The sequence below is a fragment of the Neobacillus sp. SAB-20_R2A genome (assembly GCF_049568635.1).
GTDB lineage: Bacteria > Bacillota > Bacilli > Bacillales > Cytobacillaceae > Neobacillus > Neobacillus citreus.
This window is the reverse complement of sequence record NZ_CP145895.1, coordinates 3881932-3939602: the sequence shown is the minus strand read 5'-3', so window position 1 is coordinate 3939602 and position 57671 is coordinate 3881932. Positions and strand designations below refer to the sequence as shown.

General features: G+C 42.1%; 55 protein-coding genes (2 of these 55 only partly in view). 46 read left to right on the top strand and 9 right to left on the bottom strand.

Going from position 1 to position 57671, the window contains the following annotated elements; genetic code table 11:
• The 3 genes from V5M37_RS19040 to dacB all read left to right on the top strand — a co-directional run.
• Positions 1-115: the 3' portion of a DEAD/DEAH box helicase gene (locus tag V5M37_RS19040; RefSeq protein WP_423798725.1), read on the top strand. Its footprint begins 2471 nt before the window's first position; only the last 115 of its 2586 coding nucleotides appear in the window; the start codon falls outside the window, past its left edge; its stop codon occupies positions 113-115.
• A 145-nt stretch (positions 116-260) separates the two neighbouring features.
• Positions 261-1529, top strand: a complete 1269-nt coding sequence (locus V5M37_RS19035) for a LysM peptidoglycan-binding domain-containing protein (RefSeq protein ID WP_423798724.1) — start codon at positions 261-263, stop codon at positions 1527-1529.
• Between the two features lie 84 nt (positions 1530-1613).
• Positions 1614-3080 (top strand): D-alanyl-D-alanine carboxypeptidase/D-alanyl-D-alanine endopeptidase, encoded by a 1467-nt coding sequence (dacB, locus tag V5M37_RS19030; RefSeq protein ID WP_423798723.1) that lies wholly within the window; start codon positions 1614-1616, stop codon positions 3078-3080.
• Positions 3081-3119: 39 nt separating this feature from the next.
• Here the strand turns inward: dacB and V5M37_RS19025 are convergent, their stop codons facing one another.
• Positions 3120-3332 (bottom strand): cysteine-rich CWC family protein, encoded by a 213-nt coding sequence (locus tag V5M37_RS19025; protein WP_423798722.1) that lies wholly within the window; start codon positions 3330-3332, stop codon positions 3120-3122.
• 62 nt (positions 3333-3394) lie between these two features.
• Positions 3395-3877: an HIT family protein gene (locus V5M37_RS19020; RefSeq protein WP_423798721.1), complete on the bottom strand. Its 483-nt coding sequence runs from the start codon at positions 3875-3877 to the stop codon at positions 3395-3397.
• 114 nt (positions 3878-3991) lie between these two features.
• Between V5M37_RS19020 and V5M37_RS19015 the strand changes: the two genes are divergently transcribed.
• Positions 3992-4834: a deoxyribonuclease IV gene (locus V5M37_RS19015; protein ID WP_423798720.1), complete on the top strand. Its 843-nt coding sequence runs from the start codon at positions 3992-3994 to the stop codon at positions 4832-4834.
• 74 nt (positions 4835-4908) lie between these two features.
• Entirely contained in the window at positions 4909-5637 is a 729-nt protein-coding gene (locus tag V5M37_RS19010) for a CBS domain-containing protein (RefSeq protein ID WP_423798719.1), read from the top strand.
• Positions 5638-5674: 37 nt separating this feature from the next.
• Here V5M37_RS19010 and V5M37_RS19005 read toward each other — a convergent pair whose 3' ends face one another.
• The gene (locus tag V5M37_RS19005) at positions 5675-6388 is read right to left on the bottom strand and encodes a hypothetical protein (RefSeq protein WP_423798718.1); all 714 of its coding nucleotides are present in this window, start codon (positions 6386-6388) and stop codon (positions 5675-5677) included.
• Between the two features lie 131 nt (positions 6389-6519).
• Here V5M37_RS19005 and V5M37_RS19000 point away from each other — a divergent pair, with 131 nt between their 5' ends.
• The 3 genes from V5M37_RS19000 (at position 6520) to V5M37_RS18990 (ending at position 13768) form a co-directional block, all read left to right on the top strand.
• Positions 6520-7506: a helix-turn-helix transcriptional regulator gene (locus V5M37_RS19000; RefSeq protein WP_423798717.1), complete on the top strand. Its 987-nt coding sequence runs from the start codon at positions 6520-6522 to the stop codon at positions 7504-7506.
• Between the two features lie 117 nt (positions 7507-7623).
• Positions 7624-10572 carry a PD-(D/E)XK nuclease family protein gene (locus V5M37_RS18995; protein WP_423798716.1) on the top strand — a complete coding sequence of 983 codons (2949 nt, stop codon included), beginning with the start codon at positions 7624-7626 and terminating at the stop codon, positions 10570-10572.
• Entirely contained in the window at positions 10565-13768 is a 3204-nt protein-coding gene (locus V5M37_RS18990) for a UvrD-helicase domain-containing protein (protein ID WP_423798715.1), read from the top strand. Before V5M37_RS18995 ends, V5M37_RS18990 begins: the two co-directional genes overlap by 8 nt.
• Positions 13769-13840: 72 nt before the next feature.
• Here the strand turns inward: V5M37_RS18990 and V5M37_RS18985 are convergent, their stop codons facing one another.
• Positions 13841-14272, bottom strand: a complete 432-nt coding sequence (locus V5M37_RS18985; RefSeq protein WP_423798714.1) for an acyl-CoA thioesterase — start codon at positions 14270-14272, stop codon at positions 13841-13843.
• A gap of 265 nt (positions 14273-14537) precedes the next feature.
• Here V5M37_RS18985 and eutL point away from each other — a divergent pair, with 265 nt between their 5' ends.
• The 11 genes from eutL to V5M37_RS18930 all read left to right on the top strand — a co-directional run bounded on the left by eutL (position 14538) and on the right by V5M37_RS18930 (position 23036).
• The gene (eutL, locus tag V5M37_RS18980; RefSeq protein WP_423798713.1) at positions 14538-15194 is read left to right on the top strand and encodes an ethanolamine utilization microcompartment protein EutL; all 657 of its coding nucleotides are present in this window, start codon (positions 14538-14540) and stop codon (positions 15192-15194) included.
• A gap of 35 nt (positions 15195-15229) precedes the next feature.
• Positions 15230-15529 carry a BMC domain-containing protein gene (locus tag V5M37_RS18975; RefSeq protein ID WP_213148206.1) on the top strand — a complete coding sequence of 100 codons (300 nt, stop codon included), beginning with the start codon at positions 15230-15232 and terminating at the stop codon, positions 15527-15529.
• Positions 15530-15551: 22 nt separating this feature from the next.
• Positions 15552-16325 (top strand): hypothetical protein, encoded by a 774-nt coding sequence (locus tag V5M37_RS18970; RefSeq protein WP_423798712.1) that lies wholly within the window; start codon positions 15552-15554, stop codon positions 16323-16325.
• On the top strand, positions 16322-16597 hold the full coding sequence (locus V5M37_RS18965) for a EutN/CcmL family microcompartment protein (RefSeq protein ID WP_213121012.1): 276 nt from the start codon (positions 16322-16324) through the stop codon (positions 16595-16597). The genes V5M37_RS18970 and V5M37_RS18965 overlap by 4 nt, the downstream gene beginning before the upstream one ends.
• A gap of 22 nt (positions 16598-16619) precedes the next feature.
• On the top strand, positions 16620-16958 hold the full coding sequence (gene eutS, locus V5M37_RS18960) for an ethanolamine utilization microcompartment protein EutS (RefSeq protein WP_423798711.1): 339 nt from the start codon (positions 16620-16622) through the stop codon (positions 16956-16958).
• Positions 16955-17395, top strand: coding sequence for a EutP/PduV family microcompartment system protein (locus V5M37_RS18955; protein ID WP_423798710.1), 441 nt, complete (start codon positions 16955-16957; stop codon positions 17393-17395). Before eutS ends, V5M37_RS18955 begins: the two co-directional genes overlap by 4 nt.
• A gap of 43 nt (positions 17396-17438) precedes the next feature.
• Positions 17439-18869, top strand: coding sequence for an ethanolamine ammonia-lyase reactivating factor EutA (locus V5M37_RS18950; protein WP_423798709.1), 1431 nt, complete (start codon positions 17439-17441; stop codon positions 18867-18869).
• A 182-nt stretch (positions 18870-19051) separates the two neighbouring features.
• Positions 19052-20413 carry an ethanolamine ammonia-lyase subunit EutB gene (locus V5M37_RS18945; protein ID WP_423798708.1) on the top strand — a complete coding sequence of 454 codons (1362 nt, stop codon included), beginning with the start codon at positions 19052-19054 and terminating at the stop codon, positions 20411-20413.
• 57 nt (positions 20414-20470) lie between these two features.
• Positions 20471-21289 (top strand): ethanolamine ammonia-lyase subunit EutC, encoded by an 819-nt coding sequence (gene eutC / locus V5M37_RS18940; protein ID WP_423802647.1) that lies wholly within the window; start codon positions 20471-20473, stop codon positions 21287-21289.
• A 50-nt stretch (positions 21290-21339) separates the two neighbouring features.
• Entirely contained in the window at positions 21340-21474 is a 135-nt protein-coding gene (locus tag V5M37_RS18935; protein ID WP_277398268.1) for a hypothetical protein, read from the top strand.
• Positions 21475-21500: 26 nt separating this feature from the next.
• Positions 21501-23036 (top strand): amino acid permease, encoded by a 1536-nt coding sequence (locus tag V5M37_RS18930; RefSeq protein WP_423798707.1) that lies wholly within the window; start codon positions 21501-21503, stop codon positions 23034-23036.
• Between the two features lie 105 nt (positions 23037-23141).
• Here V5M37_RS18930 and V5M37_RS18925 read toward each other — a convergent pair whose 3' ends face one another.
• Positions 23142-23537: a CotG/ExsB N-terminal domain-containing protein gene (locus V5M37_RS18925; RefSeq protein ID WP_423798706.1), complete on the bottom strand. Its 396-nt coding sequence runs from the start codon at positions 23535-23537 to the stop codon at positions 23142-23144.
• A gap of 145 nt (positions 23538-23682) precedes the next feature.
• On the opposite strand from V5M37_RS18925, the gene V5M37_RS18920 reads away from it, so the two are divergent.
• Positions 23683-24774, top strand: coding sequence for a CotH kinase family protein (locus V5M37_RS18920; RefSeq protein WP_423798705.1), 1092 nt, complete (start codon positions 23683-23685; stop codon positions 24772-24774).
• A 72-nt stretch (positions 24775-24846) separates the two neighbouring features.
• On the opposite strand, the gene V5M37_RS18915 is transcribed toward V5M37_RS18920, so the two are convergent.
• Positions 24847-25920 carry a Gfo/Idh/MocA family protein gene (locus V5M37_RS18915; RefSeq protein ID WP_423798704.1) on the bottom strand — a complete coding sequence of 358 codons (1074 nt, stop codon included), beginning with the start codon at positions 25918-25920 and terminating at the stop codon, positions 24847-24849.
• 163 nt (positions 25921-26083) lie between these two features.
• On the opposite strand from V5M37_RS18915, the gene V5M37_RS18910 reads away from it, so the two are divergent.
• The 5 genes from V5M37_RS18910 (at position 26084) to V5M37_RS18890 (ending at position 30703) form a co-directional block, all read left to right on the top strand.
• Positions 26084-26701 carry a DedA family protein gene (locus tag V5M37_RS18910; RefSeq protein WP_423798703.1) on the top strand — a complete coding sequence of 206 codons (618 nt, stop codon included), beginning with the start codon at positions 26084-26086 and terminating at the stop codon, positions 26699-26701.
• A 233-nt stretch (positions 26702-26934) separates the two neighbouring features.
• Positions 26935-27672: a class I SAM-dependent methyltransferase gene (locus tag V5M37_RS18905; RefSeq protein ID WP_423798702.1), complete on the top strand. Its 738-nt coding sequence runs from the start codon at positions 26935-26937 to the stop codon at positions 27670-27672.
• Between the two features lie 115 nt (positions 27673-27787).
• On the top strand, positions 27788-28717 hold the full coding sequence (locus V5M37_RS18900) for an alpha/beta hydrolase (RefSeq protein WP_423798701.1): 930 nt from the start codon (positions 27788-27790) through the stop codon (positions 28715-28717).
• Positions 28718-28902: 185 nt separating this feature from the next.
• Positions 28903-29757 carry an ABC transporter permease subunit gene (locus V5M37_RS18895; RefSeq protein WP_423798700.1) on the top strand — a complete coding sequence of 285 codons (855 nt, stop codon included), beginning with the start codon at positions 28903-28905 and terminating at the stop codon, positions 29755-29757.
• Entirely contained in the window at positions 29732-30703 is a 972-nt protein-coding gene (locus V5M37_RS18890; protein WP_423798699.1) for an ABC transporter permease subunit, read from the top strand. The genes V5M37_RS18895 and V5M37_RS18890 overlap by 26 nt, the downstream gene beginning before the upstream one ends.
• A gap of 103 nt (positions 30704-30806) precedes the next feature.
• Here the strand turns inward: V5M37_RS18890 and V5M37_RS18885 are convergent, their stop codons facing one another.
• Positions 30807-31736, bottom strand: coding sequence for an endonuclease (locus V5M37_RS18885; protein WP_423798698.1), 930 nt, complete (start codon positions 31734-31736; stop codon positions 30807-30809).
• Between the two features lie 352 nt (positions 31737-32088).
• Between V5M37_RS18885 and brnQ the strand changes: the two genes are divergently transcribed.
• The 8 genes from brnQ to V5M37_RS18845 all read left to right on the top strand — a co-directional run bounded on the left by brnQ (position 32089) and on the right by V5M37_RS18845 (position 41186).
• Complete coding sequence (gene brnQ / locus V5M37_RS18880; protein ID WP_423798697.1) at positions 32089-33459, top strand: branched-chain amino acid transport system II carrier protein; 1371 nt, start codon at positions 32089-32091, stop codon at positions 33457-33459.
• Between the two features lie 338 nt (positions 33460-33797).
• Complete coding sequence (locus tag V5M37_RS18875; protein ID WP_423798696.1) at positions 33798-35237, top strand: GntP family permease; 1440 nt, start codon at positions 33798-33800, stop codon at positions 35235-35237.
• Between the two features lie 20 nt (positions 35238-35257).
• On the top strand, positions 35258-36043 hold the full coding sequence (locus V5M37_RS18870) for a 3-hydroxybutyrate dehydrogenase (protein ID WP_423798695.1): 786 nt from the start codon (positions 35258-35260) through the stop codon (positions 36041-36043).
• Positions 36044-36184: 141 nt separating this feature from the next.
• The gene (locus V5M37_RS18865; RefSeq protein ID WP_423798694.1) at positions 36185-37615 is read left to right on the top strand and encodes a sigma-54 interaction domain-containing protein; all 1431 of its coding nucleotides are present in this window, start codon (positions 36185-36187) and stop codon (positions 37613-37615) included.
• Positions 37616-37838: 223 nt separating this feature from the next.
• Positions 37839-38711, top strand: coding sequence for an SDR family oxidoreductase (locus V5M37_RS18860; protein WP_423798693.1), 873 nt, complete (start codon positions 37839-37841; stop codon positions 38709-38711).
• A 148-nt stretch (positions 38712-38859) separates the two neighbouring features.
• A complete protein-coding gene (locus V5M37_RS18855) occupies positions 38860-39405 on the top strand; it encodes an N-acetyltransferase family protein (RefSeq protein ID WP_423798692.1) in 546 nt (181 codons plus the stop codon).
• A gap of 93 nt (positions 39406-39498) precedes the next feature.
• Complete coding sequence (locus V5M37_RS18850) at positions 39499-39729, top strand: hypothetical protein (protein ID WP_423798691.1); 231 nt, start codon at positions 39499-39501, stop codon at positions 39727-39729.
• A 191-nt stretch (positions 39730-39920) separates the two neighbouring features.
• Positions 39921-41186 carry an MFS transporter gene (locus V5M37_RS18845; RefSeq protein WP_423798690.1) on the top strand — a complete coding sequence of 422 codons (1266 nt, stop codon included), beginning with the start codon at positions 39921-39923 and terminating at the stop codon, positions 41184-41186.
• Positions 41187-41259: 73 nt separating this feature from the next.
• On the opposite strand, the gene V5M37_RS18840 is transcribed toward V5M37_RS18845, so the two are convergent.
• Positions 41260-42930 (bottom strand): multicopper oxidase family protein, encoded by a 1671-nt coding sequence (locus V5M37_RS18840; RefSeq protein ID WP_423798689.1) that lies wholly within the window; start codon positions 42928-42930, stop codon positions 41260-41262.
• Positions 42931-43048: 118 nt separating this feature from the next.
• Between V5M37_RS18840 and V5M37_RS18835 the strand changes: the two genes are divergently transcribed.
• The gene (locus V5M37_RS18835; protein WP_423798688.1) at positions 43049-43831 is read left to right on the top strand and encodes an HAD family hydrolase; all 783 of its coding nucleotides are present in this window, start codon (positions 43049-43051) and stop codon (positions 43829-43831) included.
• A gap of 135 nt (positions 43832-43966) precedes the next feature.
• Positions 43967-44650 (top strand): BsuPI-related putative proteinase inhibitor, encoded by a 684-nt coding sequence (locus V5M37_RS18830; RefSeq protein WP_423798687.1) that lies wholly within the window; start codon positions 43967-43969, stop codon positions 44648-44650.
• A gap of 61 nt (positions 44651-44711) precedes the next feature.
• Here the strand turns inward: V5M37_RS18830 and V5M37_RS18825 are convergent, their stop codons facing one another.
• Complete coding sequence (locus tag V5M37_RS18825; RefSeq protein ID WP_213148230.1) at positions 44712-45023, bottom strand: hypothetical protein; 312 nt, start codon at positions 45021-45023, stop codon at positions 44712-44714.
• A 177-nt stretch (positions 45024-45200) separates the two neighbouring features.
• Here V5M37_RS18825 and V5M37_RS18820 point away from each other — a divergent pair, with 177 nt between their 5' ends.
• The 11 genes from V5M37_RS18820 to V5M37_RS18770 form a co-directional block, all read left to right on the top strand.
• Entirely contained in the window at positions 45201-45626 is a 426-nt protein-coding gene (locus tag V5M37_RS18820) for a hypothetical protein (RefSeq protein WP_423798686.1), read from the top strand.
• Positions 45627-45635: 9 nt separating this feature from the next.
• A complete protein-coding gene (locus V5M37_RS18815) occupies positions 45636-46976 on the top strand; it encodes a sigma-54 interaction domain-containing protein (RefSeq protein ID WP_423798685.1) in 1341 nt (446 codons plus the stop codon).
• 305 nt (positions 46977-47281) lie between these two features.
• Positions 47282-48436, top strand: a complete 1155-nt coding sequence (locus tag V5M37_RS18810) for an acyl-CoA dehydrogenase family protein (protein WP_423798684.1) — start codon at positions 47282-47284, stop codon at positions 48434-48436.
• Between the two features lie 20 nt (positions 48437-48456).
• Positions 48457-48867: a hypothetical protein gene (locus tag V5M37_RS18805; RefSeq protein ID WP_423798683.1), complete on the top strand. Its 411-nt coding sequence runs from the start codon at positions 48457-48459 to the stop codon at positions 48865-48867.
• Between the two features lie 3 nt (positions 48868-48870).
• Entirely contained in the window at positions 48871-49668 is a 798-nt protein-coding gene (gene menB, locus V5M37_RS18800; protein WP_423798682.1) for a 1,4-dihydroxy-2-naphthoyl-CoA synthase, read from the top strand.
• 88 nt (positions 49669-49756) lie between these two features.
• A complete protein-coding gene (locus V5M37_RS18795; RefSeq protein WP_423798681.1) occupies positions 49757-50503 on the top strand; it encodes an SDR family NAD(P)-dependent oxidoreductase in 747 nt (248 codons plus the stop codon).
• Between the two features lie 30 nt (positions 50504-50533).
• Positions 50534-51310 (top strand): enoyl-CoA hydratase/isomerase family protein, encoded by a 777-nt coding sequence (locus tag V5M37_RS18790; protein WP_423798680.1) that lies wholly within the window; start codon positions 50534-50536, stop codon positions 51308-51310.
• Positions 51311-51322: 12 nt separating this feature from the next.
• The gene (locus tag V5M37_RS18785) at positions 51323-52072 is read left to right on the top strand and encodes an SDR family NAD(P)-dependent oxidoreductase (RefSeq protein ID WP_423798679.1); all 750 of its coding nucleotides are present in this window, start codon (positions 51323-51325) and stop codon (positions 52070-52072) included.
• 174 nt (positions 52073-52246) lie between these two features.
• On the top strand, positions 52247-53476 hold the full coding sequence (locus V5M37_RS18780; RefSeq protein WP_423798678.1) for a DUF438 domain-containing protein: 1230 nt from the start codon (positions 52247-52249) through the stop codon (positions 53474-53476).
• Positions 53477-53674: 198 nt separating this feature from the next.
• Positions 53675-55117 (top strand): DHA2 family efflux MFS transporter permease subunit, encoded by a 1443-nt coding sequence (locus V5M37_RS18775; protein ID WP_423798677.1) that lies wholly within the window; start codon positions 53675-53677, stop codon positions 55115-55117.
• 258 nt (positions 55118-55375) lie between these two features.
• Positions 55376-57671: the 5' portion of an alpha-amylase family glycosyl hydrolase gene (locus tag V5M37_RS18770; RefSeq protein ID WP_423798676.1), read on the top strand. The gene runs 2048 nt beyond the window's last position; only the first 2296 of its 4344 coding nucleotides appear in the window; the start codon lies at positions 55376-55378; its stop codon lies beyond the right edge, outside the window.

The following is a 57671-nucleotide window of genomic DNA, read 5'->3' as shown; positions in this document are numbered from 1 at the left end:
GAAAAAGTGCAAGAACTGCGGCAAAAAGCTTGCCTGGGACCATCCATTTCCAACCTGTGATGCCTGTTACCGTGCTCGGTTTAAAAAATATTGGCATGATGAGGATGAGTTTTAATTTTAAAAGGCCTGGTTTGGGGCCTTTTTTATTTTGCCCGAAAATAAGAGGCAAGGATGTTAGCAGTAAAAATAGGGCGTTTATTTTGCCGATATTAGTATTTTAAGCTAAATTGCCCATATGATGTTAGAAAGGAGGGGGATTTATGACTGTTCATGTGGTTCAAACCGGAGAAGATTTATGGGCTATTTCAAACAAGTATAGTGTTCCAATTGAATCCATTCTCAATCTTAATGGGCTAGTAGCCGCATCTGTCGTTGTTCCAGGTCTTGCCCTCTACCTTCCAGATAACCTTTCTCATATTAGATTCTATCGAATTAAAGCGGGTGACCAAATTGGGAATTTGGCTTTTCAATTTCATACGGTTCCGGCCTCTATTTTAGCTGCAAACCCAGGTATTCAACCAAATCAACTTCATATTGGTCAAATCGTTAATATTCCATCTCCACTTAAATTACAAATGGCTGCCCTCGGATTTATTTTGCCATCTTCTGAAAGCGCTAATATAATTACCTTGAATTCGATTGCCGGTCAGCTAAGCTATCTTGCTGTTGTAGCATATTCTTTTACTGACGAAGGATTTGCCTATAGGGAAATAGAGGATGCAGCACTTGTCGCAAGATGTAAACAATTAAAAATAAAACCGCTATTAATGATCCGAAATTTTACACTTACCGGCTTTAGTCCGGATTTAGCAGGCAGGGTCCTTGAAAACATCGTATTTCGGCGGAATTTAGTAGCTAGCATTCTCAACCTTGTTAAGCAGCGGGGATTTGAAGGAGTGAGTATTGATTTTGAATTTATTCCTCCGGCGAGAAGGAGGGATTTTATTTCTTTTTTAACAGAATTAAAAAGGGGTTTAGGGGACCTTTTTCTCCACGTGAATGTTCATGCAAAAACAGTGGATATCCCAACTAATCGAATTATTGGGGCCTATGACTATGCGGCAATCGGACAGGTGGCCGATATGGTTGCGGTTATGACAATTGATTACGGATATCCGGGCGGCCCGCCTGCTCCCATTGCCCCAATAACATGGATGGAGCAGGTCATTCAGTATTCCATTACCCAAATCCCTCCACGAAAACTGCAAATGGCTATTGCCTTGTATGGTTATGATAAAGCAGTCAGCACGAATGCCACAAAAGCTATGTCAGTTCTTACCGCCCAAAATCAGTCAATCTCAACTGGTACCCCTATTCAAATTGACCTTTCTGCCAAATCGCCCTGGTACCGCTATTGGAGTGGTTTGGAAGAACGGATTGTCTGGTTTGAAGATATCAGGAGCTTGATTGAAAAGTATCGATTGCTTGATATTTATCAATTAGCTGGAACAACATTTTGGCAAGTCACCCTTCCATTTCCACAAAATTGGGCTTATATAAGGGACCATATAGCTGTTATTAAAACTTAATCGTCTTGTCCAGTTTGCCTATGTACATTTATTTTTAAGAGGTTTTGGACAAACTCTAAGGAAAAAAGAAAGGATGGAAATTTATTGTTCATAAGAAATCTTTTTTCCTTCGTGATTTTATTTTCCACTATTACTTACATAGATCAAGATAGGGTTATTGCGGAAAGTAAGTCTGTAGTAATAGAAAGTCAGATTAAGGAGCTAATGAGCAATTCCCTTACGATGCAAGGGGCAATTGCCGGAATTAGTATCCGGTCAGCAGCAGATGGGAAGATGATTTATGAATATAATGGAGATGTGCGGCTCCGCCCTGCCTCCAATATGAAGCTGTTAACAGCCGCTGCTGCACTGAAAGTTTTAGGGAAGGACTATACCTTTCCGACCGAAATACATATCGATGGTCCCGTAAAAAAGAAAATACTTGCAGGGAACCTTTATATAAAGGGAAAAGGTGACCCCACTTTGATGAAAGAGGATTTTGACAACCTGGCTAAAGAAATACGGAAGCATGGCATTACAAAGATAAAAGGGAACCTGATAGCTGATGATTCCCACTTCGATGATGTCCGGTACCCCCTTGACCTGCCATGGAGTGATGAAACGACTTATTACGGGGCACAGATTTCAGCACTGACAGCTTCGCCAACTACAGATTACGATTCAGGGTCAGTAGAAATTATGGTGACCCCAGGTTCTAAAGAAGGGGAAAAGCCGAATATAAAAGTTATCCCAGAAACAAACTATGTAAAAATAGTAAACAAAGCTTTTACTGTAGGGGAAAAAGGAAAAAAGGAGATTTCGATCAAACGGAAACATGCAAAAAATTCGATTACCATTGAAGGCGCAATTCCGATAAAATCAAAAGTAGTCAAAGAGTGGGTGGGGGTATGGGAACCTACAAAATACTCATTGATGCTTCTTAAACAATCATTAGCAGAGCAAGGTATTAAGGTTTCCGGGAGTATCAAGACAGGTAAAGTACCTGACAACGCTTCACTAATTATTACCCACAAATCAATTCCATTGTCAGAACTGCTTGTTCCCTTTATGAAACTCAGCAACAATGTTCATGCTGAGGTGTTGGTAAAGGAAATGGGAAAGGTTGTTCTCGGGGAAGGCTCTTGGGAAAAGGGGCTTGAGGTTTTGGAGTCGGAAATGGTGAAGTTCGGGTTAAATCCGAAAACGATGGTCATCCGTGACGGTTCAGGCGTCTCTCATGTTGATTTAATTCCAGCAAACGAAATTTCCAAACTGCTATTTACCGTCCAAAAGGAAACGTGGTTCTCTTCTTATCTAAATTCATTACCGGTAAGTGGTGTTCCTGAAAAAATGGCTGGCGGGTCGCTTCGCTATCGGATGAAAACCGCAGATGTTCAAGGAAGGGTAAAAGCAAAGACTGGGACTCTTTCCACTGTCAGTTCTTTATCCGGCTATGTAACAACAAAAAACGGTCAAATATTAGTTTTTTCAATCATTTTAAACAACCTGATGGATGAAGATAAAGGGAAGAAGCTGGAAGATGAGTTTGTTAAAATATTGGCGAATCAGTAATGAACAGGCAGTGAACTTGGGATTCACTGCCTTTTTATATCACTTCTTATTCGTAGTTTTACTTAAATGCTCTTCCCGAAATTTATCTAAACACTTTTTGCAGATGCAATCTTTTCTTATACTTTCGGCAGGAACTAATTCAAGAATTTCGTTGGGAAATACCTCGGCATCACACCAGCAATTGCCATGTTCTCCCGCACCCGACATACATCCGTTAGCTTCACCGCAAATTGGGCAATATTTATTAGCCAATTTTAAACTCTCCTCCCTATATGTCTTTTATTTAATTTATATCATTTTGGTTTATGAAAATGTTATTTTAATTCTTTTTTTAATGCTTCAATCGCCGTTAATACCTTTCGCCTGTTTTCTACGTCATTCATATTGTTCCGGGCATGAAGCAGCACCGGTCTCACAGACTCAACGGAACGGCCAAACTCATACATCCATTCATAGCGGGGTACAAGCCAGGTATGAAAATGGTGGGTAGTGTCCTCGTTGTAAAAGTAATAAACATACTCAATACCAAGCTTATCTCTTTGGGCTTTTCTGATTTTTGTTAGTAGATTAATATAATCGAGTTTTTCTGCATCTGTCAGTTCATCAAAGCATTTAATATGTCTCTTCGATGCCAAGATAACTAAGCCTTCAATAGGATAGGCGACATCCTGATGGGCATGAAAATGTTCGGTTTCAATAATGACCCCGCCATCCGGATGAATCAGCCCGCTCGTTAAGGCACAGCTTAAGCATTCTACTTCTACTGTTTGACCATTTGAAAGAGTAATTGTTCGCATATCGGCTCCTTAGAAAAGTAGTATCCAACCAATATTACACTAAACATGGATAAAAGAATAGATTTTTCCAGCTGTGTGCAATCTAACATAAATAAAGTGTACGGTGGGATAGAAATGATTTTAGGAAGTCATGTCAGTATTCGGGTCGGATATTTAGGAGCGGCAAAACAGGCGGTTGCGAACGGGGCATCTACTTTTCAATATTTTCCAAAGAACCCACGAAACCTTTCGATAAAGGAATTTGACCGTGAAGATGCAAATAGCTGCAAGGAGTTTTGCCGGCAGCATGGTCTGCAATCAGTGGCCCATACCCCTTATTCAACAAGCCTTACCCCATTAGAAGGAAAAAAAGATTTAACGATATCTTCACTGCTTAACGACTTGGAAATTGCTAATGCCTGCGGTTCCATTGGTGTTGTTGTTCATTTCGGCAGCCAAATCAGCAAAACGGACCCGCTGGCCAGCTATCACTTAATGCTAGAGATGTTAAACGAGGTCTTGAGTAAATGGGATGGGGAGTGTCTGATTCTATTAGAAAACAATGCAGGAACAAAGGGGGCACTTGGTACAACCTTTGAGGAATTGGTGCAAATCCGTAACCTGTGTGAGTATCCTGAAAAAATCGGCTTTTGCCTTGACACCTGCCATGCCTTTGCCAGCGGGCTGTGGGCCGGGGAAAACACAGAAGAGTTTTTTAAAAAAGGGCAGGAATTAAATTATTTTGACTATTTGAAAGCCATCCATTTGAATAACTCGAAATATCCGGCGGGTTCTAGGAAAGACAGTCATGCTAACATATATCATACCAATGGATTGATTGACGAGGATGAATTAAAGGAGCTTGTAACATCAAGAATTTTCAAAGAAATTCCATTGATTTTAGAAACACCCGATGATGAAGGCATCTCGCATAAAGAGGAAATTGAAATGATATTGAAAGCGTGGGGGAGTTACTAACAAGTATTTTCTATTGATTTCCCACCTGCGAAAGAATGTATAATAGAGAAAAAAGCATTCACAGGGAGAGAACAATGAAACCGGCAAATAAACAGGATCAGCTTCTGTCCGAGCGCTTCGAGGTCGCCTTTAATCAGGTCCATGATGCACTTCGAGATATTGTCCAGATCAATGATGAAAGATTTGTTGTATTAGTGAAGGTAGGAGCAAAAAAGTATCAAGTCATCGAAACCTATAAAAAGGATTTGGAGCAATATGCCAGACTTCGGAATGCGATTGTTCACGAAAAGATGGAGGTTGGCTTCTATATTGCAGAACCCAATGCTAAAGTGGTCCATCATATCGAAAAAATTGCTAATATCTTAAGCAGGCCGAATTACGCCCTTACGATTGCAACCAAGAACGTTGTTTTCTTTGATGAAAACGATAGTATTTTAAAGGTAACGGCTGCCATTAAACAGTATGGATATTCGAAGTTTCCGATTTATAAAAATCAAAAATGCATCGGTCTTTTGACTGCTGGCTCGATTATGAAATGGATGGCACAGCATATGGAAAGCGGCATCGTCAATCTGGCGGATGTTCGGATTGCAGATATTATGATGGTTGAAAAGAAACAGTCAATAGAGTTCATTTCAAAAGAAATTAATTTATTCCAGGTGGAAAACATTTTTGAAAAGGCTCATAAAAAGAAGAATAAATTAGAAGCAGTCGTGATCACGGAAAATGGAAATGCGGGTGAAAAGCCGCTTGGCATTATTACACCATGGGATTTAATTCAGATTGATTATACGGTTGATTAATAAAGGGTGCTCTAAAAAAGCACCCTTTTCCGATATTTTAAAAATCAAATTCGCTTAACTGGTCCATATGACTGGCAATCATCGCAATGATAGTGCTCGCCTCTTCTTTGCTAAAAATAAAATGCGATTCATCCTTGATTAACTCGTCCTCGGTTGTCCAAATGCGGTTTACCCGCTTCAGTACACCGTCACCGGTTTCCTGAACCACGCCAAACTGATAAGTTACTTCCACTTCATCCTCATGTTTGAAGGCTGTTACCTCTGGGGTGGACCATTCGACGTCAATTTCTTCAAAAATTTCATCCCGGTTTATTTGTGCGCCTTCAAAATACTCCTCGTCATCATCTGCCATTTCGAATTCATCGTCTTCACAATATTCATCATCTGATTGAAGATAAACCCCATCATCGGTAAAATGGTCCTCGCCGTTTATGTAATCATGGAGACTTTCATGTACCTCATCGACAATCTCCTCAATGTCTGAAAGAATGATTTTTGCAGTATGACCACTGTCAACATCGAAACTGTCAATATAAAATTCTTCGTTTTGCGGGTCAAAAAACAGCGTACAAAAGTAATCACGGTCCAGTTCCTCAGTATCAACATCTGCGGTCTCCACAAAAAACTCAACCCTAGGATGCTTGGCTGCTCTCTCAATCTTCATGTGGCCAGCTTGATCGTACTCTTCACAAATCGATTCAAGATGATCCTGTAATTCACTGCAAACTCGGTCAAACCATTCTAACGACATCAAACATCCCATCCCTTCAAGTTTAATCGAGGTTATTATGTCCGAGTTTCCAAAATATATTTCATGAAGGTAAAATGAGTACTAACGTAGAATTCTGGTAGAAGGAATTTTTTAATAGAAAGGTGATCTAGATGGCTAAGCCTCCAAGCGGAGAGCGTCTGCTTAAGTTGCAGGAAATTTTATTTAATCAAACAGATGAAACGAATGAGCTTTCAATGGGAGAAATCATTGAAAGACTTCGTCAGGAGTTTGGGCCGGGCTTTGAATTTGAACAACGTGCCATTCTTCGTGACATCGAGGATTTAACTAACCAGCGATTCGAAATATTTGTTACCAGGGGTGCTGCTGGGAAGAAATATTACAGTCATAAAAATAAGCGTTTCGAGCAGTACGAATTGAGACTTTTAATTAACGCTATCCTTTCAGCACGTTTTATTACAAAAAAAGAGGCAGAACAGTTGATTGAGAAGGTGAAGGGTCTGACCAGCAAGGATCTTGCAGCCAAGCTTCCGAATCCGACACATTATGAAAGTTCGATTCGCAGTACCTACCAGCAGCTGCGGTACGAAATTGACCAAATTCAAATCGCAATTAATGAAAGTTTAAAAATTAAGTTTCAATATGGCAAATACGATATTGATAAAAATTTTGTCCTCCAGCGCAATGGTGAATTTTATGAGGTCAGCCCGCACGCACTCATTTGGAAAAATGATTATTACTATTTGATAGGGATTTTAAACGGTGAGGAGAAGTTCCGTCATTTCAGGGTAGACCGGATGCGGAACGTCCAATGCACGGAGGAATTTTTCCTTAAGGCTGATATCAATATCTCTGATTACATAAACAAATCCTTTAATATGTACGCTGGCAAAGAACAGTGGATTACACTGAAGTTTAAACAGTCCTTGGTGAATGTCATGATTGATTACTTTGGGCTTGGTGCCGATATGAAAAAAGTTGATGAAGAATTTGGCTGGCTTAGGGTAAAAGCAAACAGAAGCGAAGGTCTTGTCCGCTGGCTCCTTAACTGGGGAAGTGATGTAAAGGTGCTTGAGCCTCAGGATTTAGTGGAAGAAATAAAAGCGGAAATTCAAAAAATGAATCAAACCTATGAATAGAGGATGGTCTTAAAGCCCGCCTCTTTTTAGTTTTACCAAAAATGGTAAACCATTTGGAAGGAAATGTGAGATAATAAAAATGTAACTAATTGTAAATTGATACAAGGAGATTTTTTTATGGAATCTTTAGTAAAAGAACTTAATGAAATTTGTATGAGAGATCCCTTTCGCGAGAAAATTGTCATTGTCGATTCGCATACAATTGGAGAACAAATAAACGAAGCCTTCATAAAAAAAGACTTCCAGGCGGTTAATCTTAAATATCTGACGGTTTTGGACCTGGCCAGAAGCGTAGTGGAACTGAATGCAGACCAGCCTGCGGACATGCTTGACCAGACGGTGGGGGTACATTTTACGTATACACTGCTCAAAAGAATAAAGGAACAGGGTGCTCTCCATTATTTTTCAGGAATGGAGATTACCCCGTCCTTTAGCCATGCCATTTTCTTGGCAATTCAAACATTGCGGCTCTCGGGTTATACCAAAGAGACTCTGAATTTGAACGCATTTGTGGCACCAGCCAAAGCTGAGGACATGGCTGAAATTCTTGCCGGATATGAAAAGCTTTTGCAAGCCAATACATTCATCGACAGAGCTGACCTGTTAACTAAAGCAATGGAATATGCCCTAATTGATGAAAAGAAATTGTTTATTCTGCAGTCTAATTTACAGTTGTCACAACTCGAAGAACAATTTCTTAAAAAAATTCTGCCAGAAAACACCGCTAAACTGCCACTGGCACCCGTTTTCGGCATCGATTTACCTGAGCGGACAAGCTTGAGTTCTGTTCGCTGGGGTGAGCCCTCACCACTTAGCTATCTTTATCAACAGGATAAGGCAGGCGGTAAACCTGATTTGCATATTTTCACCGCCAAAACGGAAGAACTGGAAGTGAAACAAATCCTGGAGCAGATCAAAAAGTCCAAATCTTCGCTTGATGAAAATGTCATCTACTATACGAGCGCTGATTCCTATGTTACCCTTTTTTATCATTTGTCCCAGCGAATAGACATTCCGGTTACTTACGGGGAAGGGCTGCCGATTTCCTTCAGCCGTCCCGGCCGTCTGGTTTCAGGCCTGCTTGGGTGGATTCAGTCGAACTATAGTGTACAAGCATTTCTTGATTTATTAAATGAAGGGCTCCTCGAATTGGATGATGAGGCCCCGTCAAAAACAAGAATGGCCAGGATTTTAAGGGATTTACAGATTGGTTGGTCAGAGGAGAGGTATGGGGCATGTCTAGCTGCGGAAATTGAAAATTTAAACTCTGAAAGCCCATACTATGAAACTCGATTAAAGGAATTTTCATGGTTAAAGGGGTGGTTCTCTTCCATTTTCAGAAAGCTGCCGGCCTTTGATTTAACAATCAACTATAAAAAATGTTTAACAGGCATTGCTCATATTTTAAAAAATTTCAGCAAAACCAGCTCAGGTTTAGATGAGATTAGTAAAACTGCATTGCTGGAGGAGATTGAAAAAATTATTCCATACGCAGACGAAGCCTTGCCTAAATATGACGTAATTGAAAAGGTGAAGGACTTGCTGCTGTCGATACGTGTTCAGCAATCAAGACCGAAACCGGGGCATTTACATGTAACCTCCTATAAAAATGGAACTTACAATAATCGCACTAACGTGTTTTTTGCGGGTCTCGATAATAAAAAGTTTCCAGGTAATGCCGGTGAGGACCCGCTGCTCTTAGATTTGGAACGGAGAAAACTAAGCAGCAGCCTGCCGCTGCGGAGCGAAAAGGGCCAGATCAATTTATATACTTTATTGCAGGTAATGGCACAAACTGCCGGAACCGTAACAGTCAGCTATTGTCATTTTGATATCAATGATAACCGTGTCATGAATCCGGCATTTGTGGTGCTGCAATGTTACCGCCTTATGACTGGAGATCAAAATGCAGACTTTAAAGCATTAAAATTACTTCCAACCTCCATCATTGCAGGCGATATTTTGGATGATAAAGATTACTGGAATGAAAAATTAGCCAGCAATCAGCCTGTCCGATTAACAGGTGGAATTCTTGGGTGTTTTTCAAATGTTGAGCAGGGGATAGCAGCGGAAATCAAGCGGAATTCAAGTGGATATTCGGAATTTGACGGCATTGTACAGATTGACGCGAATGAAGATGACCCGCTCCTTAATCAGAAGAAAACGATGAGCGCCGGAAAACTTGAAACGCTTGCCAAGTGTCCATATTCTTATTTCTTAAAAGAAGTGCTGCGCGTCAAACCAATTGAGGAAATTTCGTTTAATGCCAACAAATGGCTGGATCCTGCCTCGAGGGGAAGTCTCCTGCACAGCATTTTTGAAAATTTCTATAAGCAGTTAAAAAAGGAAAATGCGAAGCCTTCCTATGCGCTTCATTTAGACAAGCTCATAGCGTTAGCAACTAGTTTAATCGAGCAGCAAAAGGAAGTGCTGCCGCCGCCGAATGAACGCATTTTTTTAAGGGAAATGAATGATATTCTGGAATGCTGCAAAATTTTTCTTAAGGAAGAGGAGCGCCATAGCGAAGACTATGAGGCGATTGACTTTGAATATTCCTTTGGAATAGACGGAAAAGAACCTGCAGTCATCAAGCTTCCTTCAGGAGAATTGAGGATTTCCGGTATCATTGACCGTGTGGATAAGTCAAGTGACGGAACCTACCACATCATTGACTACAAAACAGGAAGCACCTACGGATATAAGAAAAATGGTTCCTTTAAAGGCGGCCGTCAGCTTCAGCATATGATTTATGCCTTGGCAATTGAGCAGCATCTTCAGCTTGGTGAGGGGGCCGTGGAAGAAAGTTCCTATTATTTCCCAACCGTAAAGGGGATGGCGGAGCGATTTACCAGGAAACAGGATGCCATCCTCAGAACCAATGGGTTAGATATTTTGGAAAAATTAATTGATGTAATCAAACATGGACATTTTGAAATGACGGATGATGTAGAGGATTGCAAGTACTGTGTATTTAAGCTTGTCTGCCGCCGCCATTTTTACAATCAAGATACCCTTGAAATGAAACAATCCAACCAGAAGTTAAAGGGGGTGCGGGCCTATGACTAAGGTGGTATTTGACCAAGCTGCCCGCGAGAAAATTAAGCATGAACTTGGAACAAATTTCTTGGTGGAAGCAGGCGCCGGTTCAGGGAAAACGACGAGCCTTGTGGACCGGATGGTCAACCTTATCTATACCGGAAGTGCTGCGATTCACCAGATTGTCGCCATTACCTTTACCAGGAAAGCTGCAGATGAGCTGAAGGTCCGCTTTCAAGCTAAATTAGAAGAGACTTGGAATAAGGAAACGGACCTTGATGCTGAATTCCGTTTGGGAGAGGCCTTGAGAAATATCGAACGCTGCTTTCTTGGCACTGTTCATTCCTTTTGCGCCAAGCTGCTAAGGGAGCGGCCAATTGAGGCAAAATTGGACTTAACCTTTAAAGAACTTGAGGAGTCGGATGATGCCGATGTTTTGGAGGAAGCATGGCAAAAGCATCTCCAAGATTTGATGGATTACGACTCCGGTCCGCTTGAAGAAATGGAGCGATTAGGTATCTCAACGGATAACCTGTTTCCGTGGCTAAAGGATGTAAAGGAATATTCTGATGTAGAGTGGATCGCAGAATCTGTACCGAAACCAGAGATGCTCGCGGACTACCAATCTTTTATGAATATCATTAGAGAAGCACGGAAAAGCGTACCGGAACAGGAGCCGGAAAAGGGCTATGATACCCTGCAAAAGACGATTTTGCTGGCCGTGCAAAGGGAAAGGTTTTTGGATTCTCCGAAGGAACCGGACATCATTGGTATTTTTAGCTTATTCGATAAGAATTTAAAGCCAACCTATAACCGCTGGCCGTCCAAGGAAGATGCCAAATTTTACGAAGAGAAAATTTCATCCGAATTCGCGGTGAAAATCAAGCCTCTCATTCAAGCCTGGAAGGAATATTGCCATCCTAAGATTATTGCCTTTCTAAAGGGTGCGGTTCAGACATACGAACAGCTAAAAAAAGAACGCTCCTTGTTAAATTTTCAGGACCTAATGATGCATACATCCAGGCTGCTGAAGGAAAACACTGAGGTCCGCAGTTATTTTCAAGGAAAGTACCGTTACCTGCTCGTCGATGAATTTCAGGATACCGATCCCCTGCAGGCAGAGATTATGTTCTATCTAACCGGTGAGGACCCGCATGAGAAAAACTGGACAAACTGTAAGCCAAAACCGGGCTCGCTTTTTGTCGTCGGGGACCCAAAGCAGGCCATCTATCGTTTCCGTCGGGCCGATATTGACACGTATAACCGAGTCAAACAATTAATTGAGGAGCATGGCGGGGAAGTGCTGCAACTGACGACGAACTTCCGTACCTTAGATTCGGTGACAACCGAATTAAATACGGTTTTTGAACGTCATCTGCCAGAAGTGGAGACCAATTACCAAGCGGCTTACCGCCCGTTAATATCCTATCACGTAGATTCGGGAAACGAATTTTCAGGCGTAAAGCGGTTGACCGTTCCGGCAGATTTTTCTAAGAAAGAGGAAGTCATCCATAAGGATGCCGAAAATATTGCGCTTTCGATTCGGAATCTTATCGAGCAAGGACATCGGGCACGTGATTTTATGGTGCTGACCAGATACAATGACGGGGTTGCTGTTTATGCGAAAGTTTTAGAGGAGTCCGGCATTCCTGTCAGCATCAGCGGCGAAGTCATACTTGGTGAAACGAGAGAGTTTCAGGATCTATGGATTCTCTTAAAATCCTTCCTCGACCCAACTGATGAGGTAAGCTTTGTTGCCGTCCTCCGAGGGATTTTCTTTGGAATCAGTGATGATGAATTGTATCAATGGAAGCGGGCCAAAGGGCGCTTTTCGCTGTATACGGATGTCCCAGCAGAATTGTCTCCAGTCGTTAAAGAAAAATTTGAAACTGCCATTTCGAAACTAAACTATTATCAACGAATGATTCGCAACCTGCCGCCAACAGCTGCGATTGAAAAAATAATCGAGGATGTCGGTTTCTACCCCTTGCTATTAATGAATGAACGTGGCAAACGAACCTATAAAAGCCTGCTGCAAATGCTTGAAGCCTTGAGAAAACAGGAAGCGGGAGGAAAGACAACCTATATGCAGGTGATAGAAACCCTTACCGAAATGATTTTTGAAAAATCGGTTGTCGCCAATTTGGAAGAAGAAGCAGATGCCGTGCGCATCATGAATGTCCATAAGGCAAAGGGACTTGAGGCACCGATTGTCTTTTTAGCCCATCCTGCCAAGTCAGTTAGCCCAGAATCGTTTTTATCAAAGCACATTAAACGCGAGGACCTGATTTCAAAAGGGTACTTCATGTTTAAGGTGGATAACGGCTACCAGTCCCGGGAGACGGCGATACCCAAGGAGTGGGAGATTCATAAAGCGGAGGAGCTAAAATACCTTACGGAGGAAGAGCTTCGGATCATTTATGTGGCCGCCACCCGTGCGGAGAAAGCTTTGATTATCAGCTCAAACGGGAATAACAAGAAAAACCCATGGAATATTCTGTTTGCGATGGAAGCGATCGAGGAACTCGAAGTTCCTGAAATAGATGTCTGGGACAATAATTCTGTACCAAAGGAAATCACCCTCAGTGAATTCCAGGCAAAAACCTCAAGTAAGCTTGCTTGGCTTGAACCAAGCAAAATGAAGACCTACGATCATTGGACGCCAACAAAGGACAAGGATTATTCAGAACTGACGATTGAGCGAGAATCCGGCGGCGGCAAGGAATGGGGCACGGTTGTTCATGATGTTTTTGAAAAAGCGGTCCAGGGCTATGATGTTACGGATTATATTAAAATTGCGTTAACCAAACATGGATTGGCTGAAGAAAAAGAGATGGAAGTCACGGCCTATTTAGACCAATTTAAAAATTCCTCCCTTTGGGACGAGCTGCAGAGGGCAGATGAAGTTCTTACGGAAGTGCCATTTACTTTTAAAGTGGTTAAAGGCCACCCGCTTTATTCACAGATTACTGAGGGTCCCAAGGACGATCATCCTTTCTATGTAAAAGGGGTCATTGACCTAATTTATAAAATGAATGACAAATGGACCATTGTCGATTATAAGACGGACCGGGCTGTCCGTGATGAGGATTATGAAAAGCTTCGTGACTTTTATAGCAGCCAGCTCGCCTTTTATAGGGGAGCATGGGAGGAACTGACTAGAGAAGCGGTTGGCCAGCAATGTCTTTATTTCCTTGCACCGAATCGGATATTTTTCAAAAAATAGTATGATTCAAAGTAAAAGGCGGCCGCTTAAAAGACGGCCGCCTTTTTTGTGTATACTAGTTATTTAACTCAATCATTCCGGGGTCAATAAGCCATTCTCAAATTCTTCAATTCGATTGCGGACTAGAGCCGGCACTGGCCGGGTTGTTTTTGTATTAGCATCATAGCTGACGTAAATAATTTCGGCTAAAAGAATTGGGTCTGTTTCCCCATCTCTAGTAATCATGCAGTTCATAGTCATGCTTGTGTTGCCTACTTTGGAGATTTTACACCAAATGTTCAGCCAGTCATTCAATTCTGCTGACTTTTTAAACTCCAAAGTAGATTTTGCCAGAACAAAATCAAAATCGGCCTCTTCAAAGTCTAACTTCAATCCCTCATGGAAATATTCAGTAACAGCCACATCTATATAAGTCATATAGTGAGCGTTAAAAACAATCTTCTGACCGTCAATTTCAGAATAGCGGACCTTCAGGCGATGTGAAAAACGAAAATCATTAACCATTTTAAACCACCTTTTTTAAATTTTGATAAGGATGATTCCCTCTAATCTATTTATTCTGTTCATTCCTTTCATTTCCTTTTTTTGAAGGTCTTTTTATATATCAAACGACCGAGGAAATTCTAAATTAGGAATTTTTGCATAAATTGAATTAAGAATAATAGGATGTAGTAACCTAGCAAAATTGAATAGAGATTGGCATCGGTGCCTTAGATGAAGTGTCATACTGCCATCAGGGCACCCTTTTTTCTAATAGGGAGTGGAACTCATGAGGCTACAACGATTACCTGCCCAAGCCTTGGCAAGTCAGCTGATACCAAATGTTGATGAAGGGTTAAGAGAGGCATTGAAGGTTCCAGACCACGTCAAAAGCTTGGGGCTGGTTACCAGCACGAGTGATGATGTCGGCTATACTGCGATTGATGAGGCCACCAAAATGGCCGCAGTGGAAGTCGTCTATGCAAAGTCTTTTTATGCCGGGGCCGCACATGCTTCAGGTCCATTATCAGGAGAGTTTATTGGGATTTTAGGCGGGGCTACACCATCTGAAGTGAAGAGCGGCTTGGAGGTCGCTGTAAGGATGATCAATGAGGGTCCAGCTTTTTATGCGGTGGACGAGGATGGGAATCACGCTTACTTTGCCCATACAATTTCTCGAACTGGTTCGTTTTTATCGAGTTTAGCCGGGATTGAAACGGGGGAACCGCTGGCCTATTTAATTGCTCCTCCGCTTGAGGCGATGGTGGGGCTGGACGCAGCGTTGAAGGCGGCAGACGTAAGGCTTTGTGTTTTTTATGGACCGCCGACAGAAACCAACTTTGGCGGGGGGCTTCTGACAGGAAGCCAATCCTCCTGTAAGGCTGCAGCGGAGGCTTTTGCGGACACGATTCAAAAAATAGCTCAGTCTCCCCATAAGATGTTTTAGGATAGATGGTTAAAACAATGAAGGAGGTTCCAAAAATGGGACGAGAAACGTCGGCATTAGGAATGATTGAAACAAAGGGATTAGTGGGAGCAGTTGAGGCTGCGGATGCGATGGTGAAAGCCGCGGATGTTAGTCTGGTAGGGAAGGTTCAGGTCGGGGGCGGGCTTGTAACGGTATTGGTCCGCGGTGATGTTGGTGCTGTCAAGGCTGCTACAGATGCAGGGGCAGCCGCAGCGTCGAAGGTGGGAGAACTCATTTCCGTCCATGTAATACCAAGGCCGCACTCCGATATTGAACTGATCCTCCCGAAACTGGAAGGGCAAAGCATAACGTAAATGGCGGTTGGGAGTGTTAAAAATGGATAAAGGGCAGCTGCAGAAATTGGTAGAACGGATTGCCCGTGAACTTATCGAACAAGAGACTCCTAGAATAAAAGTCCTGTTTGTATTTTGTGACAGCTCAGCGCACGAGCCCTTTGTTGACCAATTGATGGTCCTAAAAAAACATCCGATAGATTATGATTTCCTGTTGCTTGACGGTGAGACGTCAGGATGGCTTGGGGGCAGCTATATCCAAGCTACCGGGGCAGGGCAAGTAATAGCAGCGGACGAGTATGCCAAAGCACCGATTGAGCTGCCGAAGGATTATGATGCCATTGTCATCCCGGAAATTGACTTGGATAACGCCGCCCGTGTCTGTCAAGGATTAAAGGGTTCTGTGAAATCGGAAATCATCTTTGCGGCCCTCGTTCTTCAGAAACCGGTCATGGTTGGCGGTGATTCTTCAGGTATCAAGCGGGCCGATCGCCGCACCTTAAAAACACTGGATTTACCGCTCCCGCTAAAGAAACGATTTGAGTCCTATAAACAGGAGCTCACCAATCTTGGTATTCGTTTTTTCAAGCAATCCTATATGCATAAAGAAATTATTAGTTTGTTTTTCCAAGAAAAAAAGGACCAACAATCCGGGGAGCCCTTTATAGGAAAGGTGTTAACAGTGGAATGGCTTACTGGGAATCTGGGAATCTCAAAGACTTTGATGATCAGGCAAGGGACGATCCTGACACCGCTGGCAAAGGATTTTCTGAGGGAAAAAGGGGTAAAAGTCATTGAAGAGGGGGCGGATGGATGATTCTTGGGAAGGTCATGGGCAGCATTTGGGCTACGCAAAAGGAGGATGGCATGAGCCAACTGAAGCTGCTGATCATTGAGCCCATCAACTGGAAAGGGGAGCCGGCAGGGGCTCCAATTATTGCTGCTGATCGAATTGGGGCCGGCCGCGGTGAGCGTGTAATTGTTTCACGAGGCAGTCCGGCAAGGGCCATTTTTTCAAAAAATGCCCCAATCGATGCAGTGGTGGTTGGAATTGTCGATTCCCTTGAGGTAGGCGAAGGGGAAGAATAGCGTTTAAAGGTGTGAAGAATGGATGGAGAAAAAGCAGCGCGTCATTCAGGAATATGTACCGGGGAAGCAGCTAACATTGGCACACATTATAGCCAATCCTGATGAAGCCTTATATACAAAGCTTGGAATTGGTCAAGCGGGGGCGATTGGAATTTTGACATTGACACCAACAGAGACCGCCATAATTGCCGCTGATATTGCTACCAAAGCAGCAGATGTCGAAATTGGCTACTTGGACCGCTTTACCGGGTCGCTTGTCATCTGCGGAACGGTCTCTAATGTAGAAATGGCCATCCAAGCCATCAATCAATTCCTGAGCAGGCATTTGAAATTTGAACCAGCGGAGATCACCAAGTCATGAAAAAAGCGAAAGTGATGTTAATTGGTCCAGTTGGGTCAGGAAAATCTACGTTAACCAAACGACTGCTAGAGGACCCGACACCCGCTGTCAAAACACAGGCACTAAACTATATAGATTGGATCATTGACACACCTGGGGAGTATAGTGAAAATCCATTGTTTTACCGTTCGTTAATCGCGACAGCATTGGAAGCGCGGATTCTCCTCATCATTCAAGACGCAACTCGCCATGAGCAGTTCCTGCCGCCGAATTTTGCACAGGGATTTCCGTTGATTCCCATTGGTGTCATCACCAAAATAGACCATCCAAATGCGGATTTGGAAAAGGCTGAAAAACTGCTAAGGCAAGTTTTGTCAAATCATTCAATATATAAAATCTCGTCCATCACTCTTGAAGGAATACCGGATTTGAAGGCGGCCCTATTGAATCTTATTTGAATTTTTAGGAGCAGTACAAATAGCGGTCTGGAGGGGCTTTAGATTGAGCTTGGAAGCAATAAAGAGTGTCGGCATTGATATTGGCACAAGTACAACGAAATTGATTTTAAGCGAACTGACGTTAGGCAGGGTGTCGAGTCATTTTGCCCTGCCACACTTTGATATTATTGATCGAAAGGTCAAATATGTGAGTGAGATTATTTCCACTCCTTTGAAAAATGCAGATGAAATTGACTTGCTGACATTGGCGGGCTGGCTTGAACAGGAATATCGACGAATTGGACTGTCACTATCGGAGATCAAGTCGGGTGCGGTAATCATAACGGGAGAAACGGCGATTAAGAAAAATGCCGATGCTCTGCTGCATTATTTAGCGGAACGGTCCGGTGACTTTGTGGTAGCGATAGCCGGAGCCAGCTTGGAAGGCGTATTGGCTGGACGGGGCTCGGGTGCCTCTGAGTACTCAAAAAAGGTGAAGGGTATTGTCGCCAATATCGATATTGGTGGCGGTACTGCCAACGTTGCCCTCTTTAAGCAAGGAAAAGTGCTGGATACGATTACCTTTCATGTCGGTGGCCGGCTGATCGAAATCGATTCTGCCGGTGAAGTCTTGGCGGTATCCGCATCTTTACAGCCTTGGCTTTTTTCTAAAAACTACTTGCTGGAAAAGGGGATGCGGCCGACATTAAAGCAGCTTTCCGAACTTTCTTCTTTGTTGTGTAAAGACATGCTGGACTGTTTATTGGGAAAGATGCCTATAGGTACCGTTAAGGCGTTGGTTCACAGTGCTTCGTCGGAAACACTGCCGATGATTAATGAGGTCATGATTTCTGGGGGGGGTGGGAGACTGGCATTAGAAGTGCCGCCTTCGACATTGGGTGATGCGGCGAAATATAACGACATCGGCCCGATTTTGGCTGCAGAACTGATGAAAGCTTTAAAAAACTATCCCTTTTCCGTAGTGGAGGCATCGCAAACTTCGAGGGCGACGGTCATCGGGGCAGGCATGCAGACAACGAAAATCAGCGGGGCGACGATATCAATTGCTCCTAAGCATCTGCCGCTAAGAAACATCCCAGTTGTTAAAATGAGCTATTCAGAAACGGCTCTGGAGCAGTATATTGAACGGCTTTTTTTTCAAGGGAAGGAATTGTTCCATGGAAATTCTAAAGTGCCGTTTGCGATTAGTTTAGCGGAAATGCCGTATTTGTCTTATTTAAAGCTAAAGGAACTGGCGGAAGTACTCGGAAAGATCTACGCACGGCTTTTTCCTAGGGCAACAGCCCTTGTCGTAGTCTGTGAAAATGATATGGCTAAAGCCCTGGGGCAGGCGCTGCGACTGCAGTCAGCGGCTGATGTGGACGTGATTTGTATTGACCAGGTGGTGGTTGAGGACGGCGACTATATTGATATTGGCGAGCCGTTGAATGATACAATGGTGCCCGTTGTTGTGAAGACGCTGGCGTTTTCCTAACTGGGAATAGCTGGTTGACGAGTAAAACCGGGGAATCGGAGAGTAAAATGCGACAGTTGGCGAGTAAAATGGGAAAAGCAGCGAGTAAATTGGCTGAACTGACGAGTAAAATCGGAAAACGGGCGAGTAAATCCTCATTAACCCCTTAAAAATGAAAAAGAAACTGGGAGGTGAATTGAAATTTGAAAACCAAAATTACCTTACTAAATAAAACATATCAATTTAATAGCTTAAAAGAGATTTTGGCGAAGGCGAATGAGGAAAAGTCGGGGGACCAACTGGCGGGTATCGCCGCCAATGACGCTCAGGAGCGGCTTGCAGCACGTCACCTCCTGGCTGATTTGACCCTGAGCGACATTCGCAATAACCCTGTGCTCCCACCTGAGGAGGACGAGGTTTCCCGCGTCATTGAAGAATCCATTAATGAAAAAATCTATGAATCTATCGCCAATTGGACTGTCAGCGACCTTCGTGAGATCCTGCTGGCTGAATCTACAACAAATCGGGAAATCAGCCGAATCCGCCGGGGACTGACGAGTGAGATGGTCGCTGCCGCAGCTAAAATCATGTCCAACCTGGATTTGATTCAGGCATCATCTAAAATCGAGGTCGTGACCCAGTGTAATTATCCGGTTGGCCATAAAGGCACGCTAGCTGGCAGGGCTCAGCCGAATCATCCCACTGACAGTATTCAAGGAATCAGGGCGTCTCTATATGAAGCGCTCAGTTATGGAATCGGTGATGCAGTTATCGGGATTAACCCAGTTATTGATTCAGCCGAAAGTGTCAAACAAATTTTACAAATGACCGCAGAGGAAATCGACCGCTTTCAAATCCCTACGCAAAACTGTGTGCTTGCGCATGTTACGACTCAGATGCGGGCCATCAGAAATGGTGCGCCGTCTGATTTGCTTTTTCAAAGCCTGGCGGGAACGGAGGCAGGGAACACAGCGTTTGGCATCAGCGTCGGACTGTTGGATGAGGCGAATGATTTGATCCAAAAAGAGGGAACGGCAGCAGGGCCGAATTTGTGGTATTTTGAGACGGGACAGGGGTCGGAGCTTTCATCAGATGGACATCATGGCATTGACCAGGTAACGCTCGAAGCCCGCTGCTACGGGCTTGCAAAAAAATATAAGCCGTTTATCGTCAACACCGTAGTCGGTTTTATTGGGCCGGAATATCTCTACAACAGCAAACAGGTTATCAGGGCCGGGCTTGAGGATCATTTTATGGGGAAGCTGCAAGGAATTCCCATGGGTGTCGACGTTTGTTATACAAACCATATGAAAGCCGACCAGAATGATATGGAGAATCTCGCCGTCCTCCTTGGTTCGGCCGGTGTCAATTTCCTCATCGGCGTTCCGATGGCGGATGATTGCATGCTGAATTATCAATCGACCAGCTTCCATGACATTGCTTCTGTCAGAAGGTTGCTGGGCCTAAGACCTGCGCCATTTTTTGAAAAATGGCTTGAGAAGATGGGAATTATGGAGAGAGGAATATTAACCGAGCGGGCCGGTGATCCGACACTGTTTATGTAAGAAAAGGAGGGGAAGAGAGTGCAGGAGAATGAGATTGAATTTATTGTTCAAAAAGTAATGGAGGAACTTCAAAGGAACTTTCCCGCTGAAACTAAAGCAGAAAAAATTGCGAAAACCAATGAAGAAGGACTGATATTTTCTGAGAACGACTGGAAGACCTCTATTCCGGCAGCTGTATATCAGGAGGGGGTATCGAATTTAATTGCCTCTACACCGGCTAGGATTGGCGTTTGGCGGACCGGAACCCGGCCGCTCACGAAAACGATGTTAAAGCTGCAGTTTGACCATGCGGCGGCAATTGATGCGGTCGGGGGCGAGGTCCTTGAAAAATCTCTGGCGGAATTTGAATTATTTACCGTTGAAACATGCTATGAAAACAAGGAAACGTATTTAAAAAGGCCTGATAAAGGGCGCATCTTAACCGATAGTGCTGTCAGGACCATAAAAGAAAAATGCATCCATCGCCCGCAGGTGCAAATTGTCGTTTCAGACGGATTAAGCGCTAGTGCCGTGGAAACCAATTTAAAGGATGTTTATCCGGCCTTACTGGATTCTTTGAAAATCAATCACCTTTCCGCTGGAACCCCGTTTTTTGTCAAAGGGGGCAGGGTAGCTTGCATGGATCATATTGGCGAGATTCTTGAGCCGGAGGTGTTGGTCCTGTTAATCGGCGAACGGCCTGGGCTGGTCTCGGCTAGTTCGATGAGTGCCTATATGTGCTACCGGCCGCGTAAAGGGGTTGTTGAATCCGACCGCAACGTGATTTCAAATATTCACCCGCTTGGAACTCCGCCTGTCGAGGCTGGTGCTCATATTGGTACTGTCCTTAAGAAGATGCTTGAGCAAAAGGTGAGCGGAGTAAAGCTGGAATTATAGTGTTATTCTATCTTTCTATTGGGATTTTATAAAGAAAGGAGGGTGGGGGGATGGAGGTTGTAATCGGCTTTGCACTTGTAGTCATCACTTTAGTGGTCGGTACGGCCATTGGCATGCATGCGAATAAAAATGTAAGGGCCTTTAAAGAAGAAGAGCATGAAATCTTTGTTGGAAAGGATGACTAATAATCAGTAAGAAAGGGGTAGAACAAATGAAAAACAAAGACCAACAATTGTTGGAGGATAGGAAGCAGCTGAACCGCTATGGCTATGCCCAGGAATTACTGCGGGATATGGGCGGGTTTTCCAACTTTGCGATTTCCTTTTCGATTATTTCCATCTTAACAGGGGCTGTTTCTCTTTATGGACATGGGTTAACGTACGGCGGCCCGGGTATGATGGGTTTTGGCTGGACGATTGTGGCCTTTTTCGTGATGCTGGTGGCCGCCTCACTTGCCGAGCTGGCTTCTGCTATTCCCACTGCAGGTGCCCTGTATCACTGGGCCGCCGCCTTAAAGGGGGTTCGGATTGGCTGGTACACAGCCTGGATTAATTTAATTGGCCAAATTGGGATTGTGGCCGGAATCGACTACTCTTGCGCCTTATTTGCAGACCCGCTCCTAGCAACCGTTTTTGGATATACCTCTACCGATACCACCACTTTAATTGTCTTTGGCGTTATTCTCCTATTACACGGAATCCTCAATCACGTTGGGATTAAAATCGTCGCAAAATTAAACGACTTTTCAGCCTGGTACCATATGGTCGTTGTTGCTATTCTGGTTGTCAGCTTAGCATTTTTTACAAGAAACGGCCTTCAGCCGATTGATTACCTATTCCAGGTAGGGCAAACCTTCTCCGATAAGCCTTATGTTCTGGCCTTTTTAATCGGATTGTTACAGGCACAGTGGACCTTTACTGGTTATGATGCGTCTGCCCATACGATTGAAGAAACAGTACACCCACGTGTCCGCGCTCCATGGGGCATTTACAACTCCGTTGCGTTTTCATTTGTGTTTGGATTTATCATGCTGGCATTTGTCACGCTTTCGATTCATGATGCGGCCGGTGCGGTGAAATCAGATAATGCTTTTATCTTTGTTATTAGCGAAGCTCTGGGCGGCACCTTTGGAGCAGTCGTGTTATGGCTAGTGACATTTGCAATGTTCTTCTGCGGCCTTTCGTCGATTACTTCCTTTTCGCGGATGATGTATGCTTTCTCAAGGGACAAAGGAATGCCGTTCAGCCGCCATTGGGCGGAAATCAGCCGGAAGTTCCGGACACCGGCAAAGGCGATTTGGCTGTCTGTGATTCTTTCGTTTGTGCTGGCGTTAATTGATTACATTACGAAGCTGGTGAATCCGGATGCAGGTTACTCCACCATCGCCTTCCTGACGGCTGTAAGTGTGGTTGGTTTGTATGTTGCCTATGGGATTCCCATCTATCTCAAGCTGCAGGCAGAGGCTAAGGGAATCTTTCAGCCAAAGCATTACGGCCCCTGGAGTCTTGGAAAGTGGAGCAAGCCGATTAATATTCTCAGCATCCTTTGGATTATCTTCATTTCTATCATGATGATCATTCCGCCTAACCAAATGGCTGCCTATGCCTTGGCGGGAATGTTTATCTTGTTAATTATTATGGATTTGACTTATTATAAAAAGCATTTCAAAGGCCCTCAGTCAGCACTCGAAAAATCAATTGATGAAATTAGAAGACTTGAAGACGAGTTTGAACATGGGAAACATTAATTAAAAAGAGGTCAGGATCTTGCTGCCGTTGTGCCGGGGTCCTGATCTTCAGAGTTTTCCTGATTAGAAAAAAAAGAAAAGGCGGACCAGCCGCCTTTTGATTCTTTAACCTCTTTTACGGGATTTAAACACCCACATGTTGCCGTCTTTCCAGCAGCTTTTCGTTTGATGTCTGCCGTGGTCTGTATTACGCCAGTTTGTGCATTCCAGATTATGCGTTAAGCGTCTTGAAGTTCTTTTTCTGGACGTGCGGCGTCTAGTCGTATGTCTGCTTGATGTCATCATCGGACGACTAGTGGTCCGTCTAGACGTCTGGCTAGAAGTTCCTCTGTTGCCAGAAGTCCCGCGATGACGGCCTGGATCCATAAACATAAAATCTCCGAATCCGCCGCGTTGTACACCTTCAGCAGCTCTTTGAATATCCTCTGGAGAAAATTCTCTTTCTTCCATTTGAAGCACCTCCTTTTTTACAGAAAAGGGAGTACGAAATGAATTGTGCATTATCTATAACACCCACTCCTCTTTTAACAATTTACGAATGGACGCTTGTCTTGGTCTCGGACAATAGCCTATTCAAGGAAAAAATCAATAAATCGTGACATCCCTTTTCCTCCATCATAGGTATAAAAGGAGGGGAGGATAGGGAATGGACGAAGCCGCAAAACTGCCAAACTATAAAATTTTTATAAAACCGAGCAACTTAAAGGAGCTTAAAAGGGATATATGGGTGGATATGCCAATCCCCGCACAGCTAAATATCGATGGCAAGAGATTAGAGGTAGATATCAGCTACCGCGGCTCTCATATTCGTGATTTTTTGAAAAAATCGTATTACATTTCTTTTTATAAGCCTAAAAAATTCAAAGGCTCCAGTGAAATTCATATAAATGCTGAGTATAAGGATCCTTCGTTCATACGGAATAAATTATCCTTCGATTTCTTTTCTGAGATTGGTGTCCTAGCACCATATTCCCGGCATGTCTTTTTGACCCTTAACGGCAAACCGGAAGGAATATATTTGGAAATCGAATCGGTGGATGAAAATTTTATAAGAAGAAGAAACCTTCCCGCTGGCAGCATTTATTATGCCATTGATGGCGATGCGAATTTTTCATTGATGAGTGATTTGGATAAAGCCGTGAAAAAGTCATTGAAATCAGGCTATGAAAAGAAGTGTGGGAAGGCGTCCGAGGATAAGTTTTTAGAAAGGTTTATTTATAACATTAATACGATTCCTAGAAGTGAATTTGAGAGGGAAATTATTAAATATATTGATGTTGATAAATACTTGAGGTGGATTGCGGGCATTATCTTCACGTCCAACTATGATGGTTTTGTCCATAATTATTCGCTTTACCGAAATGGTGAAACGGGGCTATTCGAGGTGATGCCATGGGATTACGATGCCACCTGGGGTAGGGATGTTAACGGGAAGGTGATGGAGGCGGATTATGTTCCGCTTCAGGGCTATAATACATTAACGGCAAGAATTTTGGATGTGGATTCGTTCCGAAAGCAGTATCAAAAGCTGCTGGTTGAAATTATGAATCGGCAGTTTACATTGGAATTTATGGTGCCTAGAGTTGAAAAGTTGCTTGGAATAATCCGGCCCTATGTCCTGCAGGACCCCTACAAAAAGGACTCGATCACACAATTTGACCAGGAGCTTCGGGTAATCACGGAATACATCCTTGAAAGAAGAAAATATATCGAACGCGAGATTGTAAAGCTTAACTAAAATAGGCCGCTGCCTTTATGACTGCGGTGTTTTTAAAAGAACCATCCAATTTCGGATGGTTCTTTTATGAATTTAAAGGTAAACTTTCCGTTCTTCCCTCGAGGAACGGCGAATCGCATCAAGCACCCTTTGTGTTTCATGGCCGTTCTCAAAATTAGCTAGATAAGGGTGTTTAACACCTGTCACTAGGGTTTCGTACAGGGCATCTAGAGCACGGTTAAAGCCGTTATAGTAACGGGCTGCGACCGCCGGCATTTCTGCAGGGGCTGTTATATCAGGTACTAGCTCAACTGCTTCAAGAGGAGCATCACCCGAAGAAAGCAGAACCTGGCTGTCATCTAACATTACCATTGTTCCTTCTGTACCAAAGACCTCTAAACGCCATGAATTAGCGGTTTGGCGGACTCCCGACACAAATTCCAATGTGACAGTGCCCCCGCTATCAAGCTTGCCAATAACCTGAAAAGCATCATCGGCAGTACGGATTTCGACTTTTCCATCTTCAGCCGTATAAGTTGGTACATGGATAGGAAGATTAGCAAACACTTCATGAAAACGACTGTCAAGCCACCACTGAAGAGAGTCGGTCATATGCGAACCAATTGCCCCGAGCATCCCTCCGCCAGTCTCCGCTTTGGCCAGCCAGCCGCGTGGGTTGGATGAAAGATAGGCATAATTCGGAAAAGCAGCCAAATAACGAACGTGTAAAACTTTCCCCAGGCTGCCGCTGTCCAAAATTTCCTTCACCTTTGTCCGGGCAGGTAGGAAGCGGAATTCATGATTAATGATACCTAGTTTGTTTGCTTGGTTTTTGGCTGAAATCATTTCCTCTGTCTCCGACACATCTAAGCCCATTGGCTTTTCACAGACCACATGCAACCCTTTTTCATAAGCAGCCAGTACCATTTCTTTATGTAAATGAACAGCTGAAGCTACAACAACAAGGTCGAGTTCTTCCTTCTCGAGCATTAATCGCCAGTCAGTATAAACATGATCTATACCGCTCGTGTTTCGGACATTCTCCACATTTCCTCGTGAAACACTTGCTATTGCGGTTACCTCAAATCCGTCATGAAAGTTCATCATCGGTGCATGCACTTTGGCGCCGAAACCGGTTCCGATAATTCCTGCCTTAAATTTCTTCATGTGTAAAACCCCCTCAAATTTAGGATAATTTAAGTGTAATAGGAACTGGTAGTTTGTGCTAGATAGAAGAAAAAATTTTCCTATATGAACTTATACCAATTAGCGGAACCTTTTAGGATAAAAAACGTAATACATGTGGAAATGAAAAAAATGGAGGATTAAAATGGAAGTTTGGATAAAAGATTTTATTGAAAGCTATGGTTACATAGGGGTATTTTTGCTGATCGCTCTTGAAAATATTTTCCCGCCCATTCCTTCGGAAATCATCCTGACCTTTGGCGGTTATATGACCTTGGATACCAGTTTGAACGTTACGGGAGTCATTATTGCCTCAACTTTAGGTTCTGTATTTGGTGCGGTAATTTTATATCGTCTCGGAAATTTTTTGGATGTGGAACGGTTTGACAGAATCATTAAGCGGTATGGAAAATTGTTACGACTAAAAAAGGAAGATTTATACCGCGCCAATGCCTGGTTTAATAAATATGGTATTTGGACGGTTTTCCTGTGTAGGTTTATTCCGCTAATTCGCAGTTTGATTTCAATCCCCGCTGGAATGGCCAACATGAATTTTTCTCTTTTCCTAATTTTCACAACGATTGGAACACTGATTTGGAATACGGTCCTGATTCATCTAGGTGCAAACTTGGGAGAGAATTGGGAACTTATTACGGAAAAAATGGATAATTTCTCTACCATCATATATGGAATACTTATCATCCTACTAATTCTAGGAATGGTAAAGTTTATTAGGAAAAGTCATAAATCGAGAAAGGCTTAAAAATGTATTCGCTGATATATTGGATGAATTCGCTGATATAATCGAAAATCCGCTGATATATTGAAAAATCCGCTGATATAATCGAAAATCCGCTGATAACTTTGGGAAATTCGCCGATATCTCACAGTCCCTGGTTGGAGGACCAATAAAATGCCATTTTTCAGAGAAGAAATTTTCTTTTTTCGAAAAAAGATAGGAATAATGTGAAAATATCCCGCTAAGGAGATAAAATAATGAATTTATTTTATGAACTGCATAAAGACATCCCTAGAGAAGGTCCCGGAAACAATGAATCTACCAGAAAAGCATTTGAAATGATTAGGAATCGTGTTACTAAACCTGAGATTCTGGACATTGGCTGCGGTCCCGGCATGCAAACGATTGAACTTGCGTCCTTGACTGATGGAACGATTTTGGCCACCGATATCAATGAGGGATTTTTGGAGGTGCTGCAAAACAAAGTTCAGGAGCTGGAACTGACAGACAAAGTAACGGTTAAGAAAGCCAATATGAGATCACTGCCATATGCAGAAGGGCAATTTGATGTGATTTGGGCAGAGGGTACTATTTTTATATTGGGTTTTGAAAAGGGTTTAAAGGAATGGCGGAAATTCCTTAAAAACAATGGTATTTTAGTAGCGTCAGAGCTAAGTTGGATCAAAAAGAATCCGCCGAAAGAACCTTTAGAATTTTGGTATAAGGCTTATCCTGAGGTGGGGACCGTTGAAGAAAACATTAAAAAAGCAGAGAATCTCGGGTACGAGGTAATAACGACATTTGTTCTCCCTGAAGAGGGCTGGTGGGAGCATTATTACAGACCATTAGAAAGTAAGATTATCAGTTTCCGTGAAAAATATAAAAATGACGTCGATGCCTTAACCATTCTGGAAGAGTTTCAAACTGAAATAGATTTATATAGAAATTACTCCGAATATTATGGGTATGTATTCTATATTTTACAAAAAAAATAAGAGTGAAACTAGCCTCGCCTGCTGGGGATAATTATTGATATTTTTGGAGGAAAAAATTAACTTTTCTCGAACAATATAATCGTATGAAACTATGAATCTGAAGGTGGGCGAAAAAATGACTCTTGAACCGCAAACAAAGTTTTTATTAGACCAGTTAAAAGCTCTAGGCGCACCGCCGCTCGAAACTTTAACCCCACAAATGGCAAGAATGGGTTCCAAGTTTCCCCAAGGGGAAGTTGAGGAAGTAGGCAAGGTGGAAAACCGGACTATTCCCGGCCCTGCGTCAGATATTCCTGTAAGGGTCTACTATCCAAAGGAAGAACAGTCAAGCTATCCAGCGTTAGTTTTTTATCACGGCGGAGGCTGGGTAATCTGCGATCTTGATACCCATGATAATATTTGCCGGGCCCTTACCAATAGCGCTGGCTGCGTTACGATTTCCGTTGACTATCGGCTTGCACCTGAACACAAGTTTCCGGCTGCAGTGGAAGACTCCTACACAGCAGTACAATATGTGTACGACCATGCCGAAGACTTTAAGGTGGACCGCACGCGGATTGCTGTTGGTGGCGACAGTGCTGGTGGAAACCTTGCTGCTGTTATCAGTCATCTTGCAAAAGAGAAAAACACCCCGCCAATTTGTTTCCAGCTTTTGATGTATCCAAGTACCAACACTGGCGGAATGCCAACAGTTTCGATGGTGGAAAATGCTCACGGCTATTTTCTGGAAAAGGGAACAATGGAATGGTTCCGCGATTGTTATTTGAACAGTGAGGAAGATAAGAAAAGCCCACTCGTATCGCCTGCCTTAAATGAGGACTTTACAGGCCTGCCGCCGGCACTAGTTATTACCGCCGAATATGACCCGTTACGTGACGAAGGGGAAGAGTATGGTAAAAAATTAGCTGATGCAGGTGTGGAAGTAGAAACAATCCGTTACGACGGCACCATCCATGGCTTTATAAGTATGGCAGCAGTACTAAACGTAGGAAAGGCAGCCTTGGAAAAATCCGGGGAAGCCTTAAAAAAAGCATTCAGTAAATAAAATACCTAAAAGTGTCTGGACCTTTATATACAATCCAGGCACTTTTTTAAAATTAAAAATAGCAAAATGGAAAAAGAGCATTTATAATATATTTTGCGGAATTTTGTGTAAATTTTTATAACTTACCCGTGGATCAAAATGAGGCACGAGAACCGTCCCCATGCATCAATAGAGAGGAAGAATCTATGAATTTTAAACGTTTTGCGAAAAAAGTGGTTATTTTAGTTTTGCAGTGCATCTTAGCAGTGGAAGTGTTGATTTGCATTGGTGCATTACCGGTTTTATTGAAGGATTTGTCGTTTCATTTTTCGGAATACTTTATTGCGATTAAAGCCATGAACCTTGGTTTAATCTCCTATGATCAATTGACTTTAGACGGAAAAAACCCATTATTTCCAGTTATTTTTGATAGATACATAGAGTCTATGAAAATTCTTGGATTAAGCATCCTTACAGCTTGTTTCATCGCCTTTATCATTACATATCTTTCGTTTATATTTTTTCGAAAAAAAATCAACTTCCTTAAAAACTTGATTGAATTGGCAGAGGCAGTTCCTGATTTGATGTTCATTCTCTTATTGCAGCTGGCTGTAATCATGATTTACAAGAAAACAGGAATAAAAATAGCAACAGTGGTCAGTCTGCGCGAAAAGGCCGTCCTGTTGCCAGTAATCAGCTTAAGCGTCCCCATTAGTTTCTATATCACGAAGGTTTTCATCCATCACATTGAGGAAGAGTTGGAGAAACAATATATCCATTTAGCCAAAGCAAAGGGATTATCTTTTTCTTATATTTTGAATATCCACGTGCTCCGGAATATTGCCGAAGGGATGTTTGGTGCCTCGAAAACTATTTTCTGGACGATGCTGTCCACTTTATTGGTAGTAGATTATTTGTTCAATATGAACGGCTTGTTAAGGGCAATGGTCACTGGACCGGACCCTTTTGTTGTCGGCTGTATTCTCATTTTTATCCCTTTTTATCTACTTTACCGCACTTACGAATGGATCAGCTTTGATTACAGAAAGGATTCCAAGTAACATGATTCTATTTTTATTAAAAAGAAAAAGATTTGTTTTTGGCGTCTTATTCCTTGTTACAATGGTTACCTGGAGTATATTAAATACAGTACTTCATGATGGAGAAATCAGACAGGTACTTTTTTTTTATGATGATAAGGGGAATCTCATTGATGCTCCGCCATACCCGCCATTTACGGTGTTTTTGCTAGGTTCTGATAAGTTTGGGTATGACTTAGGACAAATGATGATTGAAGGGGCAAAGTACACCATCGGAATCACCTTGATTGTTGCCATTTTAAGGCTGTTGTTGTCCTTAGTGGCAAGCTCCTTGATCTACTCTGTAAGTCCAAAACTGTTTGGTTTTCTAAAAAGTCTTTTTGAACCATTTTCCGTCGTTCCGCAAACCATCATCGTTTATTTCATTTTATTTAGTGTTTTGTGGATGCCGATTGACGGATTTCAAACCCCATTTTGGAAACGGGCTTTATTTGAAACGGTTATTTTAATTATCATTGCGATTCCGAATTTAACCATCCATCTAGCGAATGAAATGAGGATTGTGGAAAAGGAAGATTTTATTGTCGCGTCCAAAACGCTTGGTGCAAATAAACGCTTCATTTATTTTAAACACATCGTTCCCCATGTTTACGAAAAATGGATTTTATTATTTGGCCAGCAATTTACCCAGGTCCTGCAGCTCCTTGCCCACCTTGGGTTTATGAAGCTATTCTTCGGCGGTACCTTCGTCTCTTACGGGATGATTGTTGACGATCCCCGCTCTGTTTCTTATGAGTGGTCCGGCGTTATCGGCGGAAGTCTTCCATACCTTTATTCCAGCCAATGGATTATCGTTGTGCCAGTTCTCTTCTTTATATTTACAGCAATCAGCGTCGCCTGCATCAATGATTCAATAAAATCGTATTTTCAAAGAAAAGAATATACATTTAAAAGGGAAAAAGTCTAAATATATTTTATATCCATATAAAAGAGGCAATCCGTTTAAAAGGGATGCCTCTTTTTCAGTACTGCAAATCTATTAATCTGCAAAAAAAGATGGGAATAACAAGTTATAGAATAGGGAATTCAATTTGTTCAGTCAGTTCAGGAAAGTCAATGAATGGGTTCCGATTTCCTTGGATATGGTAAATGGTTTGATTGCGATGCTTTTCATAAAGTCCTACTGGAAAAGTCTTGTGCCACCTGATTAAAGTGGAGAGATCTATCTCAATTCGAAAAGCTTTTTTGATTGCCTTCGGATAGCGAAGCAGGAAATACAGCATTGCCCTTGCTGCTGTCCCTTTGCCATGCTCAGGCTCAAATCTTCCCCCGACCGCGAGTCCGCAATTATTTTGAACCGGCTCTTCGGGTGATTCGGGATGGAAATTGGGAAAATCTGAGTAAGCGAAATTGGAGCGGGTAATATTACATTCCGGGTCGCAAACAAACAAATGATGCAAATCGCCCTTCATCGGTTCGAGCGCACCGAACCATGATTGGGGGACAATATGTTCCGTGTTCACTTTTAATTTTCGTTCGTAGACTTTCAATTCGTGAAGCGTTTCGAATTCCTTTTGCTTAATTTTTCGAAGAAATTCCTGAAATTCAGCATATTTTTCTGTGATGATTTGATAATCCTGAATAATGATGGTTTCAGGATTCTTTTTTTCACTGGAGTAAATACTTTTTACGCTGCCGTCTGGGTGCAGGTCTACCCAGGTATAGAGATATAAATCTTTACTGATAAAATAGGGGATTCGGTTTTTATGGGTTTTTGTTAGTAATTCATTGTATTTATAAAATAAAGTGGTGCCATCAAGGTCATGTTGAGCTGTTGTTTGATAGTATTTTTGAATATCAAGTAAATCTTCTGTTTCATCGTAATAAAGGTCTTTGTCTTCCTGTATTTTTCGCTTGTTATCTCGCAAAAAAGCCAATTGTTTATGCAAATCAATAAATTCCGAAGTGCTGTCCTTAATGACTTTTTTCTTTTTTGACATCTAAATCTCACTCCAGAGAAAAGAATTTATCTTTCAAATTCATTATATAATGATATCTCCGGCAAAACGGGTATTATTTGAAATTTTGTGTTAACAGGCGTAGGTTATGGCTCGGATGGCTGAATTTTCCTATGGTAAAATGTTATTTTAGAAGAATTACTTTTGTTTTGTGAATTGAGTGTTATAAAAGTAGCTTCAAAAAGCAATTACTGTAAATAATGATTAATTCTGTATTTCCAGTATTTAAATGTATTTTAAAATTATCAAAATAATCACGGAAATGGATTGCATTTTAATTTTGAGAATAGTAAAATTAGTATCCGTGAATAAGAAATGAAGGGGTTTAACCTTAATGGAAAATAGATTGCCATTTTCGAAGTATTTTGTAATAGGGGTCATGTTATTTGCCTTGTTTTTTGGAGCGGGAAATCTAATATTTCCGGCATCACTCGGGCAAAACGCAGGGACAAACGTTTGGGAGGCGGCAGCTGGGTTTCTAATAACGGGGATTGGTTTGCCGTTTCTTGGAATATTAGCGATGGGCGTTTCTGGAAGCAGAAACCTGCAGGAACTGTCAAGCAGGGTTCATCCGCTTTATGGAATTATCTTTACCTCGCTGCTTTATTTAACAATTGGACCGCTGTTTGCAGCACCAAGAACAGGTGCTGTAGCCTATGATATTGGGATTGCGCCGTTTGTCGGCGGGGGCTCGGACCACATTGGATTGTTCATATTTTCACTAATATTTTTTGGAGTAACCTTGTGGTTTTCATTAAATCCGGCTAAGCTGGTTGACCGGATCGGGAAAATCCTCTCGCCTGCCATCATTATTCTCATTTTTGTATTATTAGTCATGGTGATTGTTAAACCAATGGGGTCAATTGGAGCACCACAAGAAGCATATGCCAACGGTGCGTTTGTAAAGGGCTTTATGGAAGGATACAACACGATGGATGCACTGGCATCGCTTGTGTTTGGCATCATTGTTATCAATGCTGTTCGTGCCATGGGAGTTAAATCAACAAGAGGCATTCTGTCGGCTTCAGCCAAATCCGGATTGGTTGCGGTAGTTTTCCTAGGAATCATTTATGTTGGTGTTGCTTACTTAGGTGCGACTAGCACAGGGCGATTCGGACTTTTAGAAACAGGAGGTCCAGTCCTCGGAAAAACAGCAACCTATTATTTTGGGATTGTCGGAACAGTCATGCTTTCGATTATTATCATTCTTGCTTGCTTGACTACGAGTATCGGATTGGTAACAGCCTGCGGTGAGTATTTTCATGGCCAAATGCCGAAAATCAGCTATAAAATTTGGGTTGTTTTCTTTTCGTTAGTATCTCTTATCATTGGTAATTTCGGATTAGCAAACATCATTAATTTTTCAATTCCAGTCTTAATGTTTCTTTATCCGCTGGCTGTTGTCCTAATGCTGCTGACATTTTTATCAAAGTTTTTTAGACATTCGCAGATTGTCTATGTTTCAGCAACTGTGGTAACCTTTATGGTCAGCATTATCGATGGAATCAAAACTTTCTGCCAGCTTGTAGGAATCGAAAATTTCAGGTGGATGGACCCGATCGTATCCTTCTATGAACAAGTACTGCCGTTATATAATGAAGGACTTGGCTGGCTGTTGCCAGCAATCATTGCCATTGCGATCAGCACTGGAATCGTGAAGCTGCAAAAATATTTTCAAACTTCTTTTAGGGAAAATAACGCTTAAATCATAAACATATACCCTTGTTAAAATGCACTGCAAATTGGCAGTGCGTTTTTTTGTTGTGGGAAATCTTTTTGGTGAAGGTATGTAATTTTTCCGGATAGGCGGAATTTCCGGATTATCGGAAAAACAGCTTCCGTGGAATCGGAAATTGGATCCAGAATTATCGATATTTTCTAAGTGATTATGTTGATTACGCCTTTAAAATAAGCATTTTTAATTTTCAGAATAGTTGGCATAAAACTTGCAAATAAATTTAAATGTAACGGTCTTTTTTTTGAATGGGGATGAAAGCGTTTTCTGAAAAAGTCCTTTACGAATTTTACGCAAGGGGGATGTATATGGATTTATTGGTTATTTTATTGGCACTTGGATTATTGATGTTTGTGGCATACCGAGGTTACTCTGTTATCCTGTTTGCTCCAATCTGTGCTCTGCTAGCTGTTGTATTGATTGCACCTAGCCATGTATTGCCATTCTTTTCAGGTGTATTTATGGAGAAGATGGTCGGATTTATTAAATCTTATTTTGCTGTTTTCTTATTAGGAGCTATTTTTGGTAAGGTTGTTGAAATGTCCGGGATTGCTGAATCGATTGCGAAGACAATTGTCAGTTGGCTTGGGGCGAAACGGGCGATGCTGTCGATTGTGCTGCTTGGGGCAATATTAACCTACAGCGGGGTTAGTTTATTCGTAGCCGTGTTTGCGATTTACCCGTTTGCTGCACAAATGTTCAAGCAGGCAGATATTCCGAAAAGGCTTATTCCAGGTACGATTGCGCTAGGTGCGTTTACATTTACAATGGATGCGCTGCCTGGAACACCGCAAATTCAAAACGTTATTCCGATTGCTTTTTTTAAAACCGACATCTATGCCGCACCTATCCTTGGAATCATTGGTGCCATCATCGTTTTGGCAGCCGGCTTATTCTATCTGGAATCCAGACGGAAAAAGGCTGAAAAAGCAGGTGAAGGTTATTATGGGTTAGGAGCGGAAATGGCAGCTGCTATTGAAAAGGAAAAGCTTGGTGCCAATGAGCCTGCTCTACCTGATTTAACAACCGAACAGTCATTATCAAGAAAAATTCTTGCCTTTGTTCCGCTCATTTTGGTCGGGGTAACGAATAAACTTTTTGTAACGAATATTCCAAAATGGTATCCGAATGGTTTTGATTTTGCAGCACTTGGCTTAGATGCCTATAAGGTTGATGTAGCAGTATCTGCCCCCATTTGGGCGATTATTATGGCGCTCCTTGTTGGGATTATCACTTCGATTGCCTATGATTGGAAGCGCGTAACGAAAGGCTTTAAGGATGGTGTGAATACAGCAATTGGCGGGTCTTTATTGGCTACCATGAATACAGGTGCAGAATACGGATTTGGTGGAGTTATTGCAGCACTTCCGGGATTTGCAAAAATGAGTGATGGTATTTCCTCTACTTTTACTAATCCACTCGTGAACGGAGCTGTTACCACTACGACACTTGCCGGGATGACCGGTTCGGCCTCAGGCGGCATGGGGATTGCGCTGGGGGCGATGGCTGAAAAGTATAATCAAGCGATTGCCGCAGCGAATATTCCACCTGAAGTTATGCACCGTGTCGTGGCGATGGCATCGGGCGGGATGGACACCCTGCCGCATAACGGAGCGGTCATCACCTTGCTGGCCGTAACAGGGCTAACCCATAAGCAATCCTACCGAGATATTTTTGCCATCACGGTCATTAAGACATTGGCGGTATTTGCTGTTATTGCTATATATACACTCTTTGGAATTGCTTAACAGTTTAGGAGGTCTTAATTATGAGTAAGGCATTAGCTGGAAAAACAGCATTTGTGACAGGGTCGGCAAGTGGAATCGGCTTAGAAATTGCTAAGACTTTTGCTGAAGAAGGGGCAAATATTGTTATTTCCGATTTAAATGAAGAAAAAAGTAAACAAGTGGCACTGGAGTTAAAGGCACAAGGTTTTGATGCAATTTCCGCCCCCTGTAATGTCACCGATGAGGAGGCATATAAGAATAGTCTGGAATTGTCAAGAAGTACTTTTGGAAAAATAGATATTCTCGTAAATAATGCTGGGCTGCAATATGTTTCTCCAATTGAGGATTTTCCGACAGAAAAATTTGAACTGATGATTAAAGTTATGTTAACGGCGCCGTTTATTGGCATTAAAAATGTATTGCCGTATATGAAAGAGCAGGGCTTCGGCCGAATTATCAATATGGCTTCCATTAATGGCTTGGTTGGCTTTGCCGGGAAAGCGGCCTACAACAGCGCGAAACATGGGGTGATTGGCTTAACGAAAGTAGCCGCATTGGAAGGAGCCCAGTACGGAATTACGGTCAATGCCCTATGTCCTGGTTATGTTGATACACCGCTTGTAAGGGGGCAGTTGGCTGATTTGGCCAAGACGAGAAATGTCGGATTAGAACGTGTCCTCGAGGAAGTCATTTATCCGCTTGTCCCCCAAAAAAGACTCTTATCTGTATCTGAGATTGCGGATTATGCCGTATTTCTAGCAAGCGACAAAGGCAGGGGGATAACAGGTCAGGCGGTTGTTCTCGATGGCGGGTACACAGCGCAGTAGACGGTATCAGTGTAAGTGTTGATAGTGCAAGAGAATCCAGTCAGAAGGATTCTCTTTTTTTTACAAATATTCCAATTTTGAAAAAACTTATTAAGATTTTGCTATAATGAATTTAATGAGTTTTTATAGGGGAGGCAATCGATGCGGGCATTTGACAAAGTACCAAGCAGCTGGCATGAGCAAATTATCAATCTATTAGCAGAACGTGTGGTTATTGTCGATGATAACGGGATTATTTTATATATTAACGAAGGATATTGCGAGTTTATCGGCACCACGATGGAAGATGCGCTTGGCCGGCATGTACAGGATGTGATTGAAAACTCGCGGATGCATATTGTTGCCCAAACAGGTCTGAAGGAATTGGCCTCAGTCCAACATATAAATGGCAGTGAAATGATTGCTAATCGATTTCCAATTGTTGAAGAGGAACAGATTGTTGGTGCCGTAGGAAATGTCATGTTCCGTAATCCTGAAGAATGGCGGATGTATAAAAGTAAGATCCAAAGCCTTGTTGATGAATTAAACTATTATCAAGCAAGGGTTCAAAGGGATTTGCAAAGTAAATATAGTTTTCAGGACTTAATCGGGGACAGCCCTAATTTTCTTGCAGCAAAAACATTGGCGCAAAGAGTTTCCAGGAGCGATTCGTCGGTGTTATTGATCGGTGAATCTGGCACCGGAAAGGAATTATTTGCTCATGCGATTCATCATGACAGCAACCGGTCTGCCGCTCCCTTTGTGGCCATTAATTGTTCCTCCATCCCAGAGCACCTGCTTGAATCGGAATTGTTTGGTTATGCGGATGGTGCTTTTACAGGCGCGAAAAAAGGCGGCAAGAAGGGACAGTTTGAATTAGCAAGCGGCGGGACGTTATTTTTAGATGAAATTGGGGATATGCCGCTCACGATGCAAAGTAAACTATTAAGAGTGCTGCAGGAAAAAGAAGTGGTCCGAGTCGGAGGTCATAAATCTATTCCTGTGGATGTGCGGATTATTGCTGCCACCCATCGGAATTTAGAAAGAATGGTGGAAAAAGGGGATTTCCGACAAGATTTATATTACCGATTAAATGTCATTAAAATTGATATTCCTCCGCTTAGGACAAGGAAGAAGGATATCCCTGGGATTGCAAAGCGGTTATTGAAAAAATTAGAAGCGAGATTTTTCCGAAATGGTATTGAGTTGTCCTATGAGGTAACTGAGAGATTGATGCAGCATTCTTGGCCGGGGAACATTCGCGAATTGGAGAATGTATTAGAACGTTCGATCAATGTGCTTGATGGAAAAACCATTCTATTAATGCACCTGCCCCTATATTTGCGCGATCGAGAAACCGAGGGGGGAAACGAAGGTAACTTACATAATGAACAAACTGTTTCAGTAAGCAATATCTTGTCAGCGGAACCGAAGAATATTCTCCCATTGAAAGAGACACTCATCCAAGCAGAAAAACATGCAATTGAACAAGCTTTAGTGGTAACGAAGGGTAATAAACTAGAAGCGGCTAAACTGCTGGAAATCGGTAAAACCAGTTTTTATGATAAATGTAAATTATATGATATAAGTTAAAAAGATTTAACCAATACAGGAACTAAAGAAATCCATCATATGATCAAGGACTTCACTCGAAATTTTAATGAGTAAGTCCTTTTTTGTTTTTTGTGAATTTTATCTTAATAGAAAGAACAAAATTTATTTGTTGACAAAAAAATAAATTGTAACTATTATGATTACAGGTAATCAAATTTGTTACAAACGGACTCTTAAATAAAACTATATCGGAGGAATCAAAATGAAATTATTAGTCACAGGAGCAACAGGAAAGTTTGGCTCAAAAGTCGTTAAGACTTTATTAAAAACTGTAGCCGCAAACCAACTTGCTGTCAGTGTTCGCAATCCGGAGAAAGCAGAAGGGCTGCGTGCTCGTGGAGTGGAAGTCCGCCAGGGAGATTTTGATCTGCCGGAAACATTGGATACTGCTTTTGCAGGTATCGATCGTTTATTAATCATTTCTGCGGACGGAGACAATGAAACAAGAATTCGCCAGCATGCCAATGCAGTAGCTGCAGCAGAACGTGCGGGAGTTAAATTCATTGCCTATACTAGTTTAGCGAACGCAATGGAAAGTAATAACCTATTCGCTCCTACACATCAGGCAACAGAAAAGGCAATCGTGAAAACAGGCATCCCTTACTCTTTCTTACGCAACAACTGGTACTTGGAAAACGAAATCCCAAGTATTCAAGGCGTTATCGCAGGTGCTCCATGGGTAACATCTGCGGAATCAGGTAAAGTTGGCTGGGCGTTGCAGCAGGATTATGCAGAAGCTGCAGCTGCGGTACTGAGTGGTGAAGGACACGATAACACAATTTACGAGCTTTCCGGCAGACTATTAACACAGGAAGAATTAACATCTGCCCTTGGCAACGTGTTGGGTAAAGAGGTAATTTTACAAAAGGTTGATGATGCTGCATATGCCGATATTATGAAAGCTGTTGGACTGCCTGATTTTCTTATTCCTTTACTTGTTGACATCCAAAGAAGCATTCGCGAAGATACACTGGCTGTTGAAAGTAACGATTTTGAAAAACTTATTGGCCGGCCGGCTACACCAATAAATGAAGCATTGACACAAATCGTTAATGGAATCAACCAAACAAAATAATAACACTCAAATCTCAATGATTTGTGGGTATAAAGTTGCGTTTCTGTTTCAAACAGGAACGCTTTTTTATGTTAGCAAGAAGGAAATAAAGTGGGCGTGGGAGTATTATAGTAAGGGCAACTAAGCTGAAAATGGGGGACAGTTTTAAATGAAAGTGAATCCAAATGAATTTGAAATAAATAATTTACGTTATATTATTAGGTCTGCAAAAGAGGAGGATGCCAAAAACTTATCTGAAGTTAGAGTGCAGATTGATGGTGAAACAGAAAATATGGATCGAGAAAAAGGAGAAGCATACATAGATGAATCTGGCTTCAAACAGATTATTAGAGAGGATACTGAACGGAAAAATAACCTTTTTTTAGTGGCTGAAGCAAATGATAGAATTGTAGGTTTCTCTAGATGTGAAGGAACTCTACTGAAAAGAATGTCACATAAAGTGGAATTTGGAGTCTGTGTCTTAAAAGAATTTTGGGGTCATAGTATAGGAAAAAAACTATTGGAAGAGTCCATTCATTGGGCAGATTCAAACGGTATTAAGAAAATATCATTGAGTGTTCTTGAAACGAATGATAAAGCTATTAAACTTTATCAAAAATATGGGTTCGAAGTGGAAGGCATCTTAAAAAAGGACAAAATTCTTTCCGATGGGAATTATTATAATACTATTTTGATGGGAAGGATTAATGTGTAATCAAAAGGCTAATTGGTGTTTTTTTATGAAAGTAACAAAGTGAAACTTGTCTTCATATGATAAATTAAATTTCGTGGAAAAGAGGTGTGAAGATTGACACAACATATTACAACTGGTCCACATCCTGGACAAACTGGAGGTTGTATTGCCGAATATAATCACTCAACGCTTAGCCATGTTCCACCACATCACTACTCGCCATCTCACAATCCAAATCACAATCCAAATCACAATCCATATTATCAGCAGCCAATGATGGGTCAAGGGTTTCAAGGAATCCCGACTTGGAGGCCGCCTGGAGGTTCTTATCCGTATTTATATTAATGTCTTGGATTGTTGTAAAAAGAATAATTTTGTTATAGGTACTTTTCTTCTTAATGAGAAAGTACCTTTTTTATTTGTTTAAAGCGGAAAAGTGGTATCATAGTACAGTAAATACTATTAATATTGTGAAATTTATGATTAGGCTGAAAACGGGAATAAAACTAAATTACAGTACGGATGTGGTGAATTCTATGAAAGCAAAATTCCATTATGCATGGATAATTATTTTTATTACATTTTTAGCTTTATTGGCTGTTCAAGGAGTTCGCCTTGCGTTTGGAGCATTTGTGCAGCCTTGGGAAAAAGATTTTTCCATGGATAGGGGGACTATTTCCCTTATATCTACATTAAGCTTTGTTGTTTATGGTCTTTCGCAGCCAGTGATTGGAAGACTCGTAGATAAGCTGGGTCCACGGTTGATTTTATCGGTGAGTACCTTATTGGTTGGAGTGAGTATCTTTTTAACCTCCTTTATCAATAAGCCATGGCAGTTGTTTGTTCTTTATGGCATCTTCGTTTCCATCGGAGTGGGGGGAGCATCTAATGTTGCGGCAACCGTCCTGGTAACGAAGTGGTTCAATGAAAAACGCGGCCTTGCCTTGGGGATTATAGAAGCAGGATTTGGAGCAGGACAAATGCTTCTTGTACCAGGGTCTTTACTGTTAATAAACTGGTTGAATTGGAAAGTAACAGTTGTTATTTTAGGCATTTTTCTGGCAGTTATTGTTTTTCCTGTTGTCCTTTTATTATTACGCAATGACCCTAATGAGAAAGGTTTACTGCCAATTGGCGGAAAAGCGAAAGAAGAAAAACAGGCAATTGGTGATGCGAATCAAAATAGTAATTTTTCTATTTGGGAAGCTTTCCGCCAAAGACAGTTTTGGTTTTTAATTTTACCGTTTGGAGTTTGTGGATTTACCACGACAGGATTAATGGATACACATTTAATTCCTATTTCTAATTTATGTGGGTTTTCTCCAGGTGTAACAGGTGCTGCGGTGAGCATTCTGGCTGCTTTTAACATTATTGGCATTTTACTTTCAGGCATCGTTGCGGATCGATGGAGTTGCAAAAAAATACTGTTCGGGTTGTATGCGGTAAGAGCTTTATCCATTGTTATTCTTTTAAATACTTATAACCCGGCAATGCTGCTGGCTTTTGCCGTTGTGTTCGGATTGGTCGACTTTGCAACGGTAGCGCCAACTCAATTACTGGCAACTCAATTTTTTAAAAATCATTCTGTAGGGTTTATCCTGGGCATGTTGTCACTAAGCCATCAAATAGGCTCGGCATTAGGTTCGTACTTACCAGGTTTCTGGTATAGCCTCTCAGGAAATTATAATCTTTCTTTCTACTTTTCGATTATCATTCTTGCACTGGCGGCCATTTTTAGCGGGTTGCTTCCGAAGCAAATCGTTAGTAAGGAAGAGAAAGAATTAAAAACATTGCATGCATAAATAATGAAAATAAACCTAGCATTTCATGATAATGCTAGGTTCTTTCATTAGAAGAGGGGGGAAGTCAAATACTTCACTCATCTTGGCCCTCCTTTTCAAAGCTTTGAGTAAACGAGTCATCAGGGCATTGACCTGGAATTGGAATGCGTGGGTCAAATTCAGGATTTTGGAGTACTTCATACGGGCGCATCATTTCATGGTCCTCATGTTCAAGGTTATGGCAATGCCAAGGGTAAATCCCCGTAAAAGGTCCGAAGCGGGCAATAATGCGAGTGACTTCTTTCGGATTTACCCCAACGGTATCCTTCCAGCCCTTTTCATTTGGGGATGGTTCCCGCGGTGGACCAACGTGTGTGATATGTTTATTTTTATCAATTGTAATGGGAGCATGATTGAGAACCTGGAAATGCACAAGATGTAAATGCATTGGATGATTATCTCCTGTCAAGTTGTATAGCTCCCAAACTTCTACTGTGCCATTATACGGAGTTTCTGTAATGGGTAATTCACTCCAGGTCATGTCATTGAGCAATGGTTTCAAACGACCTGGAAATTCCGGGTCATCAATTTCAGTCAAGATGTTTTGCCGTACAGGTACACCATTTGGATTTAGTCTTTCCAAACAAGATAATGTTGCTGGAATAACACTTTTGTCAGGTTCAGTAAGGTTTTTACTAACACGGAACTCCATAATTTGTGGAAGGGTGGGAATACGCGGATTGCCGCTTGGGAATGGTGATGGCGCATCATTTGTTAGGATGATTTTCTGACCTGCATGTTTTGAAAAGTCGACAATCACATCTGCACGTTCCGCTGGGCCGAGCAGCAGCCCTTCCCTATGTGGTACAATAACTGGCTTCTCAAGAAATCCGCCATCTGTCCCTATTTGGATAAACTCTTGGCCAGAGCTTAATCGTAGCCGATAAAACCGGGAATTGGAGCCATTAAGGATACGGAATCGGTATTTGCGCGGCTCAACCTCGAGAAAGGGCCAGACTTTTCCATTCACAAGAGCGGTATTCCCGAAAAACTCCGGGACGACAGATGGTCTGGGCAGGCTTGAATCAATGGGCGGTGAAGGATCCGGCGGCGCTGCCTGGTTTGGCTGGGCAGGATAGAATAATTCACCAAACCGCTCCCCGCTAAGATAGAACGATCGATCTTGAATCAATATCGGAATTTCATATTTTCCTTGTGGAAGGTTAAGTTCTTCCTCTTCGTCATCTCTAATAAGATAAAACCCGGCTAGCCCTGCATAAACATTTAGCCGGGTGATTCCAACGGCATGATCATGATACCAGAGGGTAGCAGGACGTTGACCATTTGGGTAATAATAAACTTCATGCAAGAATTTAGGGCCAACGTTTTTGAAGTTTCGGGTAAACCAGGCTTCCGGATACCCGTCATTTTCCTGACGATTACGACCACCGTGTAAGTGCACAACTGTCCGGACAGATGGTCGGTCCAGTTCTGCGCCATGCACGGTTCTATCCACCGGAAGCAGGTGTTCAAACGGCAGCTTGTTTTCCCACTTAACATAAATAGGTTGGTTCCTGCGAACCTCAAATGTAGGTCCGGGATACATGCCGTTAAAACCCCAAACAGTCGTCGGTTTTAGGTCACGGTGTAATTTTTGCTGAACCTGCTTCATTTCTACCTCGTAGTACGGTTTTCCATCTCTGTTCCCGATGGGGGTTATGATTGACGGTATTGGCAATGCATCTACAAACTTGTCTAAAGGCAAATATAATTCCTCCTTATTTTAAAACCTCTTTTTTAGATTATGAATATAGGAAGTTTTCAGTTTTCTTTTTTTGAAAAAATGGTAAACTAGTTAAAAAAACAAAAAGTGAGGCGCCAGCATGATTAAAGCAGTTTTTTTTGATTTGGATGATACGTTGCTGTGGGATCAGAAGAGTGTAAAGGAAGCCTTTGTGGCTACATGTAAGGTTGCAGAGGAACGATATGGACTAGATTCGGACCAGTTGGAGGAGGCTGTCAGAGAGGCTGCTAGAAACCTCTACTCTTCCTATGAATTTTATCCTTTTACACAAATGATAGGAATCAATCCCTTTGAAGGTCTATGGGGTAATTTCCTAGATGATCACGATGATTTTAGAAAAATGAAGGATACGGTTCCTGGTTACCGGAAAGACGCTTGGACGGCGGGTCTTAAGGCTATGGGGGTTGACGACCCAGAATTTGGCCAAGAATTGGCGGAGCGTTTCCCAGCCGAGCGCCGAAAGCTGCCGTTTCTATATGAGGAAACGTTTAAAACACTAGATTCGTTAAAAGGGAAATACCAGCTTCTACTATTAACGAATGGATCACCAGACTTGCAAAATACGAAACTAACGATTACTCCAGAATTGGTTCCATACTTTGACCAAATCGTCATTTCAGGTGATTTTGGTAGAGGAAAACCAGATCCAACGATTTTTGAACATGCCTTGTCAAGACTTTCCCTGGAGAAGGATGAAGCCATCATGGTAGGGGATAACCTGATGACCGATATTCTTGGGGCTAACCGTGCGGGAATCAAATCGGTATGGGTTAACCGTCACAATAAAGAGCGGAATGAAGTCATACCTACTTTCGAGATTCACCATTTAGAAGAGCTTTTCACGATATTGGAGAAGTTATAAAAAAAGATCAGCTGCCTAATCGGGCGGCTTTCTTTATGTCAAAAGACCAATTTCTTTAATACGGTGTAACCTCACCCCTTTTTTAAGCGACTATTATGCTGAAAACCAAATAATTACAAAAAGGGGATCGTGAAAATGAGAAATAAAAGAGTGATTTTTATAGTAAGCTCTGCCTTAGCCATTGGACTTTTAGCCGGCTGCGGTTCTGGTGTGGGGGATCAGAAGAATGGTAGTTCAGGAGCTCCAAAAGCGACAGCCCCTAAACAAAACGAGATTGCTGCAAGTTTTCTCCCAAGGATTGAAATGATTGAGCAAGAGACGGGAATTAACGTGAATTACCGGGTAAAGAATATTTCTGGTAAAGGTCAGAAATTAACGTTTTCAAATGGTTTACAAGTGGATTATATCGTATATGATGAGTCTGGAAAAAAGGTAAAACAATATTCAGAAGAGGTTATGTCCACTCAAGCTATGCAGGAAGTAAATCTCGAAAACAATGAAGAAATCGCCAAGGAATTTACCATCACCGACCTGAAAAATGGCAAGTATAAGCTGGAGGTTTTCTTAACAGCAAAAGAGGAGCAGGCTAGGGTTGTTATGGATTTACTTGTGGAAAAAGCCGCTCTCGACGGTTCTGGCAAATATGTTGGACAAATCGACCCACATACCATTGAGATTGATATGAATGGCACGAAAACCGCGTTCCAATTATCTGATGAAGCCCAAAAACAAATATTAGCCCTTAAAGAGGGAAGTAACGTAACATTTCTATATAAAGAAAATGAAAATGGCCAAAAGGAAATTGAAAAATTTTTATAAAAAATATATTCATAGAAGGGACAGCGATTTTAGATATCACTGCCCCTTAGTTTTTAACCAATCAGCCTTTCAGCTTTTTAAGTACCCGTTCTTCGAAATCTGCCCGGTCAATATCCAAATCATGTGTTTCATTACGAAATGACTTGAACCTTCCGCCCTTCACTTCAAGGGTAAAATAGCCTCTTTCACTTGCAATATTTATATCGCCGATAATATTTTTCCTTCGGATTGGATCGAACAAATTTATCATATTTGGATTGCTGGGATGCGGTCTGAATTGGCAGCCTTGCTCCACGCATATTTTAACAATGTTACGGACCTTCTGATTGGCGATACTATCAATTTTCTTGGTTGTTTCTTTACTTATGGTCATTCTTTAGTCTCCTTTCCGTCTTAACAACGATATGCCGTGGCGGCGTTGAATATTCAATAATTATAATACCTAACACAGCTGTGAATGGGGATTGAGTATTGCACGGATGGATGAGTATCTGTTACCCTTGAATTATAAAAAATATTCATAATATTTTTTCAATAGGAGATGAAATAGATGAGTATAGCGATTGATGAGTTATTTATCGGACAAATCGCTCGCTTAAAACGAGTATTTACAGATGATGATGTCAAATTATGCAATGAGTTGACACGGGATTTTAGCCCAGTTTATCAAGTAAATGAAAATGTCTGGAAAAATTTTTACGACCAACCAATTGTTCCAGGGTTATTGACCGAAGGCTTAATCACCCAGGTCATTAGCCAAAAGCTGCCGGGAGACGCCTGTATTTTGCTGCAAAAGGAACTGGTTTTTTATTACCCAGTCCATGTGGGAGATGAGATTACAGCGGAGCTCGAAATTATTGATATTAACGAAACAAGGAATTGGGTAACCCAAAGGGTCAGCTGTTACAACCAGCAGGGAAACGAAGTGGTAAAAGGACAGGTGGTCATACTTGTACTGCCGAAACAAAGTTCATAGGTGATGTGAATGGAGCTAACCCAAAAAGTTGATAACCGCGCTGGGTATTGGGGATCACTGGAAGTGGATGAAAAGGGGATTCTTGTAGATGTCAGCCCTGAATTTTGCAGCTATTTTGCTTTTGAAAAGCCTGATATAATTGGGCTTTCTATTGCGCATATCGTGGAAGGAGCCACAAAAAAACGGCCAGCCTCTGCTGTTGGAAAAACAGTTATTTCTGGTTTAATTAAAGGTCGTCCCTGTTTAATTAGAATCGAAAAAAAGGACAAACACCTCATTTATTCGGTCATTTTAAGAAAAGAAGAAATCGATCATGCTGAATTTTATTCTTTTCTGCAGATGGTGGATAAGCCAAAAATAAGATCAAAGACATCCAACGGGAATCGATATAGTTTTGAGGAGATTATTGGCGACAGCCCATTGATGGCTCAAATTAAGGAATTGGCTGCCAGGATTGCAGCTAGTAGTTCAACTGTGCTGCTTACTGGCGAAAGCGGTACAGGGAAGGAATTGTTTGCCCAGGCCATTCATGGACTTAGCTCGAGAAAAAACCATCCGTTTGTGGCGGTTAACTGTGCGGCGATTCCTGATGAATTATTTGAATCGGAAGTATTTGGCTATGAAGGAGGGGCATTTAGCGGGGCGAAGAAAGAAGGAAAGCCTGGAAAAATTGAATTGGCGCAGAACGGGACACTATTTTTAGATGAGATATCCGAGTTGCCTTATCAAGCCCAGGGGAAACTGCTCCGGGTGCTGCAAGAGCGAGAGGTGGAGCGGCTTGGGGGAACTGGAAGCAAGAATGTCGATATCCGGATTGTTGCCGCTACGAACCGAGACCTAAAAACTTTGGTTCAGGAAGGCAAGTTCCGGCAGGACTTGTTTTATCGTTTGTATGTATTTGAATTAAAAATACCGTCATTAAGGCAAAGAAAAGAGGACATTTTAACGTTAGCCTATTATTTCATCGAATATTTCAATGAAAAATTAGTCCAAGAGGTAAAATACTTAGCACCTAATCTCCAGGAATGGCTTTTGAATTACGAGTGGCCTGGGAATGTCCGCGAACTAAAAGCGGTTATTGAACGGGGGATGAACATTGTTCAGGGGGAAACCCTGACAATGGACAGCTTGTTTATTTCCCCATCTCTTGAACGTTCAGTTGAAAAAACGGAGACGGAAGAAACACCTAAACTTTTAAGTTTAGAGGAAGCTGTATCAAATGCAGAAGTTTCCGCAATCCAGCGTGCACTTAAGGAAGCAGACGGCGACCGGACAAAAGCAGCCCAATTGCTGAATATTCACCTAGCCAGTCTATATAGAAAAATAGCGAAATATAAACTAAATAAATGATGATTTTATCTATTCACACACACTTTTTCTAGTGTGTGTTTTTTTTTGTCTAGCTGCAGCGCCTAGGGACTCGGGGTCATAAGCCAATCCGTCAAGAAGGCTAAAAAACAGCCTTCTCGCCGGCTCGTCTTATGCCTGTCGCCCCTGGTCAAGGCGCTTCCGCTTTTCTTGTTTCGCAAATCGGATTCGCGTATATGCGAAAAATAGTGATTTTGCAAAAATACAAAACTCGGGAATCCGGTAAAATGGTGAATTCAATGTTGGCACAGAATTTGCAATATAGAAAGGTAAAGGAGGGAATCATCTTGTTGAATTTTACCTTTACTGATGAACAAGAGTATTTTCGCGAAATGTTAAGAGAATTCTCCCTGAATGAATTGCTTCCCCAGTATACAAAATGGGACCGTGAAAAAACGCATCCCCGCCATTTATGGAAAAAGCTTGGCGAACTGGGAGTGAACGGATTGAGAATTCCAGAAGAGCATGGTGGCAGCGGAGCAGACTGCGTTACGACCGGTATTGCAGCAGAGGAAGTCGGAAGAGGAGATTTTAACCTGACTTATGCTGTCATGCTAAATGCCTTAGCCTCAGAGATTATTACCAATCATGCGACAGACCAATTGAAAAAAACTTGGCTTCCGCAAATTGCTAGCGGTGACAAAATTGTTGGAGTAGCAATTACCGAGCCAGCGGCCGGGACCGATGCTGCAGGAATCCGCTCGACAGCAGTACATAAAGGGGACCGCTACATTTTAAATGGAGAAAAATCAGGAATCAGTGCGGCAACAATTGGCGATGCTTTCATAGTTTTTGCAAAAACAGACCCCAACTCCGGCAGCAAGGGAATCAGTGCCTTCGTTGTGCCTGCCGATGCTCCTGGCGTGGAGTGTAAAGGCTATGAAGACATGGGGAATGTCCCAATTGGAAGAGGATCGATTTATTTAACGGACGTAGAGGTACCGGAAGAAAATCTAATCGGACTTGAAAACAATGGCTTTTTCCAAGTTATGAATGGGTTTGACCTTAGCCGTTTGTTAATTGGACTTCAGTGTGCTGGGGCAGCCTTCCAAAGTATCGATGAGACCATTGAACACGTAAAAACGAGGCAGGCTTTTGAAAGACCGCTTGCAAAATTTCAGGGTGTTTCTTTTCCAATTGTCACCCACTATACGCAGTTGGAGTTAATTAAGTGGCAGGCATATCGCGGCCTATGGCTTCGTGACAATGGGAAAAAACATACAAAAGAGGCATCCTCGGTAAAATGGCTAGGACCAAAATATGCACAGGAGGCAATCCATGAATGTATGCTTCTTAATGGACACTACGCTTATACGAAGGAAATGCCGCTTGAACAAAGGCTTCGGGATGTAATTGGGTTGGAAATTGGGGATGGCACTGCACAGGCTAACCAAATGGTCATTACTCGAGAATTGATTGGGAAAGAATTTCGTCCCTATTAAAATAGGAGACTACTTCACGAATGGATGATGCCGAAACATTTTTTATCGGACAAATAGCGAGAATCCAAAGGAACATTATTAGTGAAGATGTTGAAAAGTGGAAATTTTTAACCTGGGATTTTAATGTGGTGTATCAAAGTGAGACATGGTTTGAACTGCCTCTTGTTCCGGGAATTGTTTGTGAGGGATTGATTGCGGAGGCGATGGGCAAAGAATTGACCTGTCACCCTGCTGTGATATTGAAGAAAGAATTCGTCTTTCTAAATCCAGTCCATATCGGCGATTTGTTGACGGTTGAGATAGAAACCATAGATGTCAATCAAGAAATGGATTGGGTTACCGAAAAGGTAACAAGCATCAATCAATCTGGTGTTGAAGTGGTCAGAGGGCAAGTTGTTTTGAAAATTTTAGCAAAGAAAATGGAGGAATGAAAAATGGAAATGACAGATGTACTTTATGAGAAAAAGGATGGAATTGCCAAGATAACAATTAACCGCCCGGAGGTTTATAACGCCTTTCGTGCACAAACTGTCCAAGAATTAATTTGGGCGTTTCGGGATGCCTGGGATGATAACAGAATTGGCGCGGTTATTTTAACAGGAGCAGGAGAAAAAGCCTTTTGTACTGGCGGTGACCAAAAGAATAAAGGTGACAGTGGCTATGATAGCTCAGGTGGACTTGGCGGTGGCATTGGATTGGAAATTGAAGCTTTGCACCGGACAATTCGCGCGATTCCAAAGCCGGTTATTGCAGCTGTAAACGGTTATGCTATTGGCGGCGGCCACGTTCTTCATGTGGTTTGCGATTTAACCATCGCCGCTGAAACTGCCATTTTTGGCCAAAGTGGTCCTAAAGTGGGCAGCTATGATGCAGGGTTAGGATCTGCCTATCTTGCGAGGATTGTCGGTGAGAAAAAGGCCAGGGAAATTTGGTACTTGTGCGAAAAGTATTCGGCACAGGAGGCAAAGGAAATGGGCCTTGTCAATAAAATCGTCCCACAAGGCGAATTGATGGCGGCAGCAGAGGAATGGGCGGGGAAAATTTTAGAAAAGAGTCCAACAGCTATTAAAATGCTGAAATATTCCTTTAATGCAGATTCCGCCAATATTGAAGGGATTTCGCAAATTTCGATGGCAAGCTTAGCGATGTTCTACAAAACGGATGAGTCGGCAGAGGGAAGAAATGCTTTTGTCGAGAAACGCCCGGTTGATTTTAAGAAATTCAGACAGTAAACCAATATTACCTTTAGTAGGGGGAAAACAGGCTGATGGGTTTCGAGACGATTTTAACGATAAGGTTTAAAAATTGGAGGGATAAACAGTGGTAAAACGTACTGCATTTGTTACCGGTGCCGGCAGCGGCATTGGCAGAGAGATTGCTAAATTACTAGCATCACGAGGAATGTCCTTAATTGTTGCTGATATTAATAAGGAGGGCGCTGCGGAAACTGTTGCGCAAATTAAAGAAAATGACGGTGAAGCAGTTGCAGTTCATTGTGATGTTACTAGTTTGGAAAGTGTGAAAAACGCGGTTCAGGAATCGGTTGAAGCGTATGGGAAAATTGACGTGTTAGTGAATAACGCCGGCTGGGATAAAGTTGAGCCATTTTTAAAGAGTGAGCCGGACACCTGGAAGAAAATCATTGATATTAATTTGATGGGGCAGATCCATACGTGCAAGGAGATTTTGCCGCTTATGATTGAAAACGGTTTCGGGAAGGTTGTCAATATTGCTTCTGATGCAGCTAGGGTTGGTTCGAGTGGTGAAGCTGTTTATTCTGCGGCAAAAGGCGGTGTAGTAGCGCTGACAAAAACACTGGCCCGCGAAATGGCCCGTCATAAGATCAACATAAATTGTGTGGCGCCAGGTCCGAGTGACACCCCATTATTCCAGGAAATCGGCTCATATAATGAAGGAATTGCCGGTGCTCTGGAAAAGGCTATTCCATTCCGAAGATTGGCACAGCCACAGGATATTGCTGGCGCGGTGGCTTACTTTGTTTCAGATGATGCGGGTTTTGTGACTGGACAAACGTTGTCGGTCAGCGGCGGCTTGACGATGCTCTAAAAATTAGAATCTTTTAAGGAGAATAGTAGAATGTCTTTTGATAATATTTTGGTGGAAAAGCTAGGGTCTATCGGGGTTATCAAAATCAATCGGCCTAGCGTTCGGAATGCCTTGGATCAGGATACCATTACCGAGATGGAAGAGGGGTTTGAAGCACTTGAACGGGATGATAGTATTGGGGTCATTGTTTTTACCGGAACAGGGGATAAAGCCTTTGCGGCTGGGGCAGATATCAAGCAGGTCCGCGGCTATCAACCTATGGATGCCATTTCGTTCGGAATGTCCCGCTTTTATCAAAAAGTGGAAAGCAGCCCAAAGGTGACCATCGCAGCTGTAAACGGCTATGCCTTAGGTGGAGGCAGTGAACTGGCGCTGTCCTGTGATATTCGGATTGCCAGTGAGAACGCTAAATTTGGACTGCCTGAACTTAATTTGGCGGTCATTCCGGCAGCAGGTGGGACTCAGAGACTGACAAGGTTGATTGGTAAAAGTAGAGCCCTTGATATTATATTAACAGGTGACATGATCACTGCGGCGGAAGCAAAAGAAATCGGCTTGGTATCGGCAGTTGTTCCAGCGGAAGAGTTATGTAGAGCTGTTGAAGAAAAGGCGGGGAAAATTTTAGCCAAGGGGCCATTAGCGGTAAGGCTTGCCAAGCTCGCGGTTCACAGTGGAGCGGAAACAGATATTCAAACAGGTATATTGATAGAGCAACTGGCTCAGGCCGTACTGTACAGCTCCATTGACAAAGAGGAAGGAACCTTGGCATTCCTTGAAAAACGTCAAGCTTTATTTATCGGCAAATAGGCGGTGGGATGAATGGATTTAAATATAAATGGTAGAAATATTCTGGTCACAGGTGCAGCTAAAGGCATAGGAAGAGGGATTGCGCTGGCAGCCGCCAATGAGGGAGCCAATATTGTCCTGCATTATCAATCTTCCAAAAAAGAAGCACTTGAAACTGTCAAGGAAATTGAACGGCATGGCGTTCAGGTGGTACTAGTGAAAGGTGACTTGGCATCCATTGACGATGTTCAAAACATGAAAAAGGACATTTCACAAGGGATTGGCGAAATAGATGCAATTGTCAATAACGCCGGATTTGCCCAATATAAATCCTTTTTTAAATATCAACCGGGTGAATGGAAGCGGGAAATCGATGTGTGTTTGCTCGGTGTTATGAATTTAGCCCACACCTTTATCCCGGATATGATGGAGAAAAAGGGAGGAAAATTTATCAACATCATTGGGGATTCTGCCCGTACCGGAGACCGAAATTTTATAATATCTGCCGCGGCACGAAGCGGTACGATTAGCTTTCTTAAATCACTTGCCCAGGAGGCTGGCAGAAATAATATTCAATGTAATACAGTCGCCCTCGGTCTCATAGATCAGGGGCAGAGCTTTGACCCGGATGTGCTAGAAAAAATCATGAAGCAATATCCATTAAAACGGCTAGGTAATATAGACGATATATCAGGTAGCATTCTTTTTCTATTATCGCCTTGGTCTGATTGGATAACAGGACAGGTTCTTTCCATTAATGGCGGGCACAGTATGTTGGGGTAAAGATATATGGATGCTTCAGTTATCATATTTTGGTAATTGAAGCTTTTTTATTTGAGGTTTTCATTGTTCACAACTTGTTAATATTTCATTTGAAATGAATGATTTTAATCACAAACTCGTACCGGGATTAGTGTTATTTTTTAAAAAAGCAATTGACGAAGGAGAATCCTGGATATGAGTGAATTCATTAATAACCGTGAACAACAAACATATAAGAATACAGAGCGCCTCGAAATTTTAAAAGAAATTTTCAAAGACCTTCATAGTGGAAGGAATATAAATGAAGTGAAGGCTCATTTCGATGCTTTTATTGGTAAAGTGACTATAGAGGAAATTGCGCAGCTGCAGCTGGAGTTTGTCAACGAAGGAAGTATGCCGGCAGAAGAACTGCAGCGCCTGTACACTCAGCACACTGATATTTTTAAAGGAAGAATTGAGGAAGATAACCGCGAAAAACGTCCTGAGGAGCAGCCGGGACACCCAATTCACACCTTTAAGCTGGAAAATAGAGAGCTTGATAAATTGGTGAAAACACAGCTCCAAGTGCATTTATGGCAGTTCGAAAAAGAGGATCATACGGAAAATGTATTTAAGCTCTTAGAGGATATTAATTTACTGCTTGATATTGATAAACATTTCAATCGTAAAGAACATTTGATTTTTCCGTACTTAGAAAACTACGGCATATACGGTCCAACAAATAATATGTGGAGAATCGATGACTTCATCCGCGATGCCGTCAAAGAAGTGAGACAAACACTGCTTTATTATAATGGTGAAAAGCAGGTAGTGCTTGAAAAACTAAATTGGGTAATCGAAGAGGTAACCGCAATGATTTACCGGGAGGAGAACATTCTGTTCCCAATGGCGCTGGCCAATTTCACAGAAGATGAATGGGTGAAAATTGCTCATGAGAGCGATGAAATCGGTTTTTGCCTAACCGAACCCGAGGCAGTTTGGAAACCAGAACGGAAGGCACTAGATGAAAATGCCATTTCCGAAGGCTATATTAAAATGGAAACCGGGATCCTGTCGTTAAAACAACTTGAACTGTTATTAAATCATTTGCCGGTTGACATTACCTTTATTGATCATGAGGATGTGGTCCGTTATTTCTCGCACGGGAAGGATAGAATTTTTGCTAGAACAAAAGCCATTATCGGAAGGACAGTGCAAAATTGTCACCCGCCAAGAAGTGTTCATGTGGTCGAGGATTTGCTGGCAGACTTTAAATCAGGTAAGAAAGACAGCGAGGATTTTTGGATTAAGTTTCGCGATAAGTACGTCTACATTAGATATTTTGCCGTTCGCGATGAGGATGGAAAATATGTCGGCACCTTGGAGTTTACACAAAATATCGCCCCGATTCAGGCAATTGAAGGTGAAAAACGGATTTTATCATAATGTTATAGAAGAAATTGAGATTGGCCCCCTCGGTGGATGAGGGGGTTTTTTGTGTAAATGGGAAAAATGTACAGTGATAAGAATGTCGCAAGAAAAATAGATAAAAAAGACAAACTCATTCAAGATAAATAGTTAGCACAAAGTGGCAAAATCATGTAATCTAGTAAGTACGTTTTTGAAAATAAAGGAGGATGAGAAATGGATAAATCCACTAATAAACGGGGCCCAATTGTGGCGCTTCTTTTAGCGGGAACATTTATCGCAATCTTAAATCAAACCTTGATGATTACAGCAATACCTCCAATAATGAAGGAAATGAACATTACCGCCAACAGTGCGCAATGGCTGACGACCATTTTTATGCTTGTCAACGGTATTATGGTGCCGGTAAGTGCATTCCTGTTAGAACGGTTTACCACCCGCCAGTTATTCTTGACTGCAATGAGCATTTTTGCAGCCGGTACAATAGTTGGGGGAATAGCCCCAAACTTCGAATTTCTTTTATTAGGAAGAATTATTCAATCATGCGGAGCTGGAGTTATGCTGCCGCTGATGCAAACGGTATTTTTGCTGATTTTTCCAGTTAATCGACGCGGCGCTGCTATGGGACTGGTCGGACTTGTTATATCCTTTGCTCCGGCGATTGGGCCTGCCTTATCGGGATGGATTACGTCGCATTATTCATGGCGCCTCTTGTTTTTTATCATCCTGCCAATAGCTTTAATAGACATTGTTGTCGCATACTTCACCTTGAGAAATGTTACCGAATTATCGAAACCAAAAGTCGATGTCATTTCCATCATTTTATCCTCTATTGGATTCGGCAGTCTTCTATATGGATTCACATGTGCAGGAAATTTTGGCTGGGGAAGCGGCATCACTCTTTTTACATTAGGAATCGGAGGTCTTTCCTTGGTATGGTTTATTACAAGACAGTTACGTCTAGAACATGCCATCCTGGAATTTAGAGTATTTAAAATTTCAATTTTCCCACATGCCATCATTATCGGTATGGTTGGGTTTATGGGATTAATTGGTGCTGAAACGATCATTCCTTTATATATGCAGAATATGAGAGATTTCTCAGCATTTGAGGCAGGCCTTGCTCTGTTACCAGGCGCGCTAATAAGCGGAATTTTGGCACCGATTATCGGTAGGATTTTTGATAAAATCGGTGCTAGATGGCTGGTAATCACGGGTTTAATTATAATAACAGCATCCTCATTTGCGTTTACAAAATTGGGTCCAAACACAACCATTACATTTATAACAGTTTTATATAGTATTAGGATGTTCGGCCTCTCCATGGTTATGATGCCGGCTGCCACGGCAGCCCTAAACCAGCTTCCGAAACGGCTCATTCCCCATGGAGCAGCAATGGATAATACGATGAAAATGATTGCCGCATCGGTTGGGACTGCTATTCTTGTAACTGTGATGACGACAACTGCTGCATCGGCGAAGGATGAGCCGGGAATCCTATATCCGGATATCCACGGTGCCAACATGGCATTTATGGTGATTGCTGTACTATCGCTTTTGACGCTGGTTCTTTCGTTTTTTATAAAAAATGACACCCTGCCTGAAGAAGGTAATGAAGATGAGGGGCGCCGAAACATTCGAGTGAAATTCCAAGAATAGAGTGCCCATTTGAAGAGGAGGCGAGTGTCTCCTCTTTATTTTGTGTGAAGCATGTACGTCTACCTGGTGAAGGTACTTGACCATGAAGCCGTAGGAGTGGTTAGCCTTACGCAATCGTGTCCGTGATTTAAGTTTTAGTAAATATTAGTAGCTAAGACCTATTCTTTTCGAGATATTGATGATGAGATAATAGGTTCAAGTAAGCGTTTTCTACTTGTAATTGTGCAAACGCTTGCGCAAAAAGGGGGAGGAACATGAATGAAAGGAAAATCACGTAAGTGGATGAATTACCTTGCACTTTTAGCAATATTAGTGCAAACGATTGCAGGGACAGCTTTTTTCCATCCGGCACAAACAAAAGCAGAAGGTCGGATCGTGACCCTAGTTGGAAACCTGCAAGATGAACTGGGAGGATCTGGTGAGTGGAATCCCGGTGATCAGGCTACGCAAATGAAGTTGCAGGAAACGGGGAAGTACATTCTAACCGGTAAACTGCCTGCAGGAAATTATGAATATAAAATTGCCATAAATGGCACTTGGGATGAGAACTACGGGGCAGATGGGGCACGGAACGGTGATAATTATAAATTATCACTTGATAAAGAAACAGAGGTTACGTTTGTTTATGATGACACCACTCATAGAGTAACAGTACCGATTGAATTACCAGATAATCAAAAGCCAAGGATTGTTGGTGATATTCAACCAGAGCTTAATGCCGGGGGAGAGTGGTCACCTGGTGAATCTACGGCTATTTTGCATGATGAAGACCATGACAACGTCTACACATATTCGGCTCAAGTTCCAAAAGGTAAACATGAATTTAAAATTGTTCTTGGGGATAACTGGAGCGCACCTGCTTATCCAGCTAATAACTTTGTGCTAAATGTCCTAAAGGACGCAGCGGTAACATTCTTTTATAACCATGATACAAAAGAAGTATACACCGATTATAATCCGGAGCTGCCTGATGGCATTGTTCAGGGGGACAAGCTATACCATGATACATGGGATACGGCTTACCGTTCCCCATTTGGGGCGGTAAAAGCAGGAGATGTTGTAAAGCTTCGCCTTCAAGCGAAGAAAGGGGACCTAACCGGAGCGAAGGTTCAGCTAAAAAACTACAATACCGGTAACACTGTCACTGTAGACATGGAATCTGCCGGATGGCTTGAGCAAAAGGGTGGACAAGTGGAGTTTTGGGAAGCGAACGTTACGCCTAAAGAAAAGGGGGTATACGGCTATAAATTTATTGCACGTGACGGCGCTGGCCAGAAGGAATATGGGGAAGACGTTCAAGAAGGCGGAAAAGGGATTGCATCTGATTCTAACGCATCCTTATTCCAGCTAACGGTTTATGAACCATCTTATAAAACTCCTGACTGGATGAAGGAAGCTGTCGTTTATCAGATTTTCCCTGATCGTTTTTACAATGGAAATAAGAAAAATGATAATGCCAAAAGCAATGCACGTGGGGAGGAACCAATTGAACATAAAGAGTGGACCGATTTGCCTGATAACCCTCGTTTGAAAGGGACCGAAGGATATCAAGATGATGCAATCTTTTCTAATGATTTCTTTGGCGGCGACATTGCAGGTATTCAACAGAAATTGGATTATATTCAATCATTGGGAGTAAACACACTTTATTTAAATCCAATTGCTGAGGCAGCATCGAATCACAAATATGACGCTGCAGATTATAAAAATGTCGACCCGATGTTTGGTTCTCCAAAAGAGTTCGAGGCATTTACCAAAGAATTAAAGAAACGAAAGATGCACCTGATTTTAGATGGCGTATTTAACCATGTTGGCGATGATTCCATCTACTTTGACCGTTATAGTAAATATCCAACGGTAGGTGCTTATGAGTATTGGGCCGCAATTTATGACCTTGTGAATCAGGGAGTGTCAGAAGATGAGGCTAAAAAACAAGTAAAAGAAAAGTTTATATCAGAGGGTCAAACATTTAGCCCTTACGGTTTTGAAAACTGGTTTAACATTCAAAATGAAAAAGTTGACGGTGTTTATAAGTATCAGTGTTGGTGGGGGTACGATTCACTTCCAGAAATCAAATCCATTCCTGGTAAAGCAGTTGATTATCCATCTGAGCTAAATAATACCTCATTCGCCAATTACATTATGTATGATAAAGATTCGGTAGCCAAGTCGTGGATTAACAAAGGATCTTCTGGTTGGCGTTTAGACGTGGCGAACGAAGTAGATCCACAGTTTTGGAGGGAGTTCCGAAAAGAACTTAAGACTGGAAAGAAAGACGAACCATTAATATTGGGAGAAATCTGGGACGATGCCTCCAAATATTTCTTGGGTGACTTATATGATTCCGTAATGAATTATCGCTTCCGCGGCGCTATGATCGATTACCTGAAATCTGGAAACGCTGAAGGTGCACAAAATCAGCTCAATGCTGTTTACGAGGACTATCCAAAAGAAGCATTTTATTCCCTTATGAATCTGATGGGTTCGCATGATACTGCCCGCGCAGCGTTTGTTCTCGGGAATGGAACAGACTCTTTTGAGAGAGCAGAGTTCG

What these genes read in the sequence shown, in the direction of transcription:
- V5M37_RS19035 (WP_423798724.1), top strand. Translation starts at nt 261, where the DNA reads ATGACTGTTCATGTGGTTCAAACCGGAGAAGATTTATGGGCTATTTCA.
- V5M37_RS19020 (WP_423798721.1), bottom strand. Translation starts at nt 3,877, where the DNA reads ATGCGAACAATTACTCTTTCAAATGGTCAAACAGTAGAAGTAGAATGC.
- V5M37_RS19015 (WP_423798720.1), top strand. Translation starts at nt 3,992, where the DNA reads ATGATTTTAGGAAGTCATGTCAGTATTCGGGTCGGATATTTAGGAGCG.
- V5M37_RS19010 (WP_423798719.1), top strand. Translation starts at nt 4,909, where the DNA reads ATGAAACCGGCAAATAAACAGGATCAGCTTCTGTCCGAGCGCTTCGAG.
- V5M37_RS19005 (WP_423798718.1), bottom strand. Translation starts at nt 6,388, where the DNA reads ATGTCGTTAGAATGGTTTGACCGAGTTTGCAGTGAATTACAGGATCAT.
- V5M37_RS19000 (WP_423798717.1), top strand. Translation starts at nt 6,520, where the DNA reads ATGGCTAAGCCTCCAAGCGGAGAGCGTCTGCTTAAGTTGCAGGAAATT.
- V5M37_RS18995 (WP_423798716.1), top strand. Translation starts at nt 7,624, where the DNA reads ATGGAATCTTTAGTAAAAGAACTTAATGAAATTTGTATGAGAGATCCC.
- V5M37_RS18990 (WP_423798715.1), top strand. Translation starts at nt 10,565, where the DNA reads ATGACTAAGGTGGTATTTGACCAAGCTGCCCGCGAGAAAATTAAGCAT.
- V5M37_RS18985 (WP_423798714.1), bottom strand. Translation starts at nt 14,272, where the DNA reads ATGGTTAATGATTTTCGTTTTTCACATCGCCTGAAGGTCCGCTATTCT.
- eutL (WP_423798713.1), top strand. Translation starts at nt 14,538, where the DNA reads ATGAGGCTACAACGATTACCTGCCCAAGCCTTGGCAAGTCAGCTGATA.
- V5M37_RS18975 (WP_213148206.1), top strand. Translation starts at nt 15,230, where the DNA reads ATGGGACGAGAAACGTCGGCATTAGGAATGATTGAAACAAAGGGATTA.
- V5M37_RS18970 (WP_423798712.1), top strand. Translation starts at nt 15,552, where the DNA reads ATGGATAAAGGGCAGCTGCAGAAATTGGTAGAACGGATTGCCCGTGAA.
- V5M37_RS18965 (WP_213121012.1), top strand. Translation starts at nt 16,322, where the DNA reads ATGATTCTTGGGAAGGTCATGGGCAGCATTTGGGCTACGCAAAAGGAG.
- eutS (WP_423798711.1), top strand. Translation starts at nt 16,620, where the DNA reads ATGGAGAAAAAGCAGCGCGTCATTCAGGAATATGTACCGGGGAAGCAG.
- V5M37_RS18955 (WP_423798710.1), top strand. Translation starts at nt 16,955, where the DNA reads ATGAAAAAAGCGAAAGTGATGTTAATTGGTCCAGTTGGGTCAGGAAAA.
- eutC (WP_423802647.1), top strand. Translation starts at nt 20,471, where the DNA reads ATGGAGGAACTTCAAAGGAACTTTCCCGCTGAAACTAAAGCAGAAAAA.
- V5M37_RS18935 (WP_277398268.1), top strand. Translation starts at nt 21,340, where the DNA reads ATGGAGGTTGTAATCGGCTTTGCACTTGTAGTCATCACTTTAGTGGTC.
- V5M37_RS18930 (WP_423798707.1), top strand. Translation starts at nt 21,501, where the DNA reads ATGAAAAACAAAGACCAACAATTGTTGGAGGATAGGAAGCAGCTGAAC.
- V5M37_RS18925 (WP_423798706.1), bottom strand. Translation starts at nt 23,537, where the DNA reads ATGCACAATTCATTTCGTACTCCCTTTTCTGTAAAAAAGGAGGTGCTT.
- V5M37_RS18920 (WP_423798705.1), top strand. Translation starts at nt 23,683, where the DNA reads ATGGACGAAGCCGCAAAACTGCCAAACTATAAAATTTTTATAAAACCG.
- V5M37_RS18915 (WP_423798704.1), bottom strand. Translation starts at nt 25,920, where the DNA reads ATGAAGAAATTTAAGGCAGGAATTATCGGAACCGGTTTCGGCGCCAAA.
- V5M37_RS18910 (WP_423798703.1), top strand. Translation starts at nt 26,084, where the DNA reads ATGGAAGTTTGGATAAAAGATTTTATTGAAAGCTATGGTTACATAGGG.
- V5M37_RS18905 (WP_423798702.1), top strand. Translation starts at nt 26,935, where the DNA reads ATGAATTTATTTTATGAACTGCATAAAGACATCCCTAGAGAAGGTCCC.
- V5M37_RS18900 (WP_423798701.1), top strand. Translation starts at nt 27,788, where the DNA reads ATGACTCTTGAACCGCAAACAAAGTTTTTATTAGACCAGTTAAAAGCT.
- V5M37_RS18895 (WP_423798700.1), top strand. Translation starts at nt 28,903, where the DNA reads ATGAATTTTAAACGTTTTGCGAAAAAAGTGGTTATTTTAGTTTTGCAG.
- V5M37_RS18885 (WP_423798698.1), bottom strand. Translation starts at nt 31,736, where the DNA reads ATGTCAAAAAAGAAAAAAGTCATTAAGGACAGCACTTCGGAATTTATT.
- brnQ (WP_423798697.1), top strand. Translation starts at nt 32,089, where the DNA reads ATGGAAAATAGATTGCCATTTTCGAAGTATTTTGTAATAGGGGTCATG.
- V5M37_RS18875 (WP_423798696.1), top strand. Translation starts at nt 33,798, where the DNA reads ATGGATTTATTGGTTATTTTATTGGCACTTGGATTATTGATGTTTGTG.
- V5M37_RS18870 (WP_423798695.1), top strand. Translation starts at nt 35,258, where the DNA reads ATGAGTAAGGCATTAGCTGGAAAAACAGCATTTGTGACAGGGTCGGCA.
- V5M37_RS18865 (WP_423798694.1), top strand. Translation starts at nt 36,185, where the DNA reads ATGCGGGCATTTGACAAAGTACCAAGCAGCTGGCATGAGCAAATTATC.
- V5M37_RS18860 (WP_423798693.1), top strand. Translation starts at nt 37,839, where the DNA reads ATGAAATTATTAGTCACAGGAGCAACAGGAAAGTTTGGCTCAAAAGTC.
- V5M37_RS18855 (WP_423798692.1), top strand. Translation starts at nt 38,860, where the DNA reads ATGAAAGTGAATCCAAATGAATTTGAAATAAATAATTTACGTTATATT.
- V5M37_RS18845 (WP_423798690.1), top strand. Translation starts at nt 39,921, where the DNA reads ATGAAAGCAAAATTCCATTATGCATGGATAATTATTTTTATTACATTT.
- V5M37_RS18835 (WP_423798688.1), top strand. Translation starts at nt 43,049, where the DNA reads ATGATTAAAGCAGTTTTTTTTGATTTGGATGATACGTTGCTGTGGGAT.
- V5M37_RS18830 (WP_423798687.1), top strand. Translation starts at nt 43,967, where the DNA reads ATGAGAAATAAAAGAGTGATTTTTATAGTAAGCTCTGCCTTAGCCATT.
- V5M37_RS18825 (WP_213148230.1), bottom strand. Translation starts at nt 45,023, where the DNA reads ATGACCATAAGTAAAGAAACAACCAAGAAAATTGATAGTATCGCCAAT.
- V5M37_RS18820 (WP_423798686.1), top strand. Translation starts at nt 45,201, where the DNA reads ATGAGTATAGCGATTGATGAGTTATTTATCGGACAAATCGCTCGCTTA.
- V5M37_RS18815 (WP_423798685.1), top strand. Translation starts at nt 45,636, where the DNA reads ATGGAGCTAACCCAAAAAGTTGATAACCGCGCTGGGTATTGGGGATCA.
- V5M37_RS18805 (WP_423798683.1), top strand. Translation starts at nt 48,457, where the DNA reads ATGGATGATGCCGAAACATTTTTTATCGGACAAATAGCGAGAATCCAA.
- menB (WP_423798682.1), top strand. Translation starts at nt 48,871, where the DNA reads ATGGAAATGACAGATGTACTTTATGAGAAAAAGGATGGAATTGCCAAG.
- V5M37_RS18790 (WP_423798680.1), top strand. Translation starts at nt 50,534, where the DNA reads ATGTCTTTTGATAATATTTTGGTGGAAAAGCTAGGGTCTATCGGGGTT.
- V5M37_RS18785 (WP_423798679.1), top strand. Translation starts at nt 51,323, where the DNA reads ATGGATTTAAATATAAATGGTAGAAATATTCTGGTCACAGGTGCAGCT.
- V5M37_RS18780 (WP_423798678.1), top strand. Translation starts at nt 52,247, where the DNA reads ATGAGTGAATTCATTAATAACCGTGAACAACAAACATATAAGAATACA.
- V5M37_RS18775 (WP_423798677.1), top strand. Translation starts at nt 53,675, where the DNA reads ATGGATAAATCCACTAATAAACGGGGCCCAATTGTGGCGCTTCTTTTA.